The sequence below is a fragment of the Paenibacillus gorillae genome, from assembly GCF_000513275.1.
Taxonomy (GTDB): domain Bacteria; phylum Bacillota; class Bacilli; order Paenibacillales; family Paenibacillaceae; genus Pristimantibacillus; species Pristimantibacillus gorillae.
The window spans coordinates 1-57,671 of the sequence record NZ_CBVJ010000141.1 but is presented as its reverse complement, the minus strand read 5'-3'; the positions used below and the strand labels follow the sequence as shown (position 1 = coordinate 57,671).

The window sequence follows — 57,671 nt, the reverse complement described above, 5'->3', positions numbered from 1 at the left end:
GGCGGTCATAGTGCGCTTTTCACAAAAGTGGCAGAAGCTTATGGCTCTTGGAATGGTTTCTGTCCTTCTGTTTGTCCAACAAGGTGTTGACTCGGTTAAATACAAGGAATGGGCTAATCCGGCCATGACCATGCAGGAAGCGGGCGAAGAGGCAGCAGAGGGCCAGCCTTGGACGGTTCGTTTCACCTCCAAAGGCTACAATTATACGTTGGCGAAGGCTGAGCCGGAGACTGGAGCCTACTTGGGCGCTTATGTATTGCAAGATCGTGAAATTGGCTATAGCATGGGTGAATTTAATCGCAGAACAGGCAAGAAGCATGCGAGCTACTTCAAGTATGTCGGCTATGGCGAGCCTTTTCCCGCGGAGTGGGTGGAGCAGGTGAAGAATGAGGGAGCATTTCCTCATATCGCTTGGGAACCGAACAGTGGATTGGATACAGTCAAGGACGACGAATATTTGCATGCCTTCGCTAAATCAGCCAATGACGCTGATGTTGCTATTTTCCTAAGATTCGCCTCGGAAATGAATGGTACCTGGACCGCTTACAGCGGCAACGCGGAACGCTATATTGGAGTCTGGCGGATGGTTCATGATGTATTGGAGGCAGAAGCGCCTCAAGTGGCGATGGTATGGACAGTATTGAATGTGCCCGAACTGCCGATCGAAAGCTTTTATCCCGGTGATGCCTATGTCGATTGGGTCGGTTTGAACGTGTATAATGTAAAGTATCACAACGGAAATAACAAGCAGGAAGCGCATTTTGAGGATCCGCTTATGCTGCTTGATTATGTATATAACCTGTTCAGCCGGAGAAAGCCAATACAGCTGTCGGAGTATGGGGCTACCCATTTCACGACTGTAGACGGCGTAATAGATCTCGATTTTGCTGCGGGCAAAATAAGACGGCTGTACGAATCGCTGCCCGAACTGTATCCTCGCGTAAAGGCGGTTTATTACTTCGATGTAAACAATTTGACGGAATATAATGAATCCCGCCGGGTAAATAATTATGCGATAACGGCGGACGATGAACTGCTGGAGGCTTATAGAAGCGTGATCGCTAATGATCATTATTTGAGCAGCATTCATTCAAGTCCGAAGGATAAAGATAGAACGATCAGCGAAACGTTCTCGTACTGCGGATTTATTTTCCGCAAAGATGGTGTGCTTTATGCTGATGAAACGCTGTTTACAAAGCTGCTGAACGTTCAGTTTTATCCTTTAGGAGCGGGTGGCGAACAGGCAGTATTGACCCGTTGGATATCCAGTTCGGATACGTTAAAAACGGCACAGGTTGATGTCATGCGCCATAAAATATGGAGCGGCTATAAAATGGACGGCACCGTTCCAATTAACAGGAAGCTGAACGCGCTTCCCTTGCTCTCCACCGCCAAATCGCTGGGCTATAAGGTAAAAGTGAACGGAACTAACATCAACATACGGGAATGAATACGCTCTTACCCTCGCATAATGTACATACATCAACTTTCACATAATGATACATGACGGAGGGATTACGATGACGGCGACCAAATCTTCCATCAGCATCTATTTGCTTGCCGGGGTTGCCACAACTCAGACGGCATTTAATGAATGCAGAGATAAGCTGGACCGGCTGTTCCGCTCTGACGGATTGGAGCCGTTTATTCATATTTTGCATCCGTACGGAGACGCAAGCCGCAATTTGTACCGGCAAATCGTTGAAGTGGGAAGCGATCTCAGCAACCGGATCGGGATCGGACGTGTCGGGGCGAAGGCGGCATTTCGTAAAATTATAGAAACGCTGCGGGATGAGGATGAGCCTACGCTTCTGATCGGACATAGCGGAGGGGGTATTGCCGCTTATCAAGCGGGCAGAATGCTGCATAACCAGCGCTTGGCCCGGAATGTAAGAATTGTTCAAGTCGGCTCGCCGCGGATCGCTATACAGCCGGATTTGAAGGATCGTGTCAGTTACTTTCATTCAATCGATGCAGAGGGCAAATTGAATGACCCGATCAGCAGGATCGGCAGCTGGGGAGGCTGGCAAGCGGAACGAGGCGGAGCGGTTCCCCGCTGGAACCGGATGAAGCATGCGCCTGTTAATGTGGAAGGAATACCGCTAATCGGCGGGCACGCCCATTATTTCCGCCATCAGCAGCCCTTTATCGATCAGGATGCAGTATGCAACCTTGATAAAACGATCGATCGGGTGCGTGTCTGGTTGAAAGGCTGGAGCTGATTCGTTACACTGAAGACAGCAGCTTTGCTGGATTCGGGAACGAAGGGGTTGTTAAACGTATGGCCAATACCCATACCTACACAAAGCGGGAAGAGATAGCAAATGCCGTTACACATGGCATCGGCGCCGCATTAAGCGTAGCCGCCTTGGTGCTGCTCATCGTCTTTGCCGCCTGGAAAGGCACAGCCTTTCACGTTGTAAGCTTTACGATTTACGGAAGCGCGATGCTTCTGCTCTATGCTGCGTCGACACTGGTTCACAGCTTTCCGGAGGGGAAAGCAAAGCGGGTATTCCAATCGCTCGATCACTCTTGCATTTATGTGTTTATAGCCGGCACCTATACTCCGATTCTGCTGCATATTGTTCAAGGCACTTTAGGTTGGGTGCTGTTCGGAATCGTCTGGGGCTGTGCAATAGTCGGTGTTGTGTTTAAATCCTTTTTCGCTTCGAAATTTCTGTTTACCTCTACAATCGTATACATTGCGATGGGCTGGCTGATCGTGTTTGCATGGAAACCGTTAACGGATCATTTGGCACCGGGAGGGCTGCAGCTCCTCATAACCGGAGGCTTGCTCTATACGTTCGGAACGATTTTTTATATGTGGCGCGGTTTTCCTTACCATCATGCAGTGTGGCACTTGTTTGTGCTTGGAGGCTCGATCGTTCATTTCTTTGCGATTTTGCTCTATATATTGCCGAATGGGTGAACCATTTTATAATCCTCGCTTTCGTTGTTGCTCATGAGGGGCAGCGCGAAATAGCGGGGATTTTTTTATACGTTTTCTTCAATCTGCAATCGGGCACCAGCCCGGCGTTTCGCCGCATAAGGAAGCAGCAAATAACGGATCTTCCTGAACCAGATCGGCGAAATAGCTGCTGAGAATATGATTGCCAGAAACCGATCCTATGCGGAATGAGCGCTTAACCTCTCCCTTGACGTGCATGTAATAATACGTTTTTTTCGTATCGGGTGACTGATAGACGAGCGGAGGCAGATGAGGCACAATGTCATATTCATTCTGAAAACGCCAATGGGTCGCGACTCCTGCGTTGTATGCGCGCACAAATTTCATGTCGCCTACGCGTGGCGCTCCGAAGGTATATACAATTGGAGCTTTAATTGCTGTATTATTTGCAATATCAAGCGCAGCCAGTGTTGAAAGCGAACCGCCTAAGCTGTGACCCGTTATGAACAGGGGCTTGTCGGGCGGCAGCTGCTTGATTAAAGCGAGCATTTGCGGACGGATGGCGGTATAGATATCGGTGAAGCCTTTATGCACTTGACCGCAATTTTTAACGGGTGTATAGGGCGTTTGCTGGGCGATGAAGTCGGCTACCCAATCAACGGCGGAGCCTGAACCCCGGAAGGCCAGTACCGAGGATCTGTCGGATTGGAGCACATAGCCAAACTTTTCTTCAGCATAATCATACACCTCTCCGGCAAAGGAACCTACCAGGCTGTAGTTTCGAGGAACGATGAACAGGCCGTCGCTATTATCGAATTGTACGTATGTTTGTCCGCAAATGGCGGCTAGAAACAAAGCGGTCCGCATATCCAGATTTTGCGGTTGCTGCCGCTGCCGTGTGGGCTGCTGGGTTTTCGTTCGAGTAGCCATTATGAACCCTCCGCTCTCCTGCGCAAGCTGATGTTGTATTGTATGAAGAGGTGGGCAACTTGGTACCAATTGCTCTCTCTGGCAGGCGGCCGCTTCAATTAAATGATGCGGAGCGGAAGGGTTGCGGTTATAATGACGTTGAACAGCGAATGTCATTTTTTATAATCTGGAAGGAGATCGCACAAATGACTCTTCGAGTTGGGATGGTTGGGACAGGCTGGTTTGGCCGCATGCATGCAGAGAAGTTGTCAAAAATGGACGATATTTATGTATCCGCTTTCTGCGGGACGAGCAAGGAGAAAGCAGAGGCGGCAGCACAGCCTTTTAACGATGCCAGAGGGTATGATTCCATAACGGATATGTTGGATGACCGCAAGCTGGATGCGGTATATATTTGCGTGCCTCCATTCGCGCACGGCGAGGCGGAATTGGCACTGGTCGAGAGAGGAATTCCATTCTTGGTGGAGAAGCCGATCGGACTGGATGGGGAGACACCAGCCAAGATAGCTGAAGCTGTTGAGCGCAGCGGCCTTATTACGTCGACAGGCTACCATTTCCGCTATATGGAAGGAACGGAGCGGGCAAGAGAGCTGCTCCAAGAAAGAACAGCTTTAATGGCACTCGGTTACTGGATGGGCTCGATGCCGGGCGTATACTGGTGGCGGAAGATGGAAGGCTCTGGCGGCCAATTCGTCGAGCAGACGACGCATATCGTCGATGCGCTCCGTTATCTGCTGGGCGAGGTGACAGAAGTCTACGCGGCTTACGGCAACCGAATTATGGCAAGCAAAGAGGAAGGGGTAACCGTTCCTGATGTGGGAACCGTTACGCTGAAGCTTGCTAGCGGAGCAGTAGCTACGATTAGCAATACTTGCGGTATTCAAGGCGGAGACCGTGCCGGTCTGCATATATATACGGATCAAGGCGTGCTGGAACTGGGAAGCGACGGCGCTTTGAAGGACTTGCGTGCGAACACGAAAACGGAATACTTGAACCGCAACGATCCTTATCAAGCGGAAAATGAAGCATTTATACACGCCGTTCGAACCGGCGATACGAGTCGTATTCGTTCGTCTTATGCCGATGCATGGCTGACGCATCGAGTGACGATCGCGGCTAATCAGTCGGCGGAGACGGGCTTGCCGGTTAAATTATAAAGCTTAACAAGAGCTGAACCAAGGGTTCAGCTCTTGTTTTTGTAATCTGCTTCTAGCTCTCTCGTATCATCGGTAATTCCCAGTGCGCGTATGTCACACTTCAGGTAGGGTATGAAAAATTCAAAATGTAAAAATACATGTTGTCAGCCGCTTTTTCGCGTATTTATTGCATCAAAATGCAAAAGTGCAGGCTGATTCGCCTAAATTGCCCCAATTGGCTGAATTTGAAGGTTTTCAAATGTACTTTTACATTTTGAAGACCTTTTTGAACCTTTTGGCGCTCATCGAAATGTACTTTTGCATTTTGTTTCATATTTGAGGCGAGTTAGCTTGTCTAGAGCCCCCACTTTACAGAAAAAAAAGAGCTGAACCCACAAGGATGAATGTCACTATCCAAAGGTTCAGCTCTTTTATTATTTCGAGGAGGAGCGGCTTCCCCGCTTCGGCAGCGTCGATGGTGACGTGTGATCCGCGCTGCTTTCTTGCGGCTGCTTGATGCCGAAGATTTCGCTGATTTTCATACTCTCCGCTTGTCCCATAATATGCTTGTCATTTGGCTTCCGGCCGGTCAGTAAATCTCCGGTCCAGCCTTTGCGCCATAGCCAGATATAGATGAGAACGGTGACTGCGAATACGATACCGCAAAGCAGGGCGAAACCCCATTTATGCTCATCAAATGGCAGCCGGTTAAAGTTCGTGCCCCAAATCGCTGCCAGAACCGATGCGGGTGTGAACAGTACGGTAAAGATGGTCAACGTCTTCATAATGTCATTGCCGCGGAAGCTGGAGATTGAGCCATCCATAGAAATCAGCGTATCAATCTCGAACGCATAATGTTTCAGTAAGTTTTCAATCCGGTCCAGCCGGTGCGTTACTCGCTGGAAGTTGTCATTTTCGACCAAGAGCTCCATGAAAGCTTCTTTGGCCGCGCCGTGAAGCTCTCGGATGGGGAGAAATAAATGGCTCCAATGCAGCAAATCATAGCGGCGCTCAAAAATGACGTCCATCAAGCCCGTACGGTTGGAGCTGCGCATCGTGCTCTCCAGTTGGCCAAGCCGGTATTCGAATTCGTCCAGACCGCCGTGGAAAGGGGCCAGCACGACACTTACCATGACGAATAGAGCTTCAGGAGCCGAAGAACAGCCCTCCAGCCGCGCAACAACAGTATCCCTCTGAAGCCGAATCATGAGACGCAGATCATCATGAAGCGTTACCAGCTTGTTCTGCGATAGCCAGAAATGAAACGGGATCGTGTCGCTATGCTGCTCCGAAGCTTGGAACATGACGGTACCGTAAATAAAGGGGCCGCATTCAAGCGATTCAGAGACGATGACCTGATTGGTTCTTCTATCCTTGCATTCATCCAGCCAGGCCGTGCATTCAGGAAGAGCGGCTTTAATCTGCGCCAGCTTTGATTCCTGATCTTCCATCTCACGGGATAACCTTATATCGGATTGTCCGCCTGCTGGCGGCGGATTGTTTTTCTTAAATTTACGGCTAGGCAGCCCGTCTGCCGATACCGCCTGCAGCCGTTCCTGCTGCAGCACATGCCACTCCCACTTTGCGGGATATTGAAGCACCCGATGAATCATCGATTTGCCCCCTGCTTGTCCGATTTCCAATACACTTCCTTCCATCATAACTCGAACCGCTTTGATGCACAACCTGCATGAATGCCTATCTTGAATTACACATCATTTGAGTGATCTAACTAGAGATTGGGAATAGCTAATTGGGAATAAGCAAAGGTGTAATCAGTCAGGAGGAATTAGAATGGCCAAAAAGATTGCCGCATTCGATACACAGCGGCAGGTGATTGATACGATTGCCGCTTTGCAGCATGCCGGGTTTGAGACGGGAGAGCTGAAAATTTACGCTAAGGATGCTACGCATTCACGCAGAATCGAAGCGGAGAGCGACATGCATGTGGACGAGATCAGAGAGCTTGCAGAGACGAGAGAAAATACATCTCCTTATGATCGTGCAGGAATGACCTTTGCGGCTCCCGGCATATTAGCAGGCAGCGGTGTTAGCGGCACGGCTGGCTGGAAAGGCATATTTGGAGCTGCCTTTTTGGGAGACGACGCCGGCGTGACTCAAGCCTTGATGGCAAGCGGCCTCGATACGAAGGAATCCGAGTTTTGCCGTAACGCTTTGGAGAATGGGCAAATCATCGTTATCGTCGAGACGGACGAGAGCAAGTCGCTGCTCGATAAAGATGGCGGCCCGGATTTGTCCCGGCTGGGTGTGGCCGAATCGGTGTTTCGCCAATATGAAGCACACCGGATCATACCCGGCTCCTAACGGAGCGATCGTACACATAGAAGCCATTGCGGGTGCAATGGCTTTTTATGCGATGCGGCTGAACGTTAAATTTTCAACAATGATGGTCTATTCAAGGCTACGATCGGGGCTATCGGATGGTTTTTGCCCAGAATGCTGTCCCGTATAATTTGCGAAGCGATGATGCTATATACCGAGCCATTCCCACCATAGCCTAGACTGTAATAAATTCCTGGCAGGTTTGGATCTTCGCCGATGAACGGCAGATTATCGCAGGATTCGCCGAAGGTAGCGCTCCATTCATATTCGAATGAGGAGTCGAGCTGTGGAAACAGTGCCTGCAGCTTATCTTGAATCTGCCGGATGCGTTTATGCCGCGCCTTCTCGCCCTCGATTGGATGCTCCGTTTGCTCGTCCAAGCCACCGATTACGATTCGGTCATCGACGGTAGTACGCAAGTAAAGATAGGGTCTAGCCGTCTCCCAGATCATAAGCCGATCCGGCCACAATTGATCGAGCAATTCAAGGGATTGTACCCGAGTGATGGCGGCAAATGAACGGTTCAGCTCCGCTTTCACCAATCGGCCTCTCAGCTCTTCCGGCTCGTAGCCAACAGCGAATAGAACATGCTTTGCGGTGACTTCATGTCCTCCGTCAGTTGTTAGAACATACCCGCCGGAATTTGTGGAGCGGCGTTGATCCGTAATGCCTGTGTGCTCAAAAATATGGAGACCAGCGTTGACGGCGTGCTCAGCTGCCGTCTGGATGAAGCGAAATGGATTGATTTCGGCATCGCCACGGGTAATGATTGCGCCTGGACGACGGAACGGGAAGCGGGATGAAATCTCATCCGGTCCCCAAAACTCGACATCGAAGCCATGCCGCTTCAAAGTCTCGAACTCCCGCTTCAGCTTAGGAAGATCCTGCTCAGAGCTGGCATAGTAGAGACTGCTGCGACTGCGGAACCCGATGTCTCTAGGCAGCTGCCCGCAAATTTCCCCAAACCGTTTAACCGCATCTTCACATGCTTTATAAAATTGTACAGCCGGCCCTTCGCCGATTTGATCGATAAGGTCGCAAAGCATAACGTCATTGGAAAATTGGAGCAAGCCGGTATTGGCGGAGCTGCTGCCCCCGGCGACTGTACCGCGTTCCAGCACGGCTGCAGATATTCCTGCCTCTGCCAGTGACAGACCGCATACAATGCCTGACATTCCGCCGCCAACGATGGCAACATCGACTTGCAACGGCGAACTAAGCGGTTCATAGGTTTGAACAGATTGTAAAGTCGTTGGCCAAAATAACTCTCCGGTATGCAATTCTTTCATGGAAGAACGCTCCTTCTCGAACGAATAGGGGACAAGCGATAAATTTACTATGTCCAGTCGTACCAGAGCGGATACAGCATACCGAAGGCAGCTATTGCGGTTTATTCAAGCTTCGCATAGCTTCCCGGTAAGAGGTCGGCGACTGGCCGTAAAAACGGCGGAACTGCTTGGAGAAGTAAAGCGAGTCCTGCAATCCGACGGAGGCGGCGATTTGCTCAATTGTCAGTTCGTCGCGTTCCCGGAGCATTTGCCTGGCTTTATCGATGCGAAGCTTCAATAAGAATGTGACGGGGGAAACACCGGTATGCCGTTTGAACAAACGGGACAGGTAGGCCCGGTTATAGCCAAGCGATTCAGACATTTGTTCGATGGAAACCGGATGGGCATATTGGGTGGATAGGTAATGAATGACCTGCTGAAGCAGCCGTTCGCTGCCCTCGGCAGCCTCCGGTCCGGAATTGCCTGCAGCCTGCTGTGCAGCTTCCCGGTATTCAGCCGCCAGCAAATGAAGATAGCCTGCCGCCTTCAGAGGCGCAGAAGAGCCGCCCAGCCGAAAGCTGTTAAAGATGAGGTTATAGAGAACGGGAATACGGCGGTTCGCAGCGTTATCCGCGATGGGCTGTGTGGCGGACAAGCCTGCGGCGGCGACAAGTCCCGGAGCTTCCGGTCCGGTAAAGGCGACCCAGCGGTACCGCCAAGGGTCGGCTTGATCGGATTCGTAGCTGACTAACTGCTCGGGCTCGATAAGAAACGTATGGCCAGCCTGGAGCTCATGCCGTTTGCCCCCGCATTCGAATATGCCCTTGCCGCTTAGCACAACATGCATTAAGTAAAAGTCATATACCTTGGGGCCTAGCCGATGAGCAGGCTTTGTCTGGCTTTCTCCGCCAAACAGCACATTCGTCCCAGCCTCTGGAACCATGACAGGATTGGAAGCTACGGTGTAGAAATCTTGTCGCCGCATATAATGATCAGCCCTTCTGTTCATTGAATGGATGAAAACGAGTGTTGTCTTTTCATGATAACATGCAACAGGCTTAACATAAAAGTCACATAAATCCATGTGAAACTCATTTTCCGCCATTTGTTTACGCACGTCGTTGCGCTATACTGAAGTGGAATCTACTACCTCATAACAAAGGAATGTGATCGCATAATGGCAAACATCCAAGCGCTGACACAGCAATTTATACAGCAATACGGTGAGAATGAAACACCGATTAGCGTATTTCACGCACCAGGCCGCGTCAATCTGATCGGCGAGCACACCGACTACAATGGAGGCTACGTATTCCCTGCGGCTCTGACGTTCGGAACGACACTCCTTATCCGCAAACGCGCGGACCATCAATTAGGCCTTGCAACGACAAACTTCCCATCCTCCAAGCAATTTTCGCTGGATTCGATCGTATTCGACGAAGCTGATGACTGGATGAACTATCCGAAGGGGATCGTACATGAGCTTCAAGAAACCGGAGTAAGCTTCAAAAACGGCTATGACCTTCTCTATCACGGTGAAATTCCGAATGGCGCCGGATTGTCCTCCTCCGCTTCGATCGAAGTCGTAACGGCATACGCACTGCTTACGCTGGAAGAACTGCCGACTGACACGGTAAAAATTGCCCTGCTTTCGCAAAAATCCGAAAATGAATTCAACGGCGTAAAATGCGGCATCATGGACCAATTCGCAGTTGCCAACGGCAAGAAGGATCATGCGATTCTGCTGATGTGCGATACGCTGGAATATGATCTGATTCCGTTCCAATCCGGCAGCTACAAGCTGGTTATTGGCAATACGAACAAACGCCGCGGCTTGGTGGACTCCGCTTACAATGAGCGCCGCAGCCAATGCGACCAAGCGGTAGAAGAGCTGAAAGCGGCTTACCCGGATCTCACGCTGTTGGGTCAGCTTACACTGGAGCAATTCAATGCTAGCAAGCACCTGATCAAAGAAGACGTCGTTCGCAACCGCGCACAGCATGTCGTGGAAGAAATCGACCGCGTCCTGCAATCGATCAAAGCGCTGAAAGCTGATGACTTGGCACAGTTCGGCCAACTGATGAACGGCTCCCATGATTCGCTTCGCGATCTGTATGAAGTAACAGGCGCAGAGCTGGATGCAATGGTAGAAGCAGCTCGCGGCGTAGAAGGCGTGCTTGGCTCCCGGATGACCGGAGCGGGCTTCGGCGGCTGTACAGTATCGCTTGTTCATGAAGACAGCATCGAGCGGTTCAAGGAAGAAGTAGGACGTAAATATACAGAAGCGACTGGCTTAACGGCTGACTTCTACGTATGCACAATCGGCAACGGTGTCGAACAACTGGTTTAATCCTTTAACACGGACTCAACTCATCAATAAAAAGGGAGAGTGACGGATATGGCAGTATTGGTTACAGGCGGAGCGGGTTATATCGGTTCCCACGCAGTTGCCGCATTGGCGGAACGCGGAGAGGAAATCGTCATTGTCGACAATTTGCAGCAGGGTCACCGCGATGCGGTTACTGGTGGCAAGCTGTATGTCGGGGATTTGAGAGATGCTGATTTTTTGGAGACGGTATTTAAAGAGAACAAAATCGATTCCGTTATTCACTTTGCGGCGAACTCGCTTGTAGGCGAGAGCATGACGCTGCCAGGCAAATACTATCACAACAATGTGTATGGAACGCTGTGCCTGCTGGAAAAAATGATCGAGCACAACGTGCTTCGCATCGTGTTCTCTTCTACGGCTGCAACTTACGGTGAGCCGGAAAACGTGCCAATCGACGAATTTGACCGGACGCTGCCAACGAACGCTTATGGCGAAACGAAGCTGGCTATGGAAAAAATGATGAAATGGTTCGATGTCGCGCATGGCTTGAAATACGTATCGCTGCGTTATTTCAATGCAGCAGGTGCGCATCCTGGCGGCAAAATCGGTGAAGACCATAGCCCTGAGACTCATCTGGTGCCAATCGTTCTGCAAGCTGCGCTTGGCAAGCGTCCGCATATTTCCGTATTTGGCGAAGACTACGAGACGCCAGACGGCTCGTGCATTCGCGACTATATTCACGTTAGCGACTTGGCTGAAGCGCACGTACTGGCTGTGCACCGCCTGAGAGGCGGAGCTGACAGCGCGATTTACAATCTGGGCAACGGGCAAGGCTTCTCCGTAAAAGAAGTCATTGAAATCGCCCGCAACGTTACGGGCCGCGAGATTAAAGCTGTTATCGAACCGCGCCGCGCTGGCGACCCGGCTGTTCTGGTTGCTTCCTCGGACCGCGCCCGCAAGGAGCTGGGCTGGGAGCCGAAGTTTGCTAGCCTGGATGACATTATCCGCAGCGCATGGAATTGGCATCTGGCTAATCCGGAAGGCTACGCAAAGGGCTAATAGGTAAAGTTAATAGCCGCGTACAGAATACCGAGAGGAGAACGCACATCATGACGGACTCGCAACACGCACAGGCCGGTGCAGCTCAGAACGCTCTGCTGAACATCGAACGGCTCGTCCGCTTCGCGTTTCGCGAAGGGATGATTGAAGCGCTTGACGTTAACGCATCGCGAAACGCCTTGCTCGATTTGTTCGGCTTCACGGAGCCGTATGAGGGAGAAGTGCCGGAAGAACAATTAGACAGCGCAGTAGAGCTGCTGGAATCGCTGCTCGATTACGGACACTCTATTGGCTTGATTACAGATAACATTACGACTTACCGCGATTTGCTGGATGCGCGCATTATGGGACTGTTAATGCCCCGCCCGTCCGAGACAGTAAGCGCATTCGCCAGAACGGCGGAGCAAAAAGGAATAGCGGCGGCTACCGATGCTTTCTACAAGCTGAATATTGATTCCAACTATATTCGGATGGACCGGATTCGCCGCAATAAATATTGGCTGCATGAGACGGATTATGGCGCTTTGGAGATTACAATCAATCTTTCCAAGCCGGAGAAGGACCCGAAGGAGATCGCACTGCTTCGCTCGATGCCTCAGGCTCATTATCCAAAGTGTCTGCTATGCGCCGAAAATGTCGGCTATGCAGGACGCGCCGATCATCCGGCCCGCCAGAATCTGCGCGTGCTGCCGCTGACGCTGCAAGGCGAGCCATGGTTTTTCCAGTACTCTCCTTATGTGTACTATAACGAGCACAGCATCGTATTCAAAGGCGCGCATGAGCCGATGGTGATCTCGCATACATCATTCGCCCGCTTGCTTGATTTTGTGGAGCAGCTGCCGCATTATTTCATCGGCTCCAACGCCGACTTGCCGATTGTCGGCGGCTCGATTCTTAGCCATGACCATTTCCAGGCGGGCCGTCACACATTCCCGATGGAAAAGGCGCCGATTGAAGCGACGTTCGCTGATCCGGCATTGCCGGGCGTTTCCTTCGGCATCGTTAGCTGGCCGATGTCTGTCGTTCGCGTGAGCGGCTCTTCGAAGGGCGACGTTCACCGTGCCGCTTGCCGTTTACTTGATGAATGGCGCGGCTACAGCGACGCTGCTGCAGAAGTGCATGCCTTCACGGAGAATGCTGACGGCAGCCGTACGCCGCATAACACGATAACGCCAATTGCCCGTCTGCGTGACAATGGCGACTATGAGATGGATCTGGTGCTCCGGAACAACCGGACGAGCGAAGAGCATCCGGACGGCATCTTCCATCCGCACAAGCACTTGCACCATGTCAAGAAAGAGAACATTGGCCTGATTGAAGTGATGGGTCTTGCGGTGCTGCCGGGTCGTCTGAAAGACGAGCTGGAGCAAATTGCCGCTTACTTGACGGGTTCAGCAGCAATTGCCGCGGAATTGCATGATGCGGGGCACCCGCTCCATAACCATGCAAGCTGGATCGAGGCACTGACAGGGCAGTATGGCACAGCTTGTACAGCAGAGGAAGCGAGAGCGGCCGTTGAACGTGAGACAGGCGCCAAGTTCCTGGACGTACTTAAGGATGCTGGTGTTTACAAGCGTACCGATGAGGGGGCTGCCGCATTCCGGCGTTTCCTGAACACAATCGGACTTCAGGAAAACCAATAGCAAATTGCGGTTCTAGAAACCGCCGCCGTCCACCCGGGACGTTGCGGCGGTTTTTTTTTAATTCTGTAAATAAATTAATTTGAAATGAATCAAAAATTATGGTATTTTTTATAAGAAAAACAAAGACGTTTATTATGATTAATAACGTGTATTTATAAACAACAATCGGAGGGGTTTACGTGCCGGAACAAATTATACCGTTGGACGATTTTTTGAAGCTGGATTCGGACGAGCAAGTAGAAAAGCTGAAGCGCTGGAAGATGGATTATACGCTGAAGGATATTCGCGAAGCGTGGAGCTTCAAGCATTCCGCGCAATATTACATGCTGCTTAAGAAGCTGCGAATCTATGAGCGGGTAGTCAATAAGTCGGACAAATTCTATCCGGTATCGGAGCAATTGCTGGCGCAATCCGGCTCCCAGCAGGATCGCGGCTGGAGAGGCAGATCCGCTTATGTACAGCAGGAAGATCAGCCTGCCGACCGCTTCAATTACCAGTTAAACACGACTCTTAGCGGCTCGGAATTAGCCGAGAAGCTGGAGCGTCTTGCTTTCTTCCTGAAAGGCGAGCAAAAGCAAGTGACAATTGCACTTTCAATTGAGTCAGCAACAGCCGTGAATGCTGCTGAATCAAGCGAAGACGAGGAATAGACTGGCATTAGCGACAAACAAAAGGAGCCGTTCCTGGGGACGGCTCCTTTTGTTTTAAAAAAAGTACATGTTAGTTTGTCGAAAACTGAAATTTAATGTCTGTTATTGGAATAATTTGTGTGTTGATACTATATTTTATTTGTTTCTAAGTTTACCGAGCTCGGAGACGAGAGCTTCCACTTCGCTGATGCTGAACTTGTCTTTAGATGCGACAACCTCATAAAGGTCTTTAATATCTTCATATTGATCGACACCGAAATGGGATGCTTGCATGGCTGCGCCTGTAGCCATCCGAAGCTTTGTCTTAATCGTCTCGATCATAAATTCTACATTTTCCTGTGATTGCAGTTCTAAGTTTGCCATTGAATGCAGTCCTCCCTCTAATTGATCCGGACGGCCAAAACGGCCGCTGGACAGCGATTTGCTTCCGTCATTGTACCATATTTCCCGTGCCGGATGCCTAGAAATTGAACCGCGCTGCCAAATTGGATACAATGAAGCCATAGCGAAAATGCAAACATAGAAAAGCGGGTGTGCAGGATGATGGAACATTTGAAAGCCTGCATTGGCAGCATAGAGAAGCCGGTAGAGTACTTCACCGATTTCGGATTGAACACGTTTTTATCCAGCATTGCGGACAAGCATCCCGGCCGGGATGAGATTCTGTTCCTATGCATCGGAACGGATCGCTCTACGGGAGACAGCTTCGGCCCCTTGCTTGGGACGATGCTTCGGGCGCAAGGCTGGCCTAATGTAGTAGGGACGCTAGAGCAGCCCTGTGACGCTTACAGAGTGGAGCAGGCGGTACGCGCAGCCATTGCAGAGCAAGCTGTCGTTATTGCCGTTGATGCCTGCTTGGGGAAGGCGCAATCTGTCGGCGGTTATCTGACCGTTGAAGGCCCGTTAAAGCCAGGGCAAGCAACTGGCGCAAATCTGCCCGAAGCGGGCCATTACAGTATAGCGGGCATCGTCAACGGCATGAGCCATAAGCCATATATGACACTGCAGACGACACCGCTGCATCGTGTACTGCAGATGGCTTCAGCCTTGGCGGATGCAATTAATAAGGCCTGGAAGGATAGCGGCAGCTCTGCAAAATACGGAACCTAGTTGACTAAAGGAGTGACGTAGAATGAGCAAGGAATCAATTGCACAGCATGGAGTCCGGCTGGACAACGGCATCGGACTCGCTTATTACGATTCTGGAGATCAAGGCCCGGACAAGCCGGTTCTGGTTCTCCTCCATGGCTTTTGTGGAAGCTCGGCTTACTGGGAACGAGTTGTCTCCAGCCTTGAGCAGCATGCAAGAATTATTGCACCGGATCTGCGGGGGCAAGGGGATTCTCCCCCATCCGGAGATGGTCCATATACGATGGAATTGTATGCCGCTGATTTGGCTGGTATGCTTCAGCGTCTGAATATCCCTCATGTCACTTTACTTGGCCATTCTCTGGGAGGCTATGTTACGCTGGCATTTGCTGAGCTTCATCCGGATAAGCTTCAGGCATTTGGTCTCATTCATTCGACACCGATGCCGGACAGCGAAGCTGCAAAGGTCAATCGAGACAATGCGGCAGCCGCAATTCGCAAAGACGGCATCATCCCTTTCGTTGACGGACTGGTACCGAAGCTGTTCGCTCCGGATAGCCGTGATTCAATGGCCGAGCAAGTGGGGCGGGCCAAGGAGATCGGTTATGGAACAAGTGAAGCCGGTGCAGTTGGTGCGGCATTAGGTATGAAGGAACGGCCTGACAGAAACGCTGTTCTTGCTGCAACGAAGCTGCCGCTTCTGCTGCTGGCGGGTGAACTTGATCCCATTATACCGGTGGAAAAAACATTGGTTATCGACGGAGAAAACGTGACGCAGGTGATTTTGAAGGGTGCCGGGCATATGGGAATGCTGGAGCAGCCCGATGCTTTTATCCAAGCGGTAACCGATTTTTTGAATAAATAAGAATCGTCAGGCTTGGGAGGGAGAAATCAATGTTTCAACGGGACTATTTCATGCGGATGATCGGGCAAATGACGGAAGCGATTGGACAGATTATGCAGTTGAAGCGGGAAATGAAGCATGACGAGGCGCTGCTTATTATCGACGAGCTGCTGGATAAGAGATTCGGTATGAGCGGGAAGTTAATCCGTTCCCTATCGGACAAGGATTTAATTGGAGTTATGACCACCAATGGTATTGTGGAGACGGACAATCTCCAGGCTATCGCTGTATTAATCAAGCAGGAAGCGGAGCTGCTGGAGGCGCAGGGCAAGGAAGAAGCAAGCTTTGTTCACTATTTGAAGTCGCTTCATCTATTTATGCGATTGTCGCTGCTGGGGGCTGCGCCCACGCTTGTCGATCCGGCTAAGGAAGCGGAGCAGCTTCTGGATAAGCTGAAGCTCTACGAGCTCCCGGAGGAGACAAAGCTGCTGCGCGCGGAATGGCATGAGGGGGAATCCCAGTTCGATCAGGCGGATAATGTGCTTCATGAGCTGCTTGAGGATGGCGCTGTGACGAAGGAAGAGGTCGTTGATTTTTATCGGCGGCTGCTATTATATGATGATGAGAAGCTCATAGCCGGCGGCTTATCAAGGGAAGAGCTGGAGCAGGGTGTAGAAGAACTGGCAGGCAAGACGCAGCATTGATGCAAAGGCGAAGCGGAAGGAAGGGAGCAAACTGCGGATCAGGCAGCGAGCTCCCTTGTTTCGGCTAAGCTGTGAATAGCATACTAAAGCAATCTATCGAGCAGGGGGCAGAACGTTCATGACAGAACAATGGCAGCAGAATTTGCTGCAGAGCATAGACAGCGGCGAGCTGCTGCAAGGCACGCTAAGCCAATTGCGGCGCAAGGATGGAGCAGCGCCGCCAAAGACGATCGTTAGACCAATCCAACTAAAGCAAGGGCTGCATTACCAGTTTGAATATCATTATGCCAATAAAGTGACGCATGAGAATGTCCTGCCGCAACAGGCCGGAACGAAGCTGCTGGCACTCTTGAACGAGGACTACCGGCAAGCGCTGGTCAAAACGCCCGAAGCCGATCTGCAATTGCTGTTCAGCAAAAAAGGAAAAGCGACCGTGCTCAGCAAGCCGCCGACGGGAAGCGTGCGCCAGCCGTCCGACCTGCAGCATAACCGCCAGAAGCAGCGGATATTGGCAGAAGGAGCGGCTGCGCCTTTCTTGGTCGAGCTCGGCATTATGACGAAAGAAGGCATGGTGCATGCCAAGAAGCAGGACAAGTACAAGCAGATCAACCGTTTTCTGGAGATGGTGACGGACGTGCTTCCGCATTTGCCGAAGGACAGACCGCTCACAATTGTCGATTTTGGCTGCGGCAAATCTTATCTTACTTTCGCGCTGTATCATTTGCTCGCAATCGAGAAGAAGCGTGATATTCGAATTATCGGCTTGGATTTGAAGGCGGATGTCATCTCCTTCTGTTCTGAACTTGCAGATAAGCTGGGATATGGCAGCTTGACATTCATGGTTGGGGATATCGCTGAATATGAAGGTCTGAAGGAAGCAGATATGGTCGTTACACTGCATGCCTGCGATACGGCAACGGATGCGGCCTTGGCGAAAGCAGTTGGCTGGGGCGCCTCGGTTATCATGTCTGTGCCTTGCTGCCAGCATGAGGCATTCCGGCAGATTGAGAGCGATACGCTTTCTCCGCTTTTATCGCAGGGGCTGCTGAAGGAAAGATTTGCCGCACTCGCGACGGATGCGGCGCGCGGAACGCTGCTTGAGGCGATTGGCTACAAAGTGCAGATGCTGGAGTTTGTTGATCCTGAGCATACACCAAAAAACCTGCTTATTCGTGCAGTACGCGGCGATAAGCATGCAGTCTCAGCAAAAAAATGGGAGCAGTATGAGCAATTCCGCAATTTTCTGCATCTTTCCCCATCTCTTGAAGCGATGCTGGGCGACCGGCTGCCAAGCAAAGAAAATCAACAATAATCGATAAGAATTGAAGTATTAATTGTCGTTATATAAATCATTTGATACAATGGAAATAGATGGCTATATAACGGATGGGTGACCGTATTGGAATTAGTAATCTGGTTGGATTTTGTCATTTTCCTTGTGTTATTAGGATTATTCTTCTACGTGTTTGCGGCTAACTCTATCACGGTTCTCCATAAAATCTATCTAGTCCTTCACTTCGTATTTATGGTGTGGCCGTTATTTCAGTTTATTTCGCAAACCGCGATTGATCCGAACTACAAGTTGTTTTACCTTATAGGCGCATATGTCGCCCTCTCATTGCTTGGCGTTGGCTGGTTTGTCTTTATCGTCGTCCTGACAGGTCAGGCGAAGATAATCAGGACGAATCGGATTATTCTGCTTTCTATTCCCGGCGTTGTATCCGCTCTGGCAGCGCTTGCGAATCCCGGTAAGTTGTTTCTTACTATTAATTATAGCCTGGATCCTAATGGGCAGCTCGAGAACGGGCCTCTTTACTGGATCATGATTGTTCAGGTTTTGATCTATCTGTTTATTTCACTGTTTATTATGTTGTACACGCTTCGCAAAGAAGTGACCTCCCGTCACAAGACGCTTGTCCGGACGGCAATGAATACGATCTTTCTGCTTATTCTGTTCGGCATTGGCGATTTGCTTGTGAATATTGTTTTTATTGATTCTTTCGATAGCTATTTTCCTATCATTTCTTGCGGTATGGCGATTTCGACAGGCTATCTGGCGCATGCAATTACAAAGCATCGCGTCTTCAATATTATTCAAGTCGTGCAGCGCGATATTATGAATACGATGTCTACCGGCATTATCGTATTGGATGATAACGATATCGTAATTGATATCAATAAAGCGATGCGGCCGGTTATTCGTCTTAAAATCGGAGACAGCTTCAACCCGGAAGCCATAGCCTCACAGCTTCCGAAGTCAGCGGCAAGGGATTTTTTGAGGTTTTTTGAAGAGCAGCGTGAGAAACCGCTGGAACGGCTGGAAGTTGAGCTAGCGCTTCATTTGGAGCAATCGAGCTACTTCGTCATTCATTCCGCACCGATTTTGAATCAAAACAAGAAAAAGCTGCCTATCGGCCGGCTGCTAACCTTCCATGACGTAACACAGCTTCGCATCTTGCTGGATGAAACCAACACGCAAAATGAGCTGCTTCATGATCGCAACCGCGAGCTGATGCTTATGCAAGAAGAGCTTTCCCAAGCGAATAAGAAGCTGCAAAATATGGCGATTACCGATAGTCTGACCGGCTGCTATAACCGCCGGTACCTGCTGCAGCAGCTGGAGCAGGAGGTAGCGATCAATGTGCGCAAAGGCATTCCTTTCTCGATTTTCTTGTTCGATATTGATTTGTTTAAATCAATTAACGACCGGTTTGGGCATTTAGCCGGAGACGAGGTGCTGTGCGGTACAGTCGATGCGGTGCGCAGCATGCTGCGGCTTACAGACGTGCTTGCACGTTACGGAGGCGAGGAATTTACCGTTTATTTGCCCCATACGAACCGGGAGCATGCCGATCTGGTTGCGGACCGGATTAAGGAAGCGGTTGAGCATAACGTGGTGAGAACCGGTAATGGCGATCAGACGGTATCGGTTACGATTAGTATGGGCGTAGTCTCAATCGAGCAGTTCGATACGAAGGTGCTGGAAGATCCGAAAGCTTTTCTGCGTGAATTATTATCGCAAGCCGACGCTGCGCTGTATGAAGCGAAGTATAATGGACGCAATCGCATCGTTAAGCGGAAGCTGGCTTAAGGAGCTGCCTCTCCGGCAGCGGAATAGGCTTTGAAGATTGAGCGCTTCATCGGATTGTTGAGAAACCCCGCTTTTATTGAAAAAGCGCAGGGTTTCTTTTTTTTGTTTATTTTTAAGGGAAAGTTACTTTACGACAGGCGGAGAGGGTGAAACGACGCTTGCTTTTTTTTACGCGGATTTGTCTCTTGGATTGCCGTAAAAAAGGGGAGATAGTCAGTCACATTCTAATCTGCTAAAATAGAATTCATTCCGGTAAGCGCTAGAAAACGATCGAAGGCGGGAACTATCTAATGAGAAAAGTGCAAATTGGATTGGTCAATCCTGGAGACAAGCTCGCCAAGCCCATCTTTCAAGACAATGGGAGCGTTCTTCTTGGCGAAGGAGTCGAACTGAGCGAACGTTTTATAAATCGGCTGCAATCACTGGGAATCGATTTTTTGTTTATCGAAGATGGGAAGACAGAAGATTTAATTCCGGAAGAAACAATCAGCGACGAAACGCGCAGGCAGGCCGCTGATGCGATTTATAAAACAATGAATTCATTTAAGGACTTCTCGCCCATGAAGGGAAGGGCTATCGTCCCGGATCTCGGGAGAACCTTTCGCAACGTGTTTGGTGCCATTATGACTGATTTGTCGACGAGACCCAACGTCCTCGTCAATCTGACAAGCATACATACGACTGACGCCTACTTGTTCCAGCATACCGTTAACGTTGCGGTGTTGGCCGGGGTGCTCGGCATCGCCAAGGGCTATAACCGTAACCAGTTGGAGGAGCTTGGCATCGGTGCGCTCATGTATGATATCGGGATGTCGAAGGTGCCTCAGGAGCTGCTCAAAAAACCTGGCCCCTTGACGAAGGAAGAGCGGTCAATCGTGGAGAACCACACGAAAGACGGTTTTGATATTTTACGTAAATATCATGATATTTCGATCGTCTCGGCCCACTGTGCGCTGCAGCATCATGAGCGCTACAACGGATCGGGCTATCCGCGCGGTCTGCAAAAGGATGAAATACATATGTATGCGCAAATCGTCGCAATCGCTGACGTCTATGATGCCTTGACTTCTCCTAGGCCGCATCGTAAACGTTATACTTCCGCTGAGGCCATTGAATTTTTGTTTGCGGCGGGAAATACGTATTTCGATTTTGATTTGATCAAGCTTTTTTGTCGTCATATTTCCATTTATCCAGTGTCGACGACGCTGCTGCTCAGTTCCGGACAGACCGCGGTTGTGGCCGTGAACAGCGAGCTAGCGCTTCATAGGCCAAGAGTACGCATTATTCGTGAAGCAGATGGCAGCGATCCGGCGCAGCCTTATGATTTGGAGCTGAAGGACGAGCTCCATCTGATGATCGTTAAAGAGCTATAAATAAAGCTTCAACGCAAGAATCCCCCTATCAACTAAGCCCGTTGATAGGGGGATTTGCTTTATAGGCCGTTTCCATATCGCGACTCTTAAGGTAAAATAGAAAGAAAAGGCCGATTCTGGGAGAGGGAGAAGGTTTCATGAGTGAGCATCATCAGCATTTAAAGCTGCCGAAGCTTGAAGTGCTCCGCCGCATGCTTTTTATTACGTTAGGGGCGGCGCTCGTATCGGTAGGACTTGAAATCTTTCTCGTGCCGAATCATATCATTGACGGCGGCATCGTGGGCATCTCGATTATCATTTCGCATTTGACCGGTTTGCCCCTTGGCATCTTTCTCTTTTTACTCAATTTGCCCTTCCTGGTACTCGGCTATAAGCAAATAGGAAAGACGTTTGCAATGTCGACGTTGTATGGCGTCAGCGTGATGTCCCTGGGGACGTTTCTGCTCCATTCAGTTCCTCCCTTGACGGAGGAATACGTGCTGGCGACTATATTTGGCGGAGTTATTCTCGGCATCGGCGTGGGGATGGTTATCCGCTTTGGCGGCTCGCTGGATGGCACTGAAATTATTGCGATTTTATTTAATAAGCGGCTCCCTTTTTCGGTAGGGGAAATCGTTATGTTTTTCAACCTGTTTATACTGTGCAGTGCCGGATTCGTATTCGGCTGGGACCGGGCGATGTATTCGCTGGTGGCCTATTACATTGCATTTAAGATGATCGATATTACGATTGAAGGCTTTGAGGAATCGAAGGCGGTATGGATTATTAGCGAGGACTCGCAGGAGATCGGCGCGGCTATCATGAGCCGGCTGGGACGCGGCGTTACTTACTTGCATGGGGAAGGCGGCTTCACGGGAGGCCAGAAGCGGGTCATCTTCTGCGTCATTACGAGGCTGGAAGAGGCGAAGATGAAGTCGATCGTGCATGAGCTTGATCCCGTTGCATTTCTAGCTGTCGGGAATATTCATGATGTGAAAGGCGGCCGCTTCAAGAAACGGGACATCCATTAGCGGCCGCGAAGGAGACAAGAGCAGTGGATGAATTTGCAAGCATCCGCCATTGGACGGCGGATAGGCAAAGCGCGGAATGGCAGCGAAGCCGCGGCGTTGTGCTCGGAATCGGAGACGATGCGGCGCTCGTAGACAGTAATTTTTCCATTTCGGACATCAAGGGACCGTATGAATGGGTCATGGCGATGGACACGATGGTAGAAGGCGTTCATTTTGCAGATGCGACGATGGAGGAAGAGGATATCGGCTATAAGGCGTTGGCCGTCAATATTAGCGATATCGCCGCTATGGGCGGCATCCCGCTTCACGCGCTCATATCCGTAAGTGTGCCAAAGTCGTTTGGGCCGGAGCGAATGCGCCGGCTGTACGATGGGCTGTATAGTTGCGCGGAGCGATATGGCGTAGCGGTCATTGGCGGCGATACGACATCGTCGCCGCAGCACTTAGTCGTTGCGGTGACGGTGACGGGTGCCGTCGAAGCCGGGCGGGCGCTTCGGCGCTCCGGTGCGAAGCCCGGGGACGCTGTCTTTCTGGCCGGGCCGCCGATTGGCATGTCGGCAGCCGGCCTGCATGGTCTGTTCGCGCAGCAAAGCGGCTTGCGAGTGGAGCTGCCGGCGGCGCTTGTGCAAGCGCACCGCCGCCCGGAGCCCGGCGTACGCGCAGGCCGGATACTGCTTGAGCGCGGCACTTGCCATTCGCTCAACGATGTGAGCGACGGGCTCGCCAGCGAAGCGTGGGAAATCGCCGAAGCTTCAGGCCTGGCGATCCTTTTGCATGAGCGCAAGCTTCCGCGCAGCGGCAGCATGGCAAGCTATGCCAGCCGTGCTGCCGTTGACCCGCTGGAGTGGATGCTGTACGGCGGTGAAGACTATGCGCTGCTAGGGACGATAGCACTATCTGATGCTGAGGCGGCTCAAGCCGCTTTTCATGCAGAGGGGTTGCCGTTCTATATTATTGGAGTGACAGAAGCAGGTGAGCCTGGCGTAAGTCTCATTGAAGAGGAGACGGAGCGGGCGGTACAGCTTGCGAAACGGGGCTTTAATCATTTTGGTTGATGAGCAGGTGGTTGGTAGAGATGAGCAAGCCTATAGGACAAGCTGCAATTAGTGTGAAAGATGAGCTGGAAACGGCGAAATTGGCCGAATTGCTTGGAGGCATGTCTGCTCCTGGCACGATAATAGCGTTGGACGGCGACTTAGGGGCAGGTAAAACAACGTTCTCGCAATATTTTGCAAAAGCGATTGGTGTAAATGGCGTGGTGAACAGCCCTACTTTTACGATCATTAAGGAATATGAAGGTGCTGCGATGCCCTTTTATCATATGGACGTTTACCGGCTTTCAATGGAGGAAGCGGATGAGCTTGGCTTGGATGATTACTTTTACGGAAACGGCGCGACGATCGTGGAATGGGCCAGCTTGATTGAAGAGCTTTTGCCCCCGGAACGGCTTGATATTTATATTGAGCATGAAGGTGAAGCAGGCCGCCGTTTCCGACTAACAGGCATTGGAGAGCCATACGCTGCATGGTGTACGGCTTTGAACGAGATAGGAGCAGGGAAGAGCGATGACAGAAACTAAACAACTTCCGATATTGGCATTTGATACATCGACCGCAGCAATGTCTGCGGCAATCCGGCAGGGCGAGCAAACGCTGGGAGAAATTCATTCTCTGGCGGAGAGGAACCATTCGGTTCACATCATTGTTCATCTTAAGCAGCTTCTGGAGCAATGCGGCGTGAAGGGACAGGACCTTGGGGCAATCGCTGTCGGTAACGGTCCGGGATCTTACACGGGAATGAGAATTGCCGTAGCTGCGGCAAAAACGCTTGCTTGGGTATGGAAGAAGCCGTTAATCGGCATTTCCAGCCTGGAGGCACTGGCATATGGCGGCATTCATCAAAGGAATGACTCCAAGACTACGGCTGGCGTGCACTGGGTACTGCCGATTATGGATGCCCGGCGGGGTCAGGTGTATACGGCTGGCTTTGCGATGAACGCAGAAGGAGTATGGAGCCGATTTGCCCATGATGGTGTACGGCTTATGAAGGACTGGGTCGATACGATTGCAGAATTACTGGCTGGTGAAGGCGCAGAAGCAGGTGGCCAAAACCCATCGGCGATTTCGATTTGCGGCGATTTGACTCTCCATGAGGCTGAGGCTTTGCGATTGAAACAGCTTTGTGCAGAAGCAGGTATTGCCGCCGAAGTACTCTTGCAGCCATATGAGCTGGAAGGCCGATGGGTTGCGGAACTGGGGCAGCAGCGGCTTATTGCGGGACAATTCGATGATACGCATACGTTTACGCCAAACTATACGCAGCTGACCGAAGCGGAAGTGAAGCTGAAGGAAAAGCTGGCTGAACAAGCCAAACGTGCGGAGGAAACCAAGTAATGAGAAAATCCGGTATGAACGCGAAAGTTCTCTTCCGGCCAATGGCGCTGGAGGATATTGAGCGAATCGTTGCCATCGAGGAAGAGGCATTCGCTACGCCTTGGACGGCGGAAGCGTTCCGCAATGAGCTGTTGAACAATATGTTCGCGAGATATGTCGTTATGGAATCCGATGACCGGATTATCGGATATGGGGGCATGTGGATCATTATTGATGAAGCCCATGTAACGAATATAGCTATCGAAGCGGACAGGCGCGGAAAAGGGCTGGGCGAACGGCTGATGGATCAACTGCAGCGCAGAGCCGTCTATTATGGTGCGACTAAAATGACGCTCGAAGTGAGAGCGTCCAACATAATTGCCCAAAGCTTGTATGGAAAGCTTGGATTTGAGCCTTCCGGCATAAGACCTGCTTATTATTCCGATAATCAGGAAGATGCAATAATTATGTGGGCGGAGCTGACAAGGGACATACAGAACGACGATGAGGTTGAGGCGGAGGATCAGGGACTGTGAGCGGACTAGAAAATAGTAATGAGAGCAGCAACAACGAAGGCATTATACTGGCGATTGAGACAAGCTGCGATGAAACTTCGGTAGCGGTTATAAGGGGCGGCAGCCACATCGCTTCGAATGTCATTTCCAGCCAGATCGAGGTTCATGAGCGCTTTGGCGGCGTGGTACCCGAGATCGCTTCGCGGAAGCATGTAGAGGTTATTACGCTGATGATCGAGCAAGCTTTGGAGGAGTCTGGTTATGGGCTTGACGATGTGTCGGCGGTAGCCGTTACCCAAGGTCCCGGACTTGTAGGCGCTTTGCTGGTCGGGATCGTAGCGGCAAAAAGCTTGGCGATGGCATTGGATGTGCCGCTGATCGGCACGCATCACATCGCTGGACATATCTATGCGAATCAGCTCGTTCATGAGCTCCAGTATCCTTGCATGGCGCTCGTCGTTTCCGGCGGTCATACTGAGCTTGTTCTGCTGGAGAGTGAAGGCTCCTTCCGGATGATTGGCAGAACCCGCGACGATGCCGTTGGGGAGGCGTATGACAAAGTAGCGCGTGCGCTCAAATTTCCTTATCCTGGAGGGCCGCATATCGACAAGCTGGCAATGGAGGCGGAGCGGGCCATTACGCTGCCGCGTGCGTGGCTGGAAGCTGGCTCCTATGATTTCAGCTTTAGCGGTTTGAAATCGGCAGTGCTCGCCGTCATTAACCAGACGGGTATGAAGGGTGAGGAGCTCGACAAAGCGGCACTGGCTAGAGGCTTTCAGGAATCTGTCATTGAGGTGCTTGTTGAAAAAGCGCTTCGCGCCGTTCGTGAATTTGGAGCTAAGCAGCTGCTGTTATGCGGTGGAGTAGCGGCCAACCGCGGGTTGAGAGAGGCACTGACGGCAAGATGCGCCAAAGAATCGGTGCCTCTGCTCGTGCCGCCGCATCGTCTATGTACGGATAATGCGGCGATGATCGGCGCTGCGGCTTATTTGAAATGGAAGCGCGGCGAATTTACACCGCTGGATATGAAAGCCGAGCCTAATTTCTCGCTGGAGGGCTGGGCAACAGGCAGAACGATCTAAAAAAAATGCGGTTAATGGGAATTGACAGAATATTATTCGGAGAATATAATAAGCAACAATACTTCAATTCTATACTTTGCAAACGCAAGGAACAGGATCAGTAAGGTTTATCCGGGTAAAGAGAGCTGCGGGCTGGTGCAACGCAGTCGAAGGAGACCTGAAACTCGCCTGGGAGCGGAATGACGGAGGCAAGAGCTGGCCATGGCAGCTTAAGCGCGTACGTCGTTACGGTTAACCCCCGTAATCGGGTGCGCATCGACTAACATCCGGAGTTGGCGATGTGCCTAAGGTGGACTTACGAACCTTTGCTATTGCAGCATGGCGTTCGCAGTCAACAAGGGTGGTACCGCGCAGGACATAACAGCCTGTCGTCTCTTGAATATAGAGACGATGGGCTTTTTTTATTGTCTTGCGAGCAGCAGGGAAGGAAGTATCAGGCGGAAATGCCTGGAGTAACGTTATAGCTCACTCAACTGACACGAATAAATAGGAAACGACAATCCCATACACATAACGCTAGGAACAGGAACAGTAGGACAATGAAGTGGAAACACGGCAGTGAAGACAAGGTTATTCTTGACTAAGCTGCCGCAGAGAGCTGCGGGTAGGTGCGACGCAGTCGAAGCTTGAGTCTGAACTCGCCTGGGAGCGGAATGGTGGAAAGCAGCAGCGGCTGCTCGTACATCATTACGGCAAAGCCTCCGTCATCGGGCATCAAGCGGGTCTGGAACTTTTAGTGTGTTCCGGCCAATTAGAGTGGTACCACGGCGGATCAACAACCTGTCGTCTCTTTCCAGAGACGGCAGGTTGTTTTTTTGTATCCAGAACATTTGAATAATTCAATTAACGGAGGTTTTTTAATATGAGCGAAATGATGAATAAGGTGCAAGAGATGAAAAAAATCCAAATTTTTGATACGACTTTACGTGATGGTGAGCAGTCCCCGGGCGCATCAATCGATCCAGAGCGGAAGATCATTATCGCCCGCCAACTGGGTAAGCTTGGTATCGACATTATTGAGCCAGGCTTTGCTGTATCGAGTCCGGGTGAGTTTGCTGCTGTACAGCAAATTTCTCGTGAGCTGCAAAATCTGGAAATATCGGGTTTTGCCCGCATGATGAAGGTGGATATTGATGCTGCAGTTAAGGCGACTCAGGATGCGGCGAGAAGAAGGCTGCACCTGTTCATCTCTTCCTCGGATATTCATCTGCAGTACCAGCTGCGCAAGACCCGTTCGGAGGTGGTGCAGATTGCGAAGGAAATGATCGCCTATGGCAAGCAGTTCGTTGATGAAATTGAGTTTTCCGCGATGGATACGACGCGCTCCGACCGGGCGTTTGTCATCGAGCTGGTAGAAGCGGCTATTGCCGAGGGAGCAACGATCATTAATCTGCCAGATACGCTTGGTTATGCACTGCCTGACGAGGTGGAGGAGCTGTTCCGGTCCGTTCGGACGCAAGCACGCGGCGGCGATTCAGTTCGTTTCAGTGCTCATAATCATAATGATCTGGGTCTTGCGGTAGCGAACAGTCTGGCGGCCATTCGCGGGGGAGCGACGCAAATCGAGGTTACCGTCAATGGTGTCGGTGAGCGCGCAGGCAATTGCTCGCTGGAGGAGCTGGCGATGATTATCGAAACGCGGAAATCGGTGCTGCAGCTGGAAACGGGAATCCAGCAGCGCGAAATTTATGAAACGTCTCGGATGGTCAGCCATGCGATGCACTATCCGATTGCGTACAATAAGCCGATTGTGGGCCGCAATGCCTTCCAGCATGAATCCGGTATTCATCAGGACGGCCTGCTGAAAAACCGCAATACGTACGAGATTATGGATCCGGAAGCGATGGGGATTTCCCGCAGCATGATCATCCTGGGCCGCCACTCCGGCCGTCACGCCATTAAACACAGGCTGGCGGAATATGGCGTTGATGTGGCGGAGCATGAGCTGGCGGAAGTATATGACCGCTTCAAAGCACTGGCTGATGAGAAAAAAATCGTCACCGACGATGAGCTCATTCGCATTGCAGGGGAGACGACGGCAACTCAGCCTGACCCTTATGTACTGGTCGACCTTCAAGTGCTGGCTGGCAGCCATAAATCAAGAATTGCCTCTGTAACGGTTAAAAATAGTGCTGAAGGCGAGGAACGTTCCTATACCGGCATGGGTGAAGGCCCGCTGGAGGCGGTCATCCACTGTATTCAGCAGGCGATTCCGGTAGCAGCGGAATTTGAGGATCTGGAGATGCATTCGCTTTCGACGGGGGAAGACGCGCATGGCGAGGCAGTCGTCACGATTGTAAATAACGGCGAGCGATTCCGCGGAACGTCGATTCACAAGGATATTATTTTCGCAGCCGCACAGGCCTATGTTGCAGCTTGCAATCAGGCGGTTATGACGAGTAACAAACGTGGTGCGAAAGCAAATACTGCCGTGTAGGCCAGCCAAACTGCAAATAACTGGAATTATCCACAACCGGAAAGAAATCTGTGGATAATGATGGAAAACCGTTATAGAATGCGGGTTTGTCAGTGGATACGACTGTGTGTGGAAAGTGGACATTTTTTTCACAGTCGCATTGTGAATAATGTTGATAACGTGTATAAGTGTGATCAGCATACAGCTGTTTCCAGTAATTAGCGTCATTAACCTTTACAAATCCTTATTTTTAGGGAAACGATATCGACAGAATTGACTAACAATTTATCAAGTGATGTGGATAACCCTGTGGATAAGGTGGACAGTTTCTGGAAAGCTCTTGCCGGGCGCGACTTTAGCGCCTTGCGAGAGCTTTCTTTTTTGCGCCTAAAAACGGTTGCCGATTCGGGGGCTGCTTGCGTGACCGCAAAAAGATTGCGTGGAATTGCAACTAGTATTTCGGTGCAAGATTGCTAGCGATGCGTTAAGGTAGAGTTAATAGAATTGATCAGGCAGGCAGCAGCCGTCAGAAATCGATTCGTCGATTGGTCGGTAAAGATAGGCTCAATTGCGATTTCCAGCGTGAATGGAGGATTACTACAATGAGAAAGCGGACAGTCATTCAAGTAAGCTCGGTAAGCAAAAGCTATGGGAGCAACCAGGCGGTAGAAGAAGTATCCTTTCGTGTGAAGGAAGGGGAGCTTTTCGGAATCATAGGGACCAATGGGGCAGGCAAAACGACGCTGTTGGAAATGCTGATGGGACTGCGGAAGCCGGACAATGGGCGGATTGATGTACTGGGTATAGATGCGATAATGGAAGCGGAGAAGCTGAAGGACTATATCGGTATCTACTTGCAAAGCACGTCTTTAGTGGACAAGCTGACTTTGCGGGAAGCACTCGAAATGTTTCAATCGTTTTATACGCGGAAAATGGATCTGGATGAACTGATTGCGCGGTTCGGGCTGGAGCCTTTTGAAAACAAAATTGTGAAAAGGCTGTCAGGTGGCTGGCAGCAGCGTGCAGCACTTGCGATTGCACTTGTAAACGATCCCAAAATTATATTTCTGGACGAGCCGACAACGGGGCTGGATTGGCAGGCTAGAGCTGAATATTGGTCATTAGTGTTAGATTTGAAACGTCAGGGGAAAACGGTTGTAATCTCGTCTCATGACATGGGCGAAATGCAGCGTAATTGCGATCGGATAGCCGTATTACGCAAAGGCAGCATTGTAAAATGCGATACGCCGGGTAAATTGATATCGCAAATCCCTGCAGGAGGCTTGACGATGGAGGCCGTTTACGTTCACTTCGCCTACGCTGAGGTGTGACCGCCCCCAGACCTGGAGGAGGGCTTTTTTGAAAAAGGATCAAAGAAACGACATCAAAAGTCCGTCATTGCATCGCAGTGAAGTTGTCGAAAAACGTATGGAAATGCTGGCAACGCTGCTTGATAAATTGAATGAGGAGGCGATCGCGGAACAAAGACTCCAGAAGGAAAAAGCGGAATCCACCAAATGGAAGGGGAGAAATAAGAGAAGATTTATGCGGGCGGTTGTCGGTATTTTCTTCCATCGTGTAGAATGAAGTCATTCATAGAGTACGGAGGTTTTCCGATGGAAGATTTTGCACCGCTTATCAGACAGGAAATGAAACAATTCGCAGAGCTTTATTTCAAGGATGAGAAACTGCTCTATTATGCGAATCTATTTATGGAACGCAAATTTACCGAACCGATGAAGTTTGGTCCGCTTACGGTGCTCCATTACCGGCTGTTCGGCGGTACGTCGCCGGAAGCGGCCTATCATGCGGGGGCTTCTATTGAGCTGTTTATTCTAGCTTCGGATATACTGGACGATTTGCAGGATCAGGATGCGCCTCACCAGCCGTGGTCGCAAGCGCCCTTGCCAATCGCGCTGCATCTGGCTACCGTATTCATGACGTTATCGCAGCAGGCGTTGACGGAATGCGGACTGGAGGCTGAGATAGTGCTGCCAGTCATTGATATGATGAACAAGCAGCTGCTTATTGCGGCAAACGGGCAAATGGCCGATCTTGGCAATCTGGCAACAGACGAAGCCTCATATCTCAGTATCGTTCAACACAAATCCGCCGCATTGCTTGTCCTTGCTTGTATGACTGGAGTCATGCTGACGGGCCGGGAATGGCACGCTGGCGTGGCAGAGTATGCAGAACAATTGGGCATAGCGGCTCAAATTGAAAATGATCGAAGGGACCTGCTCCGCTGGGACGAGAAGAATGATTTTCTTCAGCGGAAAAAAACGCTGCTGACGCTGTATTTACTAGAGGATCTGGGAGAAAGGGACCAATGGGTTGCGGATTACTACGCCTGTCGGATCAATGAGACAGAGGCCTTGGGTATGCAGGAGGAATTTGAACAGCTATGCGAGCGGTCCGGGACGATGCTGTACGGTTCAGCGATGTTCAGTCTCTATTTCAACCGATTTCAGGAATTGCTAGGCAATATACCGGAAACAGCCGGGAAAATCCAAGAAATCATGGCGATTGTTTCGGGAAAAATAGCGAATAGCGGGATACCGCAATAAACATTGCGGTAAATACGAACTAGTTTGGCGTTTGCTGTCGATAGAATTCCTGCTATATTAGAATCAGTAATTGATTCTAATATAGCAGGAGGAGATTTAAATGTTAAAAGAAACAATTCGTTCGTTGGCAAGCAATGGATTTGTAGTGGGCGCTCAACCGCAACTGGCTGGCGTATCCGCAGCTGAGCACAGCGCTCTCCAAGATGCATTGAAGAATCAACAAGAGAAAAAGGGCAACTATCAACTAGCATTCTGGGGCTAGTCCTTAAGCGATAGGATATGATGCAGGAGGAGAAGCATGCGTAATATACATATCAAGAGCACTATGACCATTCTCTTTCTGCTCATCCTGTTGTCGACCTTGCTGTACTTGACTTTGACGGTTGTCAGAGAACCGTTTATCGGAATGGAAGTCAAAGAAACGGCAGGGAGATATTTTGTAGAAGCGATTGAACCTGCGGGGCAAGCAATCCTCAAAGGGATAGCGATTGGCGACGAAATTGTTGAAGTGAACGGCAAGGCCGCTACGGAGTATCATTATTTGAACAAGTTTTTCTCTGTTGAGAAGGCTGTAACGGTAATGGTCAAGCACGTTACTGGTGAATATGCTCTGGTTTCCTTCAGCAAAGGCTGGAATGGAGAGCATACGGGCTCGGAATTGCTTATTCAACTTTACTTGCCGCTATGTTCGCTAGTTTTATTTACCGGTTTGTCTGTGTTCCTGTACCGGAAACGCAAGGATGATCAGGCAGCGCTTATCCTAATGATGCTTTTTTGTCATTATCGGGCTAAGCTATTATTCTTCCGCAGCGTCCTATCGCAGTGATTTGGTCGGCTACTCTATTATTTACGTAGCCATCCCGTTTATACCTTCTCTTTTCTTGCTGTTTATGAACAGCTACCTGAAGCGGTATGACGTTGTGTTTATCGGTAAGCGATGGTTGATCTCTCTATTTGCAGTCTCAGGTATTGTGCAATTGAGCTGCCTGATCTACGTATGGACAGAGATGATTCCGAGCAATGTTTTCGTATCTATTCGAACGGTCTATTATGGTACTTTGCTCGTCGGTAATTTCCTTTGTATTGTACTGTTGGTTAAGAAGTACTTGTACCACAGGCATACGAAGCTGAACTCCTTGTTCAAAATTACGCTGACTTCGCATATTGTGGCATTTACTCCGTTTACGGTGATGAACGTATTGCCGCTTTTTGTTGGAAGCGCACAGTTTTTACCGGCAGCTTTTACCGCACCCTTTCTATTTGTATTGCCGGTTGTCTATTTCTACTTGCTAACTTCCAATCAGCTATTTGACATTGACTTCATCCTTACGAGGTTTAAATACTATACGTTTCTGGCCTTGCTGCCTTCCGTCCTCATTACCTTCGGTGTAACGGCCGTCATGAAGAGCCAATCCAGCATGTCCTGGATTATGTTTGTACAGACCTTTGTAATCGTCTATACGGGGGTAACCCTTTTCTTGTATATCAAGGAGCAGATCGATCATAAGTTCCGGCCAAAGCTATTCAAGGCCATGTACAGCTACCAGGACAGTCTGGATCGCTTCTCTCGTAAAATTGCGAGAGTAATGAAACGAGCGGATCTGGAGGCTGTACTGCGCCAGGAGCTCAATGAGCTGCTGCCCGTCAGCCGAATCGACTTTTTGTTAGTCGATCAGACGGATTCCATCGTGAAGCCAATTGGCGATACGCCAGAGGAGCAAGGGACTGCTATCTTCTTGCTGCAAGTAGCCGACACGCTGAAGGTAGGCGAGATGGTAGAGCTGCCGCATGGACTTGGTCTTGTAATCGGCAGACAGCGTTCCAAATACCATGTCGTATGGATTGGCTCTAAAACCAATCATACCCGTTTCAACTCCGACGAACTTCGCTGGTTGAAAACGATGGCAAACTATGCCAGCATCGTGTTCGAGAACCTCTATTTGATTGAAGGGCTCATTGAGGATTTGGAATCGGAAGTCCGTAAGGAGCAGACGACAGCACCGTGGGTGCTGCGCCTCCTATTCTGTCTTTCGGAGAATGAACGCCGCAAGCTTGCAGCTGATCTGCATGATTCTGCGCTGCAGGATCAGCTGCTGTGGTATCGCAAGCTGGAATCGGTCATTATGGATCACCCGATCTCAGACAAATTGGGGCATGAGCTTGAGGATATTAAAGAAGGCTTGCTTGACGTCATTCATCAAATTCGTGAAACCTGCAATGAGCTTCGTCCTCCATTGCTTAAGGAGATGGGAGTTGTCGAAGCGGTAGAATCGATTGTGGCGCACTCGCAGATGCGGGATAACTTTGCCATTGATTTCCGTCCGAAGACATTCCATCAGCCGCTGAACGAGGAGCAAATTACAGCGATCTACCGAATTGTTCAGGAGCTGCTGCGTAATGCGGCTAAACATTCCTATGCCAATCTGGTTACATTGGAACTAGAGCAAAGAACGGATGAGATCTATTTCCGTTACAAAGATGACGGCAAGGGCATGGATGTCGATTACATGAAAGCGTCTTTCGAGCATATGGGACTATCCGGCATCAAAGAAAGAGTTGCGAGCCTAGAAGGAGAAATTTCATTCCGATCGAAGCGTGGAGAAGGTCTTGAAGTTGTTATTAGTTTGCCTGAAACGATGACAAACGGCCGATCGGAAAGGGGTTTACTGCGTGATTCGTATCTTATTAGTTGATGACCACCCTTCGGTAGGCGAAGGCACGAAAACGATGATTGAACAGGATCCGGAAATGAAAGTAACGGTTGTGCTTTCTGCGATGGAGGCTCTCGAAGTCGTTAATAACGAATCCTTTGATATCATATTATGCGATTTGAACATGCCGGGAATTAGCGGTTTGGAACTGACGAAGAGGTTGATCCAACAGGTTCCAGACCGCAGGGTGCTCATCTATACCGGCTATGAAATTAGCACCCACTTTAACCTATTGATTGAATGCGGTGTATCTGGCTTTATCTCAAAGACAGTGTCCCGCGAACAGCTTCATAATACGATTCGCTGCGCAATGCGTGGTGAAGCGGTCATTCCAATCTCGTTGCTGAAACAGCTTCGACGTAATGAAGTCAAGATCACGCGGGCAGAGAAAGCTATCGAGGAAGTTTCGATCAATGAGCGCGACCAAGATATACTTCAAGAAGTAGCAAACGGTAACAGCAATAAGGATATCGCGGCAAAGCTGCATATGAGTCAACGGACGGTTGAATACAACCTCACCCGTATTTTTGAGAAACTAAGCGTTCGATCCCGGTCGGAAGCGATTGTGGAAGCAAAAAGGCTTGGCTTAATTCGAATGGAACAGTTTTAAATGCATCCTAACTTTTGAGAATACGATCACTCCGTTGATTTAATAGACGGAATGACATTCACATATTCTAATAAGGGGTAACTTCCATGGCTCGTCCATTGAAGAATCGTATCCCAGCAGTAATGGCAAGTATGCCACTCCAAGCAAGCAGCAGTACCCTAACGATGGTTTCCCTCTCAATGCTTACGCTTTTATAGCGTAAGCATCTTTTTATGGAATAAAAAGCGGACCCGTTTGGCCTACTGCTGCCAACGACGAGTCCGTTATCAAAATCAAAATGGATTTGTTCTGCTATTCACTAAGCTGCTCCCATTCTTCATAGGCAGTTGCCAAAGCAGTGCGATGTTTGTCGATTTGAGCCTGGATCTCTTGAATCCTCATATAGTCGTTAAATATGGAAGGATCGGTAAGCTGCACTTCGAGCTCTGCAATCTGTTCTTCCAGCTCGCTGATGGTTTGCTCGGTTTGCTCGAGCTTGCGCTGACGGGAGCGCTCATCGCGCTTCGCTTGTTTATCGATTTCGTAAGAGGTAGGCGCCGCTGTCTGCTGTTTGTTGGAGGACGCAGACAGCTTAGCTTCGGCTTCACGGCGTATCTCTTCAAGCTCGGCTTTCTTTTCAATCATATCGTCGTAATTTCCTAGGAAATGTTCGGTTCCGTTTGGAGACAATTCGACAATGCGCTCAGCCATTTTATTGAGGAAATACCGGTCATGAGATATAAATAGCAGCGTTCCTTCAAAATCAAGCAGGGCAGCTTCCAGCACCTCTTTACTGAATAAATCGAGATGGTTGGTCGGTTCGTCCAGAATAAGAACATTCGCTTGCAGGAGCATGAGCTTAGCTAGTGAGACTCTCGCTTTCTCGCCGCCGCTAAGTGAACTAATCCTTTTCAATACATCTTCACCGCTAAATAAAAAGCTTCCGAGCACCGTTCGAATGCGAGCTTCTTCCAAGTTCGGATACTCGCTCCATAGTTCTTCTAGCACGGTGTTAGAAGGTGTAAGACCGGTCTGCTCCTGGTCGTAGTAGCCCAGCTTGACGTTGGAGCCCCATCGCACGGTACCAGTTGTAGGCTTGCGCTGTCCGACAAGTACTTTAAGCAATGTCGATTTGCCGATGCCGTTAGGTCCAATGAGTGCGACTGTCTCGCTTCGTTGAAGCTGGAAGGAAACGTGATGAAATAATGTGCGTACTTCGTCGAATTTCACCGACAAGTCAGCAACATCGAGTACATCTTTTCCGGTATGACGCTCAATCTGAAATGTGAAGTTGGCTTTCTTCAAGTCACCGAGCGGCCTGTCGAGTACATCCATTCGATCCAATGCTTTACGCCGGCTTTGCGCACGTTTTGTTGTCGAAGCTCGTACAATGTTTTTTTTGAATGAATTGCTCCATCTTGGCGATCTCATCCTGCTGCTTCTCATATTGCTTCAGCTCGGATTCGTATTCGGCCGATTTTAGTTCCATATACCGGCTGTAATTGCCCGTGTAGCGTTTTGCGGCATGACGTTCGATCTCAATAATAGTCGTCGCCAGTGCATCTAGAAAATAGCGGTCATGGGAAACGACGAGAATGGCGCCAGAGTAGCTGCGTAAATAGCCTTCCAGCCAAGTCAGCGTTGGGATATCTAAATAGTTGGTCGGCTCATCGAGCATGAGTAAATCAGGCGATTGCAGCAAAATCCGGGCAAGCGCGAGGCGTGTTTTTTGTCCTCCGCTTAATGTCGCGATTTTTGTGTCGGAAGGAAACTCACCAAACCCCATACCGTGAAGCACGCTGTTAATGCGCGTATTGATTTCAAAACCGCCTTGCTCCCGGAACCAGTCTGAACGGCGAGCATAGCGCTCAAGCACTTCTTCGTACCGCTTGGGCTGATTATGCAGCTCGGGATCGGCAATTTGCTGTTCGAGCTGACGAAGCTCCTGCTCCGCATCCAGCAAATGAGCGAAGACAGCACGCATTTCCGCTTCTATTGTGCGATCAGACTGCAAGCCGCTGTTTTGAGCCAAATAACCGATCCGTGTTTCTTTGGCTTTATGAATAGCGCCGGAATCGAAGCTTAACTCTCCGGCAATGATTTTCAACAGGGTAGACTTGCCTGCGCCATTGACACCGACAAGCCCGATTCGCTCGCGTTCGAGCACCTGCATGGATATATCTTGCAATATGACATCGATGCCATAGCTTTTACGAATATTCGACACTTGAAGCAGCATATCAACAATACCTCCACCAAATAATGGCAAGATGCGGGGATGCTTGCCGTTTCATTCTATATTACCACAAACCGCCGTCAACATTGGCGAAAGTTGCATAACAATGGTAAACTACAAGTAACGAAAAGGGAATGACGGGAAGGCTGAGACAAACCGATGGACGAGCAATTGAACTTGGCTGCCGGCCCAGACAAAAACAAGCTGCGCCAGAAGATGCTGGAGGCGCGAAATGGCATGCCGGCGGAAGATCGCACGGAGAAATCGGCAGCGGTGTGCCGGTATTTATCCGAATGGCTGACAGCAAAGGCTGTTAAGCGCATGATGTGTTATGCGCCGTTTCGATCCGAGCTGGATACAAGGCCTCTCATAGAATGGGCATGGCAATCGGGGATCGAAGTCGTGCTGCCTAGAAGTGAGCCAGCTGATCGTTCAATGACGCTCCATCTTATTTCAAGGTGGGAGGATTTGATTCCTGGAGCCTACGGTATACCAGAGCCGGATTCTGCCGCTAGTCCCGCTCTTGCAGAGCAAGATTGGCCGGGGATTATTATTGTTCCTGGTGTTGCATTCGACAGCTATGGAGGACGTCTCGGATATGGCGGCGGTTATTATGACCGGTTTGCAGAGCGGTTAGGAAATGAGCGTATATGGATGGGAGCGGCCTTCGACATTCAATTTATGAACTTGGAGATGGAGAAGCTGCCGATGCAGCCTCATGATAAGCGGATGGACGGGCTGGTTACAGAAAGCGGCTTGCGGTTATTTTGAACGGAGAAATCATTATAACGGGGTGACCATGATGGACTTGACGCATTTCAACCAACAAGGCCGGGCAAAAATGGTCGATGTAAGTGAGAAGGAAATTACCTCTCGCACAGCGGTTGCCCGAACGAAGGTTATGATGCATGAAGAGACGTTAATTCGCATCAAGCAAGGGAAAATAGGGAAAGGCGATGTGCTCGCCGTATCTCAAATTGCTGCCATTATGGCAGCCAAAAAAACATCGGATTGGATTCCGATGTGTCATCCGCTGCCGTTGACGGGCATAGACGTTCATTTTGACGATAACGGTAAGGATGAGCTTTACATAGAAGCGACGGTAAAGACTACTGGGAAGACTGGCGTTGAAATGGAAGCTTTAACGGCCGTTTCCGCTGCCGCTCTGACCGTTTATGATATGTGCAAAGCGCTTCAGAAGGATATGATCGTCGGACCAACTTATTTGGTTTCGAAAACGGGCGGGAAAAATGGCGATTATCGCGTAGATGCAGAGAAAGAAGAAGCCTAGCAGCTTGTCAATGAGCCGGGACGGGAGGAATGGATAATGTTGGATTGGAAGGTTGCGATACTGACAGCAAGTGATAAAGGCTCGCGCGGTGAGCGGGAGGATACGAGCGCACAAGTCATTCGCGAGCTTGTGGAGGAAGAGCTAGGCGGGGAAATCGTCGATTATCGGATCGTCCCTGACGAGCAGGATGAAATTATGGCCGCCATCATTGAAATGACCGAATATTATCAAGCGGATCTCGTATTGACGACCGGCGGTACAGGGCTGGCGGCTAGGGATATTACGCCGGAGGCGACACTCAAGGTTGTAGACAGGCTAGTACCGGGTTTAGCTGAGGCGATGAGGATGGGGGCTCTGCAAAAAACGCGTAGAGCGATGCTATCGCGCGGGGTTTGCGGTATTCGCGGGCAAACGCTGATAATCAATCTGCCGGGAAGCCCGAAGGGCGTGCATGAGGGATTGATGGCGATTATGGATCAGCTCCCGCATGCTTTGGAGATTGTCTCCGGCAGATACGGAGAGCATGGCGAATGATTGAAGGCAAAGAGACGAGCGGTAAAGCTGGAGGCTCGGTACTGGTAGAGGTCCCGGTTAGGGAAGCGATCGGCATGAGGCTGGCCCATGATCTGACTCAGATTTTGCCGGGGAAATTTAAGGGTCGGTTGTTCAAAAAGGGTCATGTTGTGACCGAAGCGGATATTCCGAATCTGCTCGATATTGGCAAAGAGCATATCTATATCTTGGAGCTTGGTGCGGATGAGCTTCATGAAGATGATGCTGCTGAGCGAATGGCTCAAGCATTGACGGGGGATGGCATCGCAACGAATGAGCCTCATGAGGGTAAAGTTAATTTGAAGGCTGTCGAGCTGGGATTGGCCTATGTGGAGGAGACGATCGTTCGCGCGATTAACGATATCGGCGAAATTGCACTTGCTACGGTGAGATCGAACACGGTGCTGCAAGCTGGCAAGTCTATAGCCGCAACGAGGGTAATACCGCTCGTAGTTAATAAAGCAAAGGTAGAAGCCGTGGAGAGGCTGGCAGCGGAATACCGTGCGGCGAACGGTGGACAAGCCCCGCTTAGGGTGGAACCTTTCCGCAAGCTAAAGGTCGGTTTGCTGACGACTGGAGGAGAAGTGTTCTCCGGCCGGATTCAGGACAAATTCGGACCGGCTGTTCGCGCCAAAGTTGAAGCATTTGGCTCGGAAATCGCCGAACAGCGCTTTGCTCCTGATGACCGACAAATAATTGTCAAGGAAATACACTATTTGCTAGAGCAACGTTATGATATGATACTCGTAACAGGCGGAATGTCGGTAGATCCTGATGATCGCACACCAGGGGCGATCAAAGCGTCAGGCGCGCGAATAGTCAGTTACGGAACACCAATGCTGCCCGGATCGATGCTGCTGATGGGATACATAGGAGAAGTTTCGATAATGGGCTTGCCAGGTTGTGTGATGCATGATCCTTATACATCATTCGACGTGCTCTTGCCCCGAATTCTGGCTGGGCAAACGATCGTTAGAGATGACATTGTTCAAATGGGCTACGGAGGTTTGCAGTCGTAATTCATTGTATATGCATGAAGACTAATTTGGAGGTGGATTAAAATGTCAGGGATTGGAACGACAGGCGTTATTCTGCTCGTGCTCGTCGCTTTGCTGCTGTTCGGACCGAACAAGCTGCCGGAGCTGGGCCGCGCATTCGGCCGTACGCTGAGAGAGTTTAAGGCAGGCGCCAAAGATATTATGAGTGACGAGGATCAGAAAGATAAGGACAGCAAGCGGGTCGATGTAACCGAACGGGAACATAACGATTCGAACAACAAGCGGCTTCCGGACTAACCGGGCCCGCTTTTTTTGCTGAAAAGGAGGCTATTCAGATGGGAACGTCGCAGCGCGGAGCTTCCGAAGAGTCCTTCGACAGGAAGCGGATTCGGGAAGAGGGGCTAATGCCTCTGCTGGAGCACTTAGGCGAGCTACGCAAACGAATCATCTATATGCTGATTATTATCGTAATCGGCATGGTAATCGGGTTGGTGGTCGCAGACCCAGCCTATACTTTTTTAATGAAACAGGAGCCTGCAAACGGATTGCCCCTTCATGCCTTCTCCATGTGGGATGGCATCGGCATGTATATGAAGTTTGCGCTCGTAATCGCGCTTATTCTAGCGATTCCGTTTACGGCTTATCAGCTTTGGGCTTTCGTAAAGCCTGCGTTAAAGAAGAATGAACAACGGGCAACTTTGAAATACATACCGTTTGCTTTGTTTATGTTTCTGCTAGGGCTGGCATTTTCGTATTTTGTCGTGTTCCCGCTCGCTTTTCATTTTACAAGAACGGTATCGGCTAACTTGAATTTGGAGGAAACGATCGGTATTACCCAGTATTTCTCCTTCATGTTCAGCATTTTAATTCCGATCTCGCTGTTGTTCGAACTGCCGCTTGTCATTATGTTTTTGACGGCTATTCGCGTGCTGAATCCGATTCGGCTGCGCAAGCTTCGGAGATTGGCATACTTTATTATGATATTTATCGGTGTTGTCGTTACGCCTCCTGATTTCATATCGGACATACTGGTGGCGATCCCGCTCATCATCCTTTATGAATTCAGCGTGTTCTTATCCGCAATGGTGTATAAGAAGCAGCTTGTGGCGGATAAGAAGTGGGAAGATGAGCAAGAAGACTAATTTTAGTGTAGTGCTGAGAATGAAGATCTTTCCGCTGGAAGGATGGTAAGGCTGTCGAGAGGCTCGACAGCCTTTTTTGTATGCAACAAATCTTTTGGAAGCAGCAGGTTCCTGGCTCGCTGCGCGTTTCGGCTCATGCTGCCATTCTTGATTCTATTTCACATCGTATACACGATGTAAATGAAGCGAATCGTCAAAAAGTCATCATGAACTCAGAAACACTCCGCTCACCCTCTTGTGCCGCATAACATGGTCAAACAAGACTGACAGACAGTCATTTCCTCAGTTGAACCTCGGAAAGGGAAAAGGAAAGGGATTTATTCTATTCATTCTCGTTGTCCGCTCCACAGTAGAAATTAGCGAATCGACTTCGTTGTTTAACGAAGACGAATTCGCAAATAATAAGCGAAACAACCGCATTCGAATCAATCTCAAGCATTAACGAAGTAAATTTCGCTACCCGAGAACCTAGGTTCTCGGATAGCGAAATTTACTTCGTTGTAGCCGCGGTGGACATAATTTAGTTGGGGGGGATAAGGAAATTAGATTCGTTCTTTTGCGAAATAGGTTCGCTATAGATTTCTGAAGAGTAGGTTCGTTAGATGTACTTTTGCGAAATAGGTTCGCTATAGAATTCTGCGGGTAGGTTCGTTAGATGTGCTTTTGCGAATCAGATTCGTTAGAGCTCTATTGTGAAGCTGGCTCTGCCCCATAGCCCTGTTGGGAAACATTCATCTATAGTTTTGGATATAGAAGCTGAACATATATGCGGGGTGTTGGTTACTTTTCCGTATAGCTGTCCTTTCGGACGTTTCTTTTAAATTTTTATTGACAGCCGTTTATGGCAGGAGTATGATTTAAACAAACGTTTTAAACAGTTGTTTAATGCGTAAACAGAGAATGTATCAGGGAGTGGATTGTAGATGACAACAGCTTTAAAAGCTTTTTTTAAACGGCCAACGACCATCGTTGGTATCGTTACAGCACTTATGTTTCAAGTTATTTTTTCGGTCATTTGGATGACCGGATACAATGGCGTAACGGATCGTACCGATCAGTTGAAAATCGCGATTGTTAATGAAGACAAACAGCTTGGCCAGCAGGTAGCGGGCACATTGGTGAAACAATTGCCATTTAACATGTCGCAATTATCAAATTTAGCGGAAGCACAAAAGCAATTAAATGAACGCGAGCTGCAAATGATTATTTATTTGCCTGCCGACTTTACACAAAAGGCGTCATCGCCAGACAGCAAGGCAGCTGTACAATATTTTATTAATGAATCGAACCCGGCATTGATTAAAAGCATTATGAGTTCAGTAGCGAATCAAGTGACAGCAGAGGTAAATCAGCAAGCGGTTGCCGCAGGCATTCAAGGCGCGCTGGCGCAAGCCAACTTGCCGGCTGAGCAGGCTGCTGCTGCATCGCAAAGCCTGTCGCAGCGCGTGACTGCTGACATTCAAGCGTCGAACAAAGTAAATGGAATGAACAACCAGATGGTGCCGATGATGCTCGTATTGGCGTCGTATGTAGGCTCGATGATTATGGGAATGAATCTGGAGCAGTCTGGAATGGCGATCAGCGGTCAAGTTGGACGTTGGAACCGATTCGCTGCGCGGAGCGTAATAAATGTAGTTGCAGCTATTTTCGTATCCTTGGTAGGAGCGTCGCTGCTGGCTGCATTTGGCGGCCAAATGGAAAATGGGTTCTTCCACGTATGGTTATTCCAGTTTGTCGTACTGTTAACATTCATGTTCGTATCGCAAACGTTCTTGTATCTGTTCGGTATGGCAGGTATGCTGTTTAATATTATTTTGCTATCGGCGCAGCTTGTTACTTCCGGCGCGGTCGTACCTCGCGAGCTGTTGTCAGGCTTCTTCACGGGACTTGGTGATGTGCTTCCAGCAACGTACGCCGTGGAAGGCGGAATGAATCTGTTGTTCGGAGGTCCTGGTATCGGGAGCGATGCAGGCGTGCTGCTAATTATTGCGGCAATTGCATTCCTCGTTAGCGGTGCAGCGGTTGCTGTGAAACGGCAGTCTGCACCCCAACCCTCTGGAGCGTTAGCGAAACAAACTACTTAAATTCATTGGAGGCCTTGATATGAACAACGATGGCAACAACGATATGAAGGTAAAAATATTGTTTGCGGCCAGGAAATTGTTCGCAAATCAAGGCTATGACGGTACAACAGTCAGGCAAATATGTGAGGAAGCGGGAGCGAATGTCGCTCTCGTCTCCTATTATTTCGGCGGCAAGGAAAATATGTTCGCCGCATTGTTTGAGAACTTTTTTCCGAATGAACAAATCGCTTCGATCGCTTTGGATGTAGATCCCGTTGAAGGAATCTGCACCTTGATTAAGGAAGTGACGGAGTATCGGATGCGTGAGCCGGAGCTTGTTCGCATTATGCAGCAGGAGATTATTTTGAACACCCCCCGCATTCAAAAAATTAGAGAGCATGCCATGCCGGTCTGGCAATTGCTGAAGCAAGGACTCAAACGAGGCAAACAACAAGGCGTGTTTGAGTTTGGTTCATTAGATACCGCATTTATGGCAATCGTAGGTACATTGCTCTTTTACCGGCATTCGGATTATTGGCGGGCATTGACTGAGGAAGATCCGGACATCGAGAGCTTAGTTGCGGATTTAACTCAGTTTATATTAAACGGGCTCCAATACAAATCCGTCTAACGCAAAAATCCCCGATAGCCTTGTATGTAAAAGGCTGCCGGGGATTTTCATGTTCGCAGTACTTCTGCGCGGCAGCGGCTTAAGCTTCCAGCGGCAGCGGGTTGCGAACGATTTTTACTTCGTAGAACTGGATTTTATTATCGATAATGTAGTCCGGCGTTTTGCGGTGCTGATGGGATTCGCGGAACGCTTCACTGCGGGTCCAAGCTTGAAAATTCTCTTTGGACTCCCAGCGGGTTACGACCGAAACCTCGTCATATTCTTTCGTATTCTCGGTAAGCATAACCTCCAGCCCGAGGAACCCTTCCATGCCTTCTACTTTCCCTACCTTGTTAAAGCGCTCGATCAGCTTCTCACCGTTGCCTTTTGTAATCTTCGATACGTTCGTTACGATAACCATCGTTTTGTCCTCCTCTAATTTTTTAAGTTTGGGAATAATAATCGGGTAATCTTCCTCGTAGCTGACTTTCGCTTCAAGCTCGAAGACGTCCCGCAGCAACCTGGAATTGATAATGCTCTTGGGGTGACCCGCATCGGCGATTTGTCCGCCATCCATTGCGATCAAGTAATCGCAGAAGGCGGCTGCTTGTTGAAGATCATGCAGCACCATGACAATGGTCAGATTCAATTGCTTATTCAGCTTCCGCAGCATCTCCATTACGTCGAGCTGGTGGGAGATGTCCAAGTAAGTTGTCGGTTCGTCGAGCAGCACAATACCGGTTTTCTGAGCAAGCGCCATAGCGATTCGCGCTTTCTGCTGTTCGCCGCCGGACAGCGTATGGAACATGCGGTCTTCATGTCTTAAAATACCGGTCTGCTTCAGCGCCCATTGAATAATGGACGTATCTTCCTCCGTCAGCCGCTGGCGAAGCAGTCCCTGATGAGGAGAACGGCCGTAGGCCACAAGCTCTCTTACAGTCATATAAGGTGCAGTATCTTTGGCTTGAGGCAGCATCGATATTGTGCGGGCAAGCTCTGCCCGCTTGAACGTCTTGCCTTCCTTCCCATCGATGAGAACGGCGCCGCTGTCCGCCTCCAGCAATTGTGCGACTAGCTTCAGAAGCGTTGATTTGCCGGAGCCGTTAGGCCCGATAATCGCGGTCATTTGCCCCTTCGGAATGGATGCCGTCACGTCGTGCAGACGGAACATGCCGCGTTCCAGATCCAGCTCTTTCATTTCAATTGCACTCATCTCATGACACTCCGTTTCCTCAGTAAATATAAAAGAATGGGGCTCCGACACACGCCAGCAATATGCCGACAGGAAGCTCGATCGAATCAATCCATGATCTTGCAATCGTATCTGCTAATACGACTAGTGCCGCTCCGCCTCCTATGGACAGAGGCAGCAGAAAACGGTAATCCTCCCCGATTAGCAATCTTATTGCATGAGGAACGACCAGGCCGACGAAGCCGACTAGTCCAGCCACGCTGACGGCAGAGCCAGCAAGAAAGGCGGCCAGTACGATAAGCAGGAGGCGCTGCAGCTCGACGCGCTGACCAAGCAGCTTCGCCGAATCGTCGCTTAACAACAGCAGATTGGCCGGCTTAATTGCGATCAGAGATAGCAAGAGACCGACAGCAGCATAAGGAAGCATGAAGGACAGGTGAGACCAGCTTCGGCCGTTAAGTCCTCCGGCTAACCATGGCAGCACAGCCTGCACGCGGTCGCTATAGATGACCATTACACCGTTCATGACGGCACCAAGCAGCGCGTTGACGGCTACTCCGGCCAGAACGATCTTGATAGGCGAGCTGCCTTTATCCCAAGCTAGCAAATAAATAAGCATGGCTGCGATAAAAGCGCCAGTGAATGCGGACAAAGGCAATAAATAGCTGAATTGCGGCAAAAGCACCATCGTGATAACAGCCGCCAGACCAGCACCGGAGGAAACGCCGATTATTCCGGGATCAGCAAGCGGGTTTCGCATGACGCCCTGCAGCAGTGCGCCGGAAGCAGCGAGACAAGCTCCTGTCAGCAGGCCGATCAGCACGCGAGGCAGTCTTAAATCCATAATGATGGTTCGGTATGTCGAATCCCCGTCTCCAGTTAGTACAATCCAAATATCATGAATCGGGATCGGCACAGAGCCGTAGCTTATGCCATAAACGGAGATGAGAACGATAAGCGGCAGCATAACAGCAGATAACCAGCGTCTTCTTGTTGTACGGGTAGCCAGATTCATGTCGGCTGCTTCGCTTTCTCTACGAGCTCATGTAAATCATCTAATGCATCAATGACCCGCGTACCCGGATTGGTACCGAACAGCTCGGAGGGTAAAATCTCGACCTGATTGTTTTTAACGGCATCGATCCCGTTCCAAGCGGCATTGCCCTGCATTTCCTTCAAAAAGCCTGCTTTCACTTCTTCCGGATTGCCATGCGTCATAATAAGGATTAATTGGGGATTCGCCTGCACCACGCGTTCCGTATTGATTTGCGCATACTGCGGGTAGCTCTGCAAAGCGGCAAAATCAGAAGCGATATTGTAGCCGCCCGCAAGCTCCAGCAAGTTTCCGCTTAAGGAATTGGGCAATGCGGCCATATAAGTGCCGGGAGCGCCATATACGATTAGTGTCCTTGTTGACTGTGCGCCATCTGATGGACGAAAGTCACTAAGTTTGTCGTCTATAGAGGCAATAAGCTCTGCAGCTTTCGTTTCCTTATGAAGCATTTCCCCAAACAGCGTAATCTGTCGTTTGATGTCCTCGACGGAATTAGCGCTCGTCAGCACCATTTTGGAATGAATGCTTTCGATGATGGGAACATCCTTGCTGTTCATCGGATAATGGCCTAAGACGACGTCAGGCTTCAGCAGCGTGATGCGCTCCAGGTCGACTTCATGCGTGGAGCCGATTTGGGTGACATCCTGCGCTTCCTTCACAGGGGAAGGGCCGTTTGTCGAAGGTCTTCCGACAAGTGTGCCTCCCAGCGCGTAGATGATATCCATCTCTCCGTTGCTCAGCGCTATGATATGTTGCGGCACTTGGGAAAATGCCACGTTCCGTCCCGCAAAGTCCTTGATGGAGACAGCAGCAGCAGCTTCCGGGTGATTCAATATTGAATCAGTCGTGCTGGCTGCCCTGGAGGCGCTGCAGCCGGCTGTGGCCAATAAGGCGCATAATGCCAGGGGTATAAGCTTTTTCATTAAGACAGCCTCCTGCGTATTTATTATCAGTGATAATCACTATCAATTAGGCTCATCAAATAAATGATAGTGATAATCGTTATCGTCGTCAATAGGTTTTGAGAAAATATTAGTTAATTTTGCTATTTATTTTTTAAATCACGAAATGTTATTGACAGGATAATTTTTGTGCGATACGATCACTTCGAGCTCAATATGGTAATGATTTTAACGCTGGAGGCATGCTGTGCAGATAAAAATGAAGTGGATATGTTGGAGGGGCTGTGAGCTGAAAAGCTCTATAACCTATGCTACATAGGGATTTAGTAAGTGAAACGAATAATAGAACGTTTATTTTTTTGTTCAATTATTGAGAATGATAATCATTAACTGATTATTTAATTGGAAGTTAATGATGGGGTTGTTAATCGAATTTTATTGTTTATACATCGATAAAGTTTGATTTTTTTACAATATAAGGAGGATAGGAATGAAACTATTCAGTCGTGCAACTATGCTTTTTCTGCTCTGCATGGCACTGTTTGCAAATACATTGCAAGCAGCATCCGATCTCGCCGACGGTACTTATTCGATCGCGTACACGGTATTGAAAGCGGAAGACGACTCTGTATCGATGGCTAATGATTATTGGGAGAAACCGGCGACTGTGTATGCAGATAAGGGAAAGTTGACCGTCCAGCTTCAAATCAACCACAGCCAGTGGGTGAAGGAGTTCAAGGTTGAAGCCGGCGGAAGTTACACCGAGGCGAAGCAGGTCAGCAAGAACGATTCGGCAGATACAAGAGTGGTGAAGTTTCAGGTAGACGACTTCTCTAAGCCGGTTATGGCGAAAATTCATGTCATCGTCGAATCGATTGACTACAACCACAAATATACGATTCGAATGGCTTTCGACAACGATTCCTTAACGCTGGTTAAAGCGGCGGATAAGCCGGCTGTTAACAAGCCTGCGGACAGCGAGTCTAAGCCAACGCCTAAACCGACAGTTAAACCGACTGCTAAACCAGCAGAAACCGCTGGAGCAGCAAAGCCATCTGAACCGGCTGTAAAGCCTGCGGACAATGCGGGAAAAGCGGATTCCGAAGTAAAGCCTAACACAAGCGCTAATGTCTCTACAGGGGAAAAAGACGCGAAAGCTTCTCCTGCTGCTGCCGGGACTCATGTGGAGAAAGCGGACAATGGAGACAAAGCTTCTGAGGAAGCAACGCCAGTGCCTTCCGGGGAACCGGAGGCGCCAGGATCGGAAGCTAAAGAGGCTGAGAGCAATCCGGCGAGTGAGCCGACTGCCTCACCATCCCCTGCTGCTGAGGAAAGTACCACTGTACAAGCACAACCAGCCGCTATGGACAGTGAAGATACGCCGGGAGTTGTGCAGACGGTGGCGGAGCCAAGCAAGTCCGGTGGTGATCCAGCCAAAGGCGACGAAGAAAGCGGGCGCAGCAACCTATTCGTTATTGCGATATTGGCGGTTATTTTGCTGGGCGGCGGACTTGTACTCTTCTTACGGAGCAAAAAAGACTGGTGTGAAAAAATAATGATGACGAGGAGATATGGGGAAATGAAAAAGAAATGGTTCAAGCTTATGACAATGGCGCTGCTGCTGTTCGTCGTTCTAGGGACGGTACAGCTGTATCCAGCGCAAGCGGCTTCAAATGACCGGTTGACAGACGGTGTTGCGATTGATTTCAAGGTGTTAAAGGATCAGACCGAAGATCTATCGGTTATGGATGGTTACTTGGTAAAACCGGCTGTATTGAAGCTGGAAAACGGCAAGACGTTTATCTATGCCACGCTTAAAAACAGCGATTGGATTACCGTGTTTAAGACGCAGTTTAACGGTGCATACACGGATGCCGACAATGTGCAGGAAACGACTATTGGCGGTATCAAGCACCGCGAGGTCAAATTCGAAGTGACGGATCTGGGCGTGAAGCTGAATGCTAAGACCCATGTCACGATCCCGCCGGAAATCGTTCTAAACTATGATCATGACTATGATGTTCAACTGCAATTCCTTGCGGCTGCCGGCGATTCGGCTGCGCTTCTCTCTGCGGTTGCAGCTGCTCAAACGGTTTACGCCGGGGCGCAGGAAGGTACGGCTCAAGGCCAATATCCGGCTTCCGCTAAGCAAGCTTTCAAAGCTGCCATCGATGAAGCATTCCTGACCGCTTACGATGCGAATGCAGCAGCTGGAGAAGTAACTGGCGCACTTTCAGCTCTTCAAGCGGCTGGCAGCACATTCGCAGGTTCAGTTATCGGCGAGCAGGCACAGCAAGTCAATTATGTCGTTATTAATGCCACGAATACGTTCAAGGCTTCCGGCATGGAGCGTTACTTCACGAAACCGGCTGAAGTGACAACACGCAATGGTAAAACTTATGCTTCGTTCACGGTCAAAGAGAGCAGTGTCATTCCTAGTCTGAAGGTTGAGAAAGAAGGAGCGCTCGCTGAATCGACGATCGTCAGCTCCAATTCGGCTGCCGATACGAGAGTTGTAGAATTCGAAATTCCGAGTCTGACAGCTCAGCTGAATGGCTCAGTAAGCATTGATACTGTTGCAAACGGTCAGCCTTATCAAATGACTCATAACATTATTTTTAAATTTACTCCTGCCAATAAAACGGCGCTGGATCAATTGGTAACAAGCTCGGAAACCTTGTACAACAGCGCCGTAGTTGGCACAGAGCCGGGCCAATACCCGCAAACTGCAAAAACAGCGTTCCAAACGGCAATCAACGCAGCGAAAGCAAAAGGAACTTGGCTGGCGGCACAAGCAGCAGTAGACGAGGCTGTTGCTGAGCTGACATCGGCGAAAGCAACCTTCCAGGCTGCAGTTGTAGGAAACGGCAACAACGGTGGTAACAACGGAGGCAATAATGGCGGCGGAACGCCAAATCCTGAAGTGCCAGGCGACATTGCGGACGGAACTTACAACTTGTCGTTCCAGATTTTGAAAAAGGGCACAAGCTCCGCATCGGTTATGGATGGTTATGTTGTGCGTCCCGCTAAGCTCGAAGTAACAGGCGGCAAGAAATATGTGACGCTCCGACTGACGAAAAGCAATGAAATTACAGGGTTTAAAGTAGAGGGCGTTAGCCCTGCAGTTACGGCAACCAATACAACTGCTAATTCGAGAGACGTTAAATTCGAAGTCTCCAACCTGAGCGGCTTGATCAATGGCTGGGTCAAAATCGATTGGGCGGAAATCGGCTATCATCACGAATACGATGTTCAAATCCAGCTAGGCGGCTATAGCGCTTATACCGGTGATCCGGGCCATACAGCAAATCCAAAACCGCCAACTGATCTTCCAGGTGAAACACCAGGGAAAGACGAAGAGGGCGGCAAAGACAACGAGCAAAAACCGGGTGGCAGCAACCCTTCTGTTACTTTGAAGGATGTGGCGAACAACTGGGCAAAAGCATCGATCGAACGTGCCGTTTCACTCGGACTGGTAACAGGGTACAGCGACAACAGCTTCCGTCCAGACGGAACGATCAGCCGCGTAGAATTTACGGCGCTGATCAGCCGGGCATTGAAGCTGAATAACGCTTCGGGTTCACAAGCGGCCTTCAAGGATAATGACAGCATTCCAGCTTGGGCAAAAGCTTATGTCGAGCAAGCGGTGGCAGCAGGCGTAATTAGCGGCTTCGCCGATGAATCCTTCCGTCCCGCGCAAAATGTTAACCGGGCTGACATTGCGGTGATGATGGTTCGTGCACTTGGCATTATGGTTGACGAGAAAGCGGAACTTACTTTCGCTGATGCCGATGCAATTCCGGCTTACGCCAAGCCTTACGTAGCCGCAGCGGTTAAAGCGGGTTTAATCACAGGCCGCGAAAACAATCAATTCGCTGCGTCTTCCAACGCTACGCGGGCTGAAGCGGTAACGCTCATTCTGCGCGCTTACGATTATGCGGAAGCGAAAGCAAAAGAAACAAAAGCAGCGGAAGCAAGCAAGAAGACAGAAGAAAAAGCAGCCTAAACCGGGCGGAAGAATGAATGATAAATCGAAGAGGATGCCGGGCAACCGGCGTCCTTTATCGATTTTTCTCCTTGTAGAGAAGGAAATGGGGGTTATTGATGAAGTGGTTTGGAACAAAGCTCACGCTGCTCGCTCTGTTAGCTCTACTCGCGGCAGGCTGTGCGGCGCAACCTCAGCCAGCTGTACAACCGGCGCAGGGACAGGCGGCTGCAACCGCCGCTCCTACGGAAAAACCGGAGGCGCGTATCGTTTCGACAACCGTTGCGATTACACAAATGCTGGACTTGTTGGGGATCGATGACGTTGTCGGCATTCCATCCAGCTCCAAAACATTGCCGTCCCGCTATGATGGCGTGAAAAAGGTCGGCAATCCGATGAGCCCGGATATGGAAATCGTCAAATCACTCAAGCCGACAGAGGTGTTGTCGGTAACGACGCTCCAATATGAGCTGGAGCCGGTATTCAAAAATGTCGGCGTAGACGCGACCTTCCTTAATCTGACGAGTCTTGGCGACATGCAGCAAGCGATTGTGAAGCTGGGCGAGAAGTACGATCGTGTGGATCGGGCGAAGGAAATTGTGAAGGGCTATGACGACAAAATTGCCGATATCCGTCAGAAAACGGAAGGCCGTCCCGCTCCAACTGTTCTCATATTGCTAGGTGTGCCTGGCAGCTACTTGGTGGCGACGGAGCATTCGTATATCGGCGATCTAGTGAAGCTTGCAGGCGGCATTAATATCGTGCAAGGGGAAAAAGTGGAGTATCTTGCTTCCAATACGGAATATTTGCAGCAGGCGAATCCCGACGTCATTCTTCGGGCAGCGCACGGCATGCCGGAGGAAGTTGTGAAAATGTTCGATGAGGAATTTAAAAAGAATGATATTTGGAAGCATTTCAACGCAGTGAAAAACGGCCGGGTATATGACCTGGAAGAGACGCTGTTTGGAACGACGGGCAATCTGGCGGCAAACGAAGCGCTTGATGCACTGATGGGAATGCTGTATCCATAATGGGGGAAGTCTGGTATGTACAAAAAAGCTGCGTGGTTTAGCGCCGTTATTATTTTACTGGCGGGAGTGACGATATTCTCGGCGATGACCGGAAGCATCAAGGTCGGCCCATTGGAGCTGATCAAAGGTTTAATAACGGGAACGAATGAAGAAGTTGCAGTCATACGGGATCTGCGTCTTCCGCGTTTGATCGTGTCGCTGCTTACAGGAGCGGCGCTCGCAGTATCGGGTGTATTGCTGCAGGCCGTTATGCGGAATCCGCTGGCGGATGCGGGTGTAATCGGCATTTCTTCGGGAGCGGGACTTGTGTCACTGCTGATGGTGACGATTTTCCCGGCGATGTATTTCTGGATGCCGCTGTTCTCCTGTATCGGCGGGGCGATCGCTTGCCTGCTGGTCTATTCGTTCTCTTGGCGTTCGGGGCTGCAGCCGATGCGGCTTATTCTGGTGGGCGTCGCCATTAATGCGACCTTCACGGGACTTGGGCAATCCTTCAATTACCGGGGCAGCTATGCGGTAACGTCCGTTAATCAGGCGATCAGCTCGATTTTTACGATGAAAACCTGGGCCGATGTTGAAATACTGGGACTGTACGGTTCAATCGGACTGGTGCTGTCCCTCTTTCTTATTTCCTGGTGCAACATGCTGTCGCTGCAGGATAAAACGGCGGGAAACCTCGGCCTTCGGGTTACACAGGCGCGGCTTCTGATCTCCGTTGTTGCCGTACTGTTGGCTTCTGTCGCTACGGCAGTGGGCGGGTTGATTGCTTTCGTAGGCCTGCTCGTGCCCCACATTGGAAGAATGGCGGTGGGCTCCGACCATAAGGCGCTCATTCCGTTCTCGGCTTTGGCTGGGGCGCTGCTTATCCTGACTGCGGATACGCTCGGAAGAACGATTTTGGCGCCGACCGAAATTCCCGCTTCTATAATAATGACCGTAATCGGCGGGCCGTTTCTTATTTTCATGCTAAGGAGGAGTGATCGTCATCATGGAAATTAACAAGCTGAGCTTCTCTTACGATAAACAAAGCGATTCTATTAAAAATGTAACCTGCACCGTGGCTGAGGGTGCCATTACGACAATTATCGGACCAAACGGCAGCGGCAAGTCGACGCTGCTTGGACTGATGTCCCGGAACTATGCTCCCCGTCACGGGCAAATCGTGCTGGACGGCAAGGCGCTGAGCGGCTATAAGCCGAAGGAGCTTGCGAAAAAGCTGGCTGTCGTTCATCAGCATAATGAAGCGCCGGCAGACATGACGGTCGAGAAGCTGGTGGGCTTCGGCAGGCTGCCGCATAAAGGGATGTTCCGGCAAGACAGCAGCGATGGCGAAGCTGCAGTGGAGTGGGCGCTTGCCAGTACCAATCTAATTGGCAAGCGCCAGCTGCGAATTGACCGGTTGTCTGGAGGCGAGCGGCAGCGGGTGTGGATTGCGATGGCGCTGGCACAGAAGACGCCGATTTTATTTTTGGATGAGCCGACGACTTACTTGGATATTTATTATCAGTTCGAAATTCTCGAGCTTGTGAAAAAGCTGAATGCCGAGCATGGCCTGACGATTGTGATGGTGCTCCACGATATTAATCAAGCCATTCGTTACAGCGATAATCTCATTGTAATGAAGGAAGGCGAAGTGCTCATTATGGGAGAACCGGAGATCGTAGTGACACCGGCTGTTATGAGGACCGTCTATGGCGTTGATGTGAAAATCAGTCATGATGAGGAGTCCGGCATCTATATGCTTCCGCTCGGAATTCACGCTTGAAATCAGGAACAAAATAGGCGCCCTGCTCGTCATAAGTAATAGTGAATAAATGGCAAGGAGGCGGACTGATGAAAAACCTGTATGTACTTCTGCTAGTTCTGGTGCTCAGTGCTTGCAGTAATGAATCGGTTAATAAAATCGACGAACAGGAGCAGGGCGAGAGCGGGCAAGGCGAATTGGCTTCGCCAGCACCGGTATTTATCGAGTCTCGAATGGGGGATTTTTTGCTTCGTTTGGATACCGGCAAGTCGATCTTTACACCTGAGGAAGCGGTTACGGTCCGAGCGCTGCTGAAATACGACGGCGATATGGAAGCAGAAACGATCTACCATGCGATGTATCCGGTCGCGTTTGGCGTATCGGAGCTGACGAGGGGAGTCGACTTCGGCTATGAGATGGAGCAGCCTTTGATTACTACAGAAACGCATAAAGGGATGTGGCTGGAGTTCCCTTATAAAAAAACGGCTGGATATCTCGATTCAGATTCGAACGCAGCGTTCATTGAAACATTTTTGAAGGGTGCAGCATTCCCGGCAGGTGAGTACAACATCAAGGCTTGGGCTGACTTTTATACCGAGGCAGGCGGAAAGAAAACCGACTATCAGTTTTCGGCAGAAAAACAGATAAGCGTACGTTGAAACGGGAGTAAAAAAAGGCGGCCTGCTCCTTATAGGTTATTTTACAAAAGGCTATAATGGTTAAAGTGCCTGAGAGCGGCTATAAAAAAGAGGAAGCACTTGAAATCGAAGCGAAAAAAAAGTATGATAATTATGGTTGTTAGCACTTTACGCTTACGAGTGCTAATAAAAAACAATAAGCGACAAACTTTTTAAGGAGGCTATTTTCAATGATCAAACCTTTGGGTGAACGCGTACTGATCGAACCGATCGCAAAAGAAGAAACGACCGCAAGCGGTATCGTATTGCCGGACTCGGCTAAAGAGAAACCGCAAGAGGGCAAAGTAGTTGCAGTAGGCAGCGGTACGTTGAAAGATGGCGTTCGTGTTGCGCTTGAAGTAAAAGAAGGCGACCGCGTTCTTTTCTCCAAATATGCAGGAACTGAAATCAAGTACGAAGGCAAAGAGTATTTGATTATGAAAGAAAGCGACATTCACGCGATCTTTGGATAAGCCCCGTTAGGGACATATAGAGCAAGAACCAAGCATTACCATACATTTATTTATTTTCCGGGAGGTAATCGATAATGGCTAAGGACATTAAATTTAGTGAAGAAGCTCGCCGCTCCATGCTGCGGGGGGTTGACGCTCTTGCAAATGCGGTTAAAGTAACGCTCGGCCCTAAAGGCCGCAACGTTGTACTGGAGAAAAAATTCGGCAGCCCGCTCATCACGAATGACGGCGTATCCATTGCGAAAGAAATCGAGCTTGAAGATGCTTTCGAAAACATGGGTGCACAACTCGTTAAAGAAGTAGCTACAAAAACAAATGACGTTGCCGGTGACGGAACGACAACTGCTACCGTTCTGGCTCAAGCGATGATTCGCGAAGGTCTGAAAAACGTAACAGCTGGCGCTAACCCAATGGTTATCCGCAAAGGTATCGAAAAAGCGGTTAAAGCAGCTGTTGAAGAGCTGAAAGCTATCGCAAAACCAATCGAAGGCAAACAATCGATCGCACAAGTTGCTTCGATCTCTTCGGCAGACGAAGAAGTTGGCCAACTGATCGCAGAAGCGATGGAGAAAGTCGGCAACGATGGCGTTATCACAGTGGAAGAGTCGAAAGGCTTCGTAACGGAGCTGGAAGTGGTTGAAGGTATGCAATTCGACCGCGGCTACGTGTCTCCTTACATGATTACAGATACGGATAAAATGGAAGCTGTCCTCGACAACCCATACATCCTGATCACGGATAAAAAAGTATCGAACATTCAAGAGATCCTTCCGGTTCTCGAGAAAGTTGTTCAATCCGGCAAGCAATTGCTGATCATCGCTGAAGACATCGAAGGCGAAGCTCAAGCTACGCTGGTAGTGAACAAACTTCGCGGCACATTCACTTGCGTAGGCGTTAAAGCTCCAGGCTTCGGCGACCGTCGCAAAGCAATGCTGCAAGATATCGCTGCTCTGACTGGCGGCCAAGTGATTACTGAAGAGCTGGGCCTTGAGCTGAAATCGGCTACTGTAGAACAACTGGGCTCCGCTCGCCAAGTACGCGTAACGAAAGAAAACACGATTATCGTTGACGGCAGCGGCGACGCTTCCGACATCGTAGCTCGCGTGAACCAAATCCGTGCGCAACTGGAAGAAACAACTTCTGAGTTCGACAAAGAGAAACTGCAAGAGCGTCTGGCTAAATTGTCCGGCGGCGTAGCGGTAATCAAAGTCGGCGCGGCTACTGAAACGGAATTGAAAGAGCGCAAGCTCCGCATCGAAGATGCACTGAACTCCACTCGCGCAGCTGTGGAAGAAGGCATCGTATCCGGCGGCGGTACAGCTCTGATCAACGTATACAATGCAGTTGCTGCTGTTAACGCAGAAGGCGACGAGCAAACTGGCGTTAACATCGTATTGCGCTCCCTCGAAGAGCCGATTCGCACAATTGCTGCGAATGCAGGCCAAGAAGGTTCCGTAATCGTTGAGCGTCTGAAAAACGAAAAAGTCGGCGTAGGCTACAACGCAGCTTCCGGCGAATGGGTAAACATGTTCGAAGCGGGCATCGTTGACCCTGCGAAAGTAACGCGTTCCGCGCTGCAAAACGCAGCTTCCGTTGCGGCTATGTTCCTGACAACTGAAGCAGTTGTTGCTGACAAACCAGAACCTAAGGGTGCTGGCGCTGGCATGCCTGATATGGGCGGCATGGGCGGTATGGGCGGCATGATGTAGTCATCGCTCGAACCCATTGAAAACACAGGGGTTTAATGCATGAAATGGTGTAAATGGTGCCATTTTGGTGCCGAAAAGTTAAATTACGAAGCCTTGCATGAGTTCACTGAACTTTTGTGAGGCTTTTTCTTCCATATTTTTAGTCATATGGGCATAGATATTCATAGTTGTATTAATGTCGGTATGCTCTAGTCTTTGTTGAATCTCTTTTACACCTACCCAGCCTCAATCAAAAGGGACGTGAGAATATGTCTCAAGGAGTGGGGTGTCACGTGTTTTTCAATTGCCGATAGCTTGAGCATTCTTTTTCAATAATATTATTAAAGATTGGATAGCCATCTTCTTTAGAGAAAATAAAGTTCTGATCTACATATTTAGTTAGTCTATGATAAAATATACAGTGGTTAGATAATGGCCGACTATTTAATTTAATTTTAGTAAGAGAAGATTGGGTGTTAATCTAACTTCGATTTCTGAAGCTTTTTCTTTAAGTATCCATATATCTCAAGCCTCGGATATATGATTGATTTACTTCTCAGTGAGGAGGAGTTGTACCCTTCTTGACTATTTAAATTTTTTAGATTAAAGTTAGTCGATGTATTTAAAAATTATTCAGATTGATTAGGAGATGAGCGCATGAATCTAAGTGAGGATGTTAAATATCTTCGGTTATTTTCTAATTTTTACAATCGCTCATATTTAATTGATTTTATTAATAAGAAAAATAATAAAATAAAAGAAGTACTGATCAATTCAAACAATAACCTAAACATTTTCGATAAAATCCAGGATTTAACTTATGCTGAATTTTTTAACTATGTCTATCAAGAAATTAAAGATAACTATAAATGTGAATATGTCTACCTTAATGAAATATTTGTTAATGAAATTTTGAAAAATCACGATGAACAACATTCAATAATTACAGAACTATACGTTAATAAATCACAAGCTGATTTAGTTGTTATTAATGGAACGACTACTATTTATGAGATAAAGACTGAACTTGATAGCCTGTATAGGCTTTCTAAACAATTAAATGACTATGTACAGGTTTTTGATAGAGTATACGTTGTTACGTATCTTCAAATGATTGAAAAGTTGTTTCTGCTATTAAATTCAGATGAGAACCTTTCAAAAGTAGGTGTATATGTATTAAATGAAAATGGAAATTTAGTTCTCATAAAAAAAAGTGGCAGTCACAAAAAAAAGTTAAACAAAGACATAATTTTTGAAATCCTAACGAGAAAAGAATTTGAAGTGTTTAATGAAGATTTCTATCTCGCTAAGGACATTTTTACTAATTTATCAGTTACTAAAGCCCACAATTATTTTAAGGACATTTTATTTTCAAGAGGAAAGAACACCGAATATTTATCGAAA

At 49.4% G+C, this 57,671-nt stretch carries 55 protein-coding genes and 2 pseudogenes (1 of these 57 running past the window's edge); 45 read left to right on the top strand and 12 right to left on the bottom strand.

Annotated features, from left to right (window positions below; genetic code table 11):
• The 3 genes from TY10_RS26840 to trhA form a co-directional block, all read left to right on the top strand.
• Window positions 1–1,450, top strand: the 3' portion of a protein-coding gene (locus TY10_RS26840; protein WP_052350794.1) for a glycoside hydrolase family 26 protein. Its footprint begins 2 nt before the window's first position; 1,450 of the gene's 1,452 nt are visible here — the last part of the coding sequence; the start codon is cut by the window's left edge — 1 of its three bases falls inside, at window position 1; the stop codon is at window positions 1,448–1,450.
• 70 nt (window positions 1,451–1,520) lie between these two features.
• Entirely contained in the window at window positions 1,521–2,222 is a 702-nt protein-coding gene (locus tag TY10_RS26835; RefSeq protein WP_042170813.1) for a hypothetical protein, read from the top strand.
• 59 nt (window positions 2,223–2,281) lie between these two features.
• Entirely contained in the window at window positions 2,282–2,929 is a 648-nt protein-coding gene (gene trhA, locus TY10_RS26830) for a PAQR family membrane homeostasis protein TrhA (RefSeq protein ID WP_042170812.1), read from the top strand.
• Window positions 2,930–3,007: 78 nt separating this feature from the next.
• On the opposite strand, the gene TY10_RS26825 is transcribed toward trhA, so the two are convergent.
• Window positions 3,008–3,838 (bottom strand): lipase family protein, encoded by an 831-nt coding sequence (locus TY10_RS26825; protein WP_081735511.1) that lies wholly within the window; start codon window positions 3,836–3,838, stop codon window positions 3,008–3,010.
• A 185-nt stretch (window positions 3,839–4,023) separates the two neighbouring features.
• Here TY10_RS26825 and TY10_RS26820 point away from each other — a divergent pair, with 185 nt between their 5' ends.
• Window positions 4,024–4,995: a Gfo/Idh/MocA family protein gene (locus TY10_RS26820; protein WP_042170875.1), complete on the top strand. Its 972-nt coding sequence runs from the start codon at window positions 4,024–4,026 to the stop codon at window positions 4,993–4,995.
• A gap of 413 nt (window positions 4,996–5,408) precedes the next feature.
• Here the strand turns inward: TY10_RS26820 and TY10_RS26815 are convergent, their stop codons facing one another.
• Window positions 5,409–6,635 carry a magnesium transporter CorA family protein gene (locus tag TY10_RS26815; protein ID WP_052350793.1) on the bottom strand — a complete coding sequence of 409 codons (1,227 nt, stop codon included), beginning with the start codon at window positions 6,633–6,635 and terminating at the stop codon, window positions 5,409–5,411.
• Window positions 6,636–6,768: 133 nt separating this feature from the next.
• On the opposite strand from TY10_RS26815, the gene TY10_RS26810 reads away from it, so the two are divergent.
• Window positions 6,769–7,299 carry a general stress protein gene (locus TY10_RS26810; RefSeq protein ID WP_042170810.1) on the top strand — a complete coding sequence of 177 codons (531 nt, stop codon included), beginning with the start codon at window positions 6,769–6,771 and terminating at the stop codon, window positions 7,297–7,299.
• A 65-nt stretch (window positions 7,300–7,364) separates the two neighbouring features.
• On the opposite strand, the gene TY10_RS26805 is transcribed toward TY10_RS26810, so the two are convergent.
• Complete coding sequence (locus TY10_RS26805) at window positions 7,365–8,606, bottom strand: NAD(P)/FAD-dependent oxidoreductase (protein WP_042170808.1); 1,242 nt, start codon at window positions 8,604–8,606, stop codon at window positions 7,365–7,367.
• A 91-nt stretch (window positions 8,607–8,697) separates the two neighbouring features.
• Window positions 8,698–9,570: an AraC family transcriptional regulator gene (locus TY10_RS26800; protein ID WP_042170806.1), complete on the bottom strand. Its 873-nt coding sequence runs from the start codon at window positions 9,568–9,570 to the stop codon at window positions 8,698–8,700.
• Window positions 9,571–9,762: 192 nt separating this feature from the next.
• Here TY10_RS26800 and TY10_RS26795 point away from each other — a divergent pair, with 192 nt between their 5' ends.
• The 4 genes from TY10_RS26795 (at window position 9,763) to TY10_RS26780 (ending at window position 14,266) form a co-directional block, all read left to right on the top strand.
• Window positions 9,763–10,935 carry a galactokinase gene (locus tag TY10_RS26795; RefSeq protein WP_042170804.1) on the top strand — a complete coding sequence of 391 codons (1,173 nt, stop codon included), beginning with the start codon at window positions 9,763–9,765 and terminating at the stop codon, window positions 10,933–10,935.
• 48 nt (window positions 10,936–10,983) lie between these two features.
• On the top strand, window positions 10,984–11,973 hold the full coding sequence (gene galE / locus TY10_RS26790; RefSeq protein WP_042170801.1) for a UDP-glucose 4-epimerase GalE: 990 nt from the start codon (window positions 10,984–10,986) through the stop codon (window positions 11,971–11,973).
• A gap of 50 nt (window positions 11,974–12,023) precedes the next feature.
• The gene (locus tag TY10_RS26785) at window positions 12,024–13,616 is read left to right on the top strand and encodes a UDP-glucose--hexose-1-phosphate uridylyltransferase (protein ID WP_042170799.1); all 1,593 of its coding nucleotides are present in this window, start codon (window positions 12,024–12,026) and stop codon (window positions 13,614–13,616) included.
• A 179-nt stretch (window positions 13,617–13,795) separates the two neighbouring features.
• Window positions 13,796–14,266 carry a hypothetical protein gene (locus TY10_RS26780; RefSeq protein WP_042170798.1) on the top strand — a complete coding sequence of 157 codons (471 nt, stop codon included), beginning with the start codon at window positions 13,796–13,798 and terminating at the stop codon, window positions 14,264–14,266.
• Window positions 14,267–14,401: 135 nt separating this feature from the next.
• Here the strand turns inward: TY10_RS26780 and TY10_RS26775 are convergent, their stop codons facing one another.
• A complete protein-coding gene (locus TY10_RS26775; protein WP_042170872.1) occupies window positions 14,402–14,629 on the bottom strand; it encodes a DUF1128 domain-containing protein in 228 nt (75 codons plus the stop codon).
• Window positions 14,630–14,806: 177 nt separating this feature from the next.
• Between TY10_RS26775 and yyaC the strand changes: the two genes are divergently transcribed.
• The 12 genes from yyaC to tsaD all read left to right on the top strand — a co-directional run bounded on the left by yyaC (window position 14,807) and on the right by tsaD (window position 26,346).
• A complete protein-coding gene (gene yyaC, locus TY10_RS26770) occupies window positions 14,807–15,376 on the top strand; it encodes a spore protease YyaC (RefSeq protein ID WP_238328060.1) in 570 nt (189 codons plus the stop codon).
• A gap of 22 nt (window positions 15,377–15,398) precedes the next feature.
• Window positions 15,399–16,220, top strand: a complete 822-nt coding sequence (locus tag TY10_RS26765) for an alpha/beta fold hydrolase (protein WP_042170795.1) — start codon at window positions 15,399–15,401, stop codon at window positions 16,218–16,220.
• Window positions 16,221–16,249: 29 nt separating this feature from the next.
• Window positions 16,250–16,903 carry a DUF6483 family protein gene (locus TY10_RS26760; protein WP_042170793.1) on the top strand — a complete coding sequence of 218 codons (654 nt, stop codon included), beginning with the start codon at window positions 16,250–16,252 and terminating at the stop codon, window positions 16,901–16,903.
• 118 nt (window positions 16,904–17,021) lie between these two features.
• Window positions 17,022–18,215 carry a class I SAM-dependent methyltransferase gene (locus TY10_RS26755; RefSeq protein WP_042170790.1) on the top strand — a complete coding sequence of 398 codons (1,194 nt, stop codon included), beginning with the start codon at window positions 17,022–17,024 and terminating at the stop codon, window positions 18,213–18,215.
• A gap of 87 nt (window positions 18,216–18,302) precedes the next feature.
• Window positions 18,303–19,994: a histidine kinase N-terminal 7TM domain-containing diguanylate cyclase gene (locus TY10_RS26750; protein WP_052350792.1), complete on the top strand. Its 1,692-nt coding sequence runs from the start codon at window positions 18,303–18,305 to the stop codon at window positions 19,992–19,994.
• A gap of 290 nt (window positions 19,995–20,284) precedes the next feature.
• On the top strand, window positions 20,285–21,367 hold the full coding sequence (locus TY10_RS26745) for an HD-GYP domain-containing protein (RefSeq protein WP_042170788.1): 1,083 nt from the start codon (window positions 20,285–20,287) through the stop codon (window positions 21,365–21,367).
• A gap of 137 nt (window positions 21,368–21,504) precedes the next feature.
• Window positions 21,505–22,377: a YitT family protein gene (locus tag TY10_RS26740; protein ID WP_042170786.1), complete on the top strand. Its 873-nt coding sequence runs from the start codon at window positions 21,505–21,507 to the stop codon at window positions 22,375–22,377.
• 23 nt (window positions 22,378–22,400) lie between these two features.
• On the top strand, window positions 22,401–23,432 hold the full coding sequence (gene thiL / locus TY10_RS26735; RefSeq protein WP_042170784.1) for a thiamine-phosphate kinase: 1,032 nt from the start codon (window positions 22,401–22,403) through the stop codon (window positions 23,430–23,432).
• Between the two features lie 20 nt (window positions 23,433–23,452).
• On the top strand, window positions 23,453–23,956 hold the full coding sequence (gene tsaE, locus TY10_RS26730) for a tRNA (adenosine(37)-N6)-threonylcarbamoyltransferase complex ATPase subunit type 1 TsaE (RefSeq protein ID WP_042170781.1): 504 nt from the start codon (window positions 23,453–23,455) through the stop codon (window positions 23,954–23,956).
• A complete protein-coding gene (gene tsaB, locus TY10_RS26725; protein WP_042170778.1) occupies window positions 23,943–24,770 on the top strand; it encodes a tRNA (adenosine(37)-N6)-threonylcarbamoyltransferase complex dimerization subunit type 1 TsaB in 828 nt (275 codons plus the stop codon). Before tsaE ends, tsaB begins: the two co-directional genes overlap by 14 nt.
• Window positions 24,770–25,285: a ribosomal protein S18-alanine N-acetyltransferase gene (gene rimI / locus TY10_RS26720; RefSeq protein ID WP_042170775.1), complete on the top strand. Its 516-nt coding sequence runs from the start codon at window positions 24,770–24,772 to the stop codon at window positions 25,283–25,285. Before tsaB ends, rimI begins: the two co-directional genes overlap by 1 nt.
• Entirely contained in the window at window positions 25,282–26,346 is a 1,065-nt protein-coding gene (gene tsaD / locus TY10_RS26715; protein WP_042170773.1) for a tRNA (adenosine(37)-N6)-threonylcarbamoyltransferase complex transferase subunit TsaD, read from the top strand. Before rimI ends, tsaD begins: the two co-directional genes overlap by 4 nt.
• Before the next feature lie 97 nt (window positions 26,347–26,443).
• On the opposite strand, the gene TY10_RS30680 is transcribed toward tsaD, so the two are convergent.
• Window positions 26,444–26,602, bottom strand: coding sequence for a hypothetical protein (locus TY10_RS30680; protein WP_155986066.1), 159 nt, complete (start codon window positions 26,600–26,602; stop codon window positions 26,444–26,446).
• Between the two features lie 324 nt (window positions 26,603–26,926).
• Window positions 26,927–27,061 carry a hypothetical protein gene (locus TY10_RS32680; RefSeq protein WP_475101478.1) on the bottom strand — a complete coding sequence of 45 codons (135 nt, stop codon included), beginning with the start codon at window positions 27,059–27,061 and terminating at the stop codon, window positions 26,927–26,929.
• Between the two features lie 177 nt (window positions 27,062–27,238).
• On the opposite strand from TY10_RS32680, the gene TY10_RS26710 reads away from it, so the two are divergent.
• The 8 genes from TY10_RS26710 to TY10_RS26680 all read left to right on the top strand — a co-directional run bounded on the left by TY10_RS26710 (window position 27,239) and on the right by TY10_RS26680 (window position 34,650).
• A complete protein-coding gene (locus TY10_RS26710; RefSeq protein ID WP_042170863.1) occupies window positions 27,239–28,783 on the top strand; it encodes a 2-isopropylmalate synthase in 1,545 nt (514 codons plus the stop codon).
• A 581-nt stretch (window positions 28,784–29,364) separates the two neighbouring features.
• The gene (locus TY10_RS26705; RefSeq protein WP_042170771.1) at window positions 29,365–30,093 is read left to right on the top strand and encodes an ABC transporter ATP-binding protein; all 729 of its coding nucleotides are present in this window, start codon (window positions 29,365–29,367) and stop codon (window positions 30,091–30,093) included.
• Window positions 30,094–30,121: 28 nt separating this feature from the next.
• Window positions 30,122–30,349, top strand: a complete 228-nt coding sequence (locus TY10_RS26700; protein ID WP_042170769.1) for a hypothetical protein — start codon at window positions 30,122–30,124, stop codon at window positions 30,347–30,349.
• A 29-nt stretch (window positions 30,350–30,378) separates the two neighbouring features.
• A complete protein-coding gene (locus tag TY10_RS26695; RefSeq protein ID WP_042170767.1) occupies window positions 30,379–31,329 on the top strand; it encodes a polyprenyl synthetase family protein in 951 nt (316 codons plus the stop codon).
• 100 nt (window positions 31,330–31,429) lie between these two features.
• Entirely contained in the window at window positions 31,430–31,591 is a 162-nt protein-coding gene (locus tag TY10_RS30675) for a hypothetical protein (RefSeq protein WP_155986065.1), read from the top strand.
• Between the two features lie 36 nt (window positions 31,592–31,627).
• Window positions 31,628–32,155: a hypothetical protein gene (locus tag TY10_RS26690; protein ID WP_042170764.1), complete on the top strand. Its 528-nt coding sequence runs from the start codon at window positions 31,628–31,630 to the stop codon at window positions 32,153–32,155.
• A gap of 94 nt (window positions 32,156–32,249) precedes the next feature.
• Window positions 32,250–34,022 carry a sensor histidine kinase gene (locus TY10_RS26685; RefSeq protein ID WP_162160695.1) on the top strand — a complete coding sequence of 591 codons (1,773 nt, stop codon included), beginning with the start codon at window positions 32,250–32,252 and terminating at the stop codon, window positions 34,020–34,022.
• Complete coding sequence (locus TY10_RS26680; protein ID WP_042170759.1) at window positions 34,000–34,650, top strand: response regulator transcription factor; 651 nt, start codon at window positions 34,000–34,002, stop codon at window positions 34,648–34,650. Before TY10_RS26685 ends, TY10_RS26680 begins: the two co-directional genes overlap by 23 nt.
• A gap of 291 nt (window positions 34,651–34,941) precedes the next feature.
• Here TY10_RS26680 and TY10_RS26675 read toward each other — a convergent pair.
• Window positions 34,942–36,868: pseudogene (locus TY10_RS26675) on the bottom strand (ABC-F family ATP-binding cassette domain-containing protein).
• 156 nt (window positions 36,869–37,024) lie between these two features.
• Here TY10_RS26675 and TY10_RS26670 point away from each other — a divergent pair.
• From TY10_RS26670 to TY10_RS26635, 8 genes are all read left to right on the top strand, one after another.
• Complete coding sequence (locus TY10_RS26670; RefSeq protein WP_042170756.1) at window positions 37,025–37,636, top strand: 5-formyltetrahydrofolate cyclo-ligase; 612 nt, start codon at window positions 37,025–37,027, stop codon at window positions 37,634–37,636.
• Window positions 37,637–37,667: 31 nt separating this feature from the next.
• Complete coding sequence (gene moaC / locus TY10_RS26665) at window positions 37,668–38,156, top strand: cyclic pyranopterin monophosphate synthase MoaC (RefSeq protein WP_042170753.1); 489 nt, start codon at window positions 37,668–37,670, stop codon at window positions 38,154–38,156.
• 39 nt (window positions 38,157–38,195) lie between these two features.
• Complete coding sequence (locus TY10_RS26660; protein WP_042170861.1) at window positions 38,196–38,690, top strand: MogA/MoaB family molybdenum cofactor biosynthesis protein; 495 nt, start codon at window positions 38,196–38,198, stop codon at window positions 38,688–38,690.
• Complete coding sequence (locus tag TY10_RS26655; RefSeq protein ID WP_042170751.1) at window positions 38,687–39,727, top strand: molybdopterin-binding protein; 1,041 nt, start codon at window positions 38,687–38,689, stop codon at window positions 39,725–39,727. The genes TY10_RS26660 and TY10_RS26655 overlap by 4 nt, the downstream gene beginning before the upstream one ends.
• 42 nt (window positions 39,728–39,769) lie before the next feature.
• Window positions 39,770–40,003, top strand: a complete 234-nt coding sequence (locus tag TY10_RS26650) for a twin-arginine translocase TatA/TatE family subunit (protein WP_042170749.1) — start codon at window positions 39,770–39,772, stop codon at window positions 40,001–40,003.
• Between the two features lie 38 nt (window positions 40,004–40,041).
• A complete protein-coding gene (gene tatC, locus TY10_RS26645; protein WP_081735508.1) occupies window positions 40,042–40,848 on the top strand; it encodes a twin-arginine translocase subunit TatC in 807 nt (268 codons plus the stop codon).
• 923 nt (window positions 40,849–41,771) lie between these two features.
• Entirely contained in the window at window positions 41,772–42,932 is a 1,161-nt protein-coding gene (locus TY10_RS26640; RefSeq protein ID WP_042170747.1) for a YhgE/Pip domain-containing protein, read from the top strand.
• Between the two features lie 19 nt (window positions 42,933–42,951).
• Window positions 42,952–43,542: a TetR family transcriptional regulator gene (locus TY10_RS26635; RefSeq protein ID WP_042170744.1), complete on the top strand. Its 591-nt coding sequence runs from the start codon at window positions 42,952–42,954 to the stop codon at window positions 43,540–43,542.
• A 79-nt stretch (window positions 43,543–43,621) separates the two neighbouring features.
• On the opposite strand, the gene isdG is transcribed toward TY10_RS26635, so the two are convergent.
• From isdG to TY10_RS26620, 3 genes are read right to left on the bottom strand one after another with little or no spacing between them, the layout of a single operon-like run.
• Entirely contained in the window at window positions 43,622–44,734 is a 1,113-nt protein-coding gene (gene isdG / locus TY10_RS32165) for a heme oxygenase (protein ID WP_042170740.1), read from the bottom strand.
• A gap of 19 nt (window positions 44,735–44,753) precedes the next feature.
• Entirely contained in the window at window positions 44,754–45,728 is a 975-nt protein-coding gene (locus TY10_RS26625; RefSeq protein WP_042170738.1) for a FecCD family ABC transporter permease, read from the bottom strand.
• Complete coding sequence (locus TY10_RS26620) at window positions 45,725–46,690, bottom strand: ABC transporter substrate-binding protein (protein ID WP_042170736.1); 966 nt, start codon at window positions 46,688–46,690, stop codon at window positions 45,725–45,727. The genes TY10_RS26625 and TY10_RS26620 overlap by 4 nt, the downstream gene beginning before the upstream one ends.
• A 469-nt stretch (window positions 46,691–47,159) precedes the next feature.
• Between TY10_RS26620 and isdC the strand changes: the two genes are divergently transcribed.
• The 7 genes from isdC (at window position 47,160) to groL (ending at window position 56,288) form a co-directional block, all read left to right on the top strand.
• Window positions 47,160–50,675, top strand: a complete 3,516-nt coding sequence (gene isdC / locus TY10_RS29270) for a heme uptake protein IsdC (protein ID WP_052350791.1) — start codon at window positions 47,160–47,162, stop codon at window positions 50,673–50,675.
• 98 nt (window positions 50,676–50,773) lie between these two features.
• Window positions 50,774–51,685: a heme ABC transporter substrate-binding protein IsdE gene (gene isdE / locus TY10_RS26605; RefSeq protein ID WP_042170733.1), complete on the top strand. Its 912-nt coding sequence runs from the start codon at window positions 50,774–50,776 to the stop codon at window positions 51,683–51,685.
• 15 nt (window positions 51,686–51,700) lie between these two features.
• The gene (locus tag TY10_RS26600; RefSeq protein WP_042170731.1) at window positions 51,701–52,684 is read left to right on the top strand and encodes a FecCD family ABC transporter permease; all 984 of its coding nucleotides are present in this window, start codon (window positions 51,701–51,703) and stop codon (window positions 52,682–52,684) included.
• Window positions 52,674–53,450, top strand: a complete 777-nt coding sequence (locus TY10_RS26595; RefSeq protein WP_042170729.1) for an ABC transporter ATP-binding protein — start codon at window positions 52,674–52,676, stop codon at window positions 53,448–53,450. Before TY10_RS26600 ends, TY10_RS26595 begins: the two co-directional genes overlap by 11 nt.
• 68 nt (window positions 53,451–53,518) lie before the next feature.
• Window positions 53,519–54,088 carry a hypothetical protein gene (locus TY10_RS26590; RefSeq protein WP_042170728.1) on the top strand — a complete coding sequence of 190 codons (570 nt, stop codon included), beginning with the start codon at window positions 53,519–53,521 and terminating at the stop codon, window positions 54,086–54,088.
• A gap of 209 nt (window positions 54,089–54,297) precedes the next feature.
• Entirely contained in the window at window positions 54,298–54,579 is a 282-nt protein-coding gene (gene groES, locus TY10_RS26585) for a co-chaperone GroES (RefSeq protein ID WP_042170723.1), read from the top strand.
• Between the two features lie 74 nt (window positions 54,580–54,653).
• A complete protein-coding gene (gene groL, locus TY10_RS26580; RefSeq protein ID WP_042170721.1) occupies window positions 54,654–56,288 on the top strand; it encodes a chaperonin GroEL in 1,635 nt (544 codons plus the stop codon).
• Window positions 56,289–56,366: 78 nt separating this feature from the next.
• Here the strand turns inward: groL and TY10_RS32355 are convergent.
• Window positions 56,367–56,661 (bottom strand): annotated as a pseudogene (locus TY10_RS32355) (tyrosine-type recombinase/integrase); the annotation flags it as partial.
• Window positions 56,662–56,924: 263 nt separating this feature from the next.
• On the opposite strand from TY10_RS32355, the gene TY10_RS29265 reads away from it, so the two are divergent.
• Window positions 56,925–57,671: sce7726 family protein (locus tag TY10_RS29265; RefSeq protein WP_155986063.1), on the top strand; the 747-nt coding region annotated here is incomplete at its 3' end.

Excerpts from the sequence above, each read along its gene's own strand:
- TY10_RS26835 (WP_042170813.1), top strand. The coding sequence starts at position 1,521 with ATGACGGCGACCAAATCTTCCATCAGCATCTATTTGCTTGCCGGGGTT.
- trhA (WP_042170812.1), top strand. The coding sequence starts at position 2,282 with ATGGCCAATACCCATACCTACACAAAGCGGGAAGAGATAGCAAATGCC.
- TY10_RS26825 (WP_081735511.1), bottom strand. The coding sequence starts at position 3,838 with ATGGCTACTCGAACGAAAACCCAGCAGCCCACACGGCAGCGGCAGCAA.
- TY10_RS26820 (WP_042170875.1), top strand. The coding sequence starts at position 4,024 with ATGACTCTTCGAGTTGGGATGGTTGGGACAGGCTGGTTTGGCCGCATG.
- TY10_RS26815 (WP_052350793.1), bottom strand. The coding sequence starts at position 6,635 with ATGATGGAAGGAAGTGTATTGGAAATCGGACAAGCAGGGGGCAAATCG.
- TY10_RS26810 (WP_042170810.1), top strand. The coding sequence starts at position 6,769 with ATGGCCAAAAAGATTGCCGCATTCGATACACAGCGGCAGGTGATTGAT.
- TY10_RS26805 (WP_042170808.1), bottom strand. The coding sequence starts at position 8,606 with ATGAAAGAATTGCATACCGGAGAGTTATTTTGGCCAACGACTTTACAA.
- TY10_RS26800 (WP_042170806.1), bottom strand. The coding sequence starts at position 9,570 with ATGCGGCGACAAGATTTCTACACCGTAGCTTCCAATCCTGTCATGGTT.
- TY10_RS26795 (WP_042170804.1), top strand. The coding sequence starts at position 9,763 with ATGGCAAACATCCAAGCGCTGACACAGCAATTTATACAGCAATACGGT.
- galE (WP_042170801.1), top strand. The coding sequence starts at position 10,984 with ATGGCAGTATTGGTTACAGGCGGAGCGGGTTATATCGGTTCCCACGCA.
- TY10_RS26785 (WP_042170799.1), top strand. The coding sequence starts at position 12,024 with ATGACGGACTCGCAACACGCACAGGCCGGTGCAGCTCAGAACGCTCTG.
- TY10_RS26775 (WP_042170872.1), bottom strand. The coding sequence starts at position 14,629 with ATGGCAAACTTAGAACTGCAATCACAGGAAAATGTAGAATTTATGATC.
- yyaC (WP_238328060.1), top strand. The coding sequence starts at position 14,807 with ATGATGGAACATTTGAAAGCCTGCATTGGCAGCATAGAGAAGCCGGTA.
- TY10_RS26765 (WP_042170795.1), top strand. The coding sequence starts at position 15,399 with ATGAGCAAGGAATCAATTGCACAGCATGGAGTCCGGCTGGACAACGGC.
- TY10_RS26760 (WP_042170793.1), top strand. The coding sequence starts at position 16,250 with ATGTTTCAACGGGACTATTTCATGCGGATGATCGGGCAAATGACGGAA.
- TY10_RS26755 (WP_042170790.1), top strand. The coding sequence starts at position 17,022 with ATGACAGAACAATGGCAGCAGAATTTGCTGCAGAGCATAGACAGCGGC.
- TY10_RS26745 (WP_042170788.1), top strand. The coding sequence starts at position 20,285 with ATGAGAAAAGTGCAAATTGGATTGGTCAATCCTGGAGACAAGCTCGCC.
- TY10_RS26740 (WP_042170786.1), top strand. The coding sequence starts at position 21,505 with ATGAGTGAGCATCATCAGCATTTAAAGCTGCCGAAGCTTGAAGTGCTC.
- tsaE (WP_042170781.1), top strand. The coding sequence starts at position 23,453 with ATGAGCAAGCCTATAGGACAAGCTGCAATTAGTGTGAAAGATGAGCTG.
- tsaB (WP_042170778.1), top strand. The coding sequence starts at position 23,943 with ATGACAGAAACTAAACAACTTCCGATATTGGCATTTGATACATCGACC.
- rimI (WP_042170775.1), top strand. The coding sequence starts at position 24,770 with ATGAGAAAATCCGGTATGAACGCGAAAGTTCTCTTCCGGCCAATGGCG.
- TY10_RS30680 (WP_155986066.1), bottom strand. The coding sequence starts at position 26,602 with ATGCGCACCCGATTACGGGGGTTAACCGTAACGACGTACGCGCTTAAG.
- TY10_RS32680 (WP_475101478.1), bottom strand. The coding sequence starts at position 27,061 with ATGCCCGATGACGGAGGCTTTGCCGTAATGATGTACGAGCAGCCGCTG.
- TY10_RS26710 (WP_042170863.1), top strand. The coding sequence starts at position 27,239 with ATGAAAAAAATCCAAATTTTTGATACGACTTTACGTGATGGTGAGCAG.
- TY10_RS26705 (WP_042170771.1), top strand. The coding sequence starts at position 29,365 with ATGAGAAAGCGGACAGTCATTCAAGTAAGCTCGGTAAGCAAAAGCTAT.
- TY10_RS26695 (WP_042170767.1), top strand. The coding sequence starts at position 30,379 with ATGGAAGATTTTGCACCGCTTATCAGACAGGAAATGAAACAATTCGCA.
- TY10_RS30675 (WP_155986065.1), top strand. The coding sequence starts at position 31,430 with ATGTTAAAAGAAACAATTCGTTCGTTGGCAAGCAATGGATTTGTAGTG.
- TY10_RS26690 (WP_042170764.1), top strand. The coding sequence starts at position 31,628 with ATGCGTAATATACATATCAAGAGCACTATGACCATTCTCTTTCTGCTC.
- TY10_RS26670 (WP_042170756.1), top strand. The coding sequence starts at position 37,025 with ATGGACGAGCAATTGAACTTGGCTGCCGGCCCAGACAAAAACAAGCTG.
- moaC (WP_042170753.1), top strand. The coding sequence starts at position 37,668 with ATGGACTTGACGCATTTCAACCAACAAGGCCGGGCAAAAATGGTCGAT.
- TY10_RS26655 (WP_042170751.1), top strand. The coding sequence starts at position 38,687 with ATGATTGAAGGCAAAGAGACGAGCGGTAAAGCTGGAGGCTCGGTACTG.
- TY10_RS26650 (WP_042170749.1), top strand. The coding sequence starts at position 39,770 with ATGTCAGGGATTGGAACGACAGGCGTTATTCTGCTCGTGCTCGTCGCT.
- tatC (WP_081735508.1), top strand. The coding sequence starts at position 40,042 with ATGGGAACGTCGCAGCGCGGAGCTTCCGAAGAGTCCTTCGACAGGAAG.
- TY10_RS26640 (WP_042170747.1), top strand. The coding sequence starts at position 41,772 with ATGACAACAGCTTTAAAAGCTTTTTTTAAACGGCCAACGACCATCGTT.
- TY10_RS26635 (WP_042170744.1), top strand. The coding sequence starts at position 42,952 with ATGAACAACGATGGCAACAACGATATGAAGGTAAAAATATTGTTTGCG.
- isdG (WP_042170740.1), bottom strand. The coding sequence starts at position 44,734 with ATGAGTGCAATTGAAATGAAAGAGCTGGATCTGGAACGCGGCATGTTC.
- TY10_RS26625 (WP_042170738.1), bottom strand. The coding sequence starts at position 45,728 with ATGAATCTGGCTACCCGTACAACAAGAAGACGCTGGTTATCTGCTGTT.
- TY10_RS26620 (WP_042170736.1), bottom strand. The coding sequence starts at position 46,690 with ATGAAAAAGCTTATACCCCTGGCATTATGCGCCTTATTGGCCACAGCC.
- isdC (WP_052350791.1), top strand. The coding sequence starts at position 47,160 with ATGAAACTATTCAGTCGTGCAACTATGCTTTTTCTGCTCTGCATGGCA.
- isdE (WP_042170733.1), top strand. The coding sequence starts at position 50,774 with ATGAAGTGGTTTGGAACAAAGCTCACGCTGCTCGCTCTGTTAGCTCTA.
- TY10_RS26600 (WP_042170731.1), top strand. The coding sequence starts at position 51,701 with ATGTACAAAAAAGCTGCGTGGTTTAGCGCCGTTATTATTTTACTGGCG.
- TY10_RS26595 (WP_042170729.1), top strand. The coding sequence starts at position 52,674 with ATGGAAATTAACAAGCTGAGCTTCTCTTACGATAAACAAAGCGATTCT.
- TY10_RS26590 (WP_042170728.1), top strand. The coding sequence starts at position 53,519 with ATGAAAAACCTGTATGTACTTCTGCTAGTTCTGGTGCTCAGTGCTTGC.
- groES (WP_042170723.1), top strand. The coding sequence starts at position 54,298 with ATGATCAAACCTTTGGGTGAACGCGTACTGATCGAACCGATCGCAAAA.
- groL (WP_042170721.1), top strand. The coding sequence starts at position 54,654 with ATGGCTAAGGACATTAAATTTAGTGAAGAAGCTCGCCGCTCCATGCTG.